Annotated in this window: 58 protein-coding genes and 1 pseudogene; 25 read left to right on the top strand and 34 right to left on the bottom strand. The window is 63.9% G+C overall.

Going from position 1 to position 55,030, the window contains the following annotated elements:
- Window positions 1-83: 83 nt before the first annotated feature.
- Both NKI64_RS00295 and NKI64_RS00290 read right to left on the bottom strand, forming a co-directional pair.
- The gene (locus NKI64_RS00295) at window positions 84-1,106 is read right to left on the bottom strand and encodes a fatty acid desaturase (protein ID WP_023669767.1); all 1,023 of its coding nucleotides are present in this window, start codon (window positions 1,104-1,106) and stop codon (window positions 84-86) included.
- 84 nt (window positions 1,107-1,190) lie between these two features.
- The gene (locus tag NKI64_RS00290; protein ID WP_023750092.1) at window positions 1,191-1,391 is read right to left on the bottom strand and encodes a hypothetical protein; all 201 of its coding nucleotides are present in this window, start codon (window positions 1,389-1,391) and stop codon (window positions 1,191-1,193) included.
- A gap of 259 nt (window positions 1,392-1,650) precedes the next feature.
- On the opposite strand from NKI64_RS00290, the gene grpE reads away from it, so the two are divergent.
- Together grpE and NKI64_RS00280 are read left to right on the top strand one after the other, a co-directional pair.
- Window positions 1,651-2,280, top strand: a complete 630-nt coding sequence (gene grpE, locus NKI64_RS00285; protein WP_023691975.1) for a nucleotide exchange factor GrpE — start codon at window positions 1,651-1,653, stop codon at window positions 2,278-2,280.
- Between the two features lie 139 nt (window positions 2,281-2,419).
- Window positions 2,420-3,052, top strand: a complete 633-nt coding sequence (locus NKI64_RS00280) for a trimeric intracellular cation channel family protein (protein WP_352518516.1) — start codon at window positions 2,420-2,422, stop codon at window positions 3,050-3,052.
- Between the two features lie 121 nt (window positions 3,053-3,173).
- Here NKI64_RS00280 and olsB read toward each other — a convergent pair whose 3' ends face one another.
- From olsB to NKI64_RS00250, 6 genes are all read right to left on the bottom strand, one after another.
- On the bottom strand, window positions 3,174-4,049 hold the full coding sequence (gene olsB / locus NKI64_RS00275; RefSeq protein ID WP_502901363.1) for a l-ornithine N(alpha)-acyltransferase: 876 nt from the start codon (window positions 4,047-4,049) through the stop codon (window positions 3,174-3,176).
- A 276-nt stretch (window positions 4,050-4,325) separates the two neighbouring features.
- Window positions 4,326-6,614, bottom strand: coding sequence for a response regulator (locus NKI64_RS00270; RefSeq protein WP_352666130.1), 2,289 nt, complete (start codon window positions 6,612-6,614; stop codon window positions 4,326-4,328).
- Window positions 6,615-6,756: 142 nt separating this feature from the next.
- The gene (gene acuI / locus NKI64_RS00265; RefSeq protein ID WP_352666128.1) at window positions 6,757-7,746 is read right to left on the bottom strand and encodes an acrylyl-CoA reductase (NADPH); all 990 of its coding nucleotides are present in this window, start codon (window positions 7,744-7,746) and stop codon (window positions 6,757-6,759) included.
- Window positions 7,747-7,851: 105 nt separating this feature from the next.
- A complete protein-coding gene (lspA, locus tag NKI64_RS00260; protein WP_023669760.1) occupies window positions 7,852-8,340 on the bottom strand; it encodes a signal peptidase II in 489 nt (162 codons plus the stop codon).
- Window positions 8,337-9,194: a TrmH family RNA methyltransferase gene (locus NKI64_RS00255; protein WP_352510275.1), complete on the bottom strand. Its 858-nt coding sequence runs from the start codon at window positions 9,192-9,194 to the stop codon at window positions 8,337-8,339. Before NKI64_RS00255 ends, lspA begins: the two co-directional genes overlap by 4 nt.
- 17 nt (window positions 9,195-9,211) lie before the next feature.
- A complete protein-coding gene (locus tag NKI64_RS00250; RefSeq protein ID WP_023820569.1) occupies window positions 9,212-10,294 on the bottom strand; it encodes an RsmD family RNA methyltransferase in 1,083 nt (360 codons plus the stop codon).
- 127 nt (window positions 10,295-10,421) lie between these two features.
- On the opposite strand from NKI64_RS00250, the gene NKI64_RS00245 reads away from it, so the two are divergent.
- The 4 genes and pseudogenes from NKI64_RS00245 (at window position 10,422) to NKI64_RS00230 (ending at window position 12,720) form a co-directional block, all read left to right on the top strand.
- Window positions 10,422-11,120 carry a helix-turn-helix transcriptional regulator gene (locus NKI64_RS00245; RefSeq protein ID WP_023686574.1) on the top strand — a complete coding sequence of 233 codons (699 nt, stop codon included), beginning with the start codon at window positions 10,422-10,424 and terminating at the stop codon, window positions 11,118-11,120.
- A gap of 90 nt (window positions 11,121-11,210) precedes the next feature.
- A pseudogene (locus NKI64_RS00240) lies at window positions 11,211-11,620 on the top strand (VOC family protein).
- Complete coding sequence (locus tag NKI64_RS00235; protein WP_023698201.1) at window positions 11,617-12,048, top strand: EVE domain-containing protein; 432 nt, start codon at window positions 11,617-11,619, stop codon at window positions 12,046-12,048. The pseudogene NKI64_RS00240 and the gene NKI64_RS00235 overlap by 4 nt, the downstream one beginning before the upstream one ends.
- A 96-nt stretch (window positions 12,049-12,144) precedes the next feature.
- Complete coding sequence (locus tag NKI64_RS00230) at window positions 12,145-12,720, top strand: MFS transporter (RefSeq protein ID WP_023824626.1); 576 nt, start codon at window positions 12,145-12,147, stop codon at window positions 12,718-12,720.
- A 188-nt stretch (window positions 12,721-12,908) separates the two neighbouring features.
- Here NKI64_RS00230 and lhpI read toward each other — a convergent pair whose 3' ends face one another.
- The 4 genes from lhpI to sppA all read right to left on the bottom strand — a co-directional run bounded on the left by lhpI (window position 12,909) and on the right by sppA (window position 15,624).
- Window positions 12,909-13,874, bottom strand: coding sequence for a bifunctional Delta(1)-pyrroline-2-carboxylate/Delta(1)-piperideine-2-carboxylate reductase (gene lhpI, locus NKI64_RS00225; protein WP_352597568.1), 966 nt, complete (start codon window positions 13,872-13,874; stop codon window positions 12,909-12,911).
- Between the two features lie 30 nt (window positions 13,875-13,904).
- Window positions 13,905-14,249, bottom strand: a complete 345-nt coding sequence (locus NKI64_RS00220; protein ID WP_023669750.1) for a lipopolysaccharide assembly protein LapA domain-containing protein — start codon at window positions 14,247-14,249, stop codon at window positions 13,905-13,907.
- Window positions 14,250-14,302: 53 nt separating this feature from the next.
- The gene (locus NKI64_RS00215) at window positions 14,303-14,587 is read right to left on the bottom strand and encodes an integration host factor subunit beta (RefSeq protein WP_006200394.1); all 285 of its coding nucleotides are present in this window, start codon (window positions 14,585-14,587) and stop codon (window positions 14,303-14,305) included.
- A gap of 80 nt (window positions 14,588-14,667) precedes the next feature.
- Window positions 14,668-15,624 (bottom strand): signal peptide peptidase SppA, encoded by a 957-nt coding sequence (gene sppA, locus NKI64_RS00210; protein ID WP_023686570.1) that lies wholly within the window; start codon window positions 15,622-15,624, stop codon window positions 14,668-14,670.
- A 295-nt stretch (window positions 15,625-15,919) separates the two neighbouring features.
- On the opposite strand from sppA, the gene lptC reads away from it, so the two are divergent.
- The 6 genes from lptC (at window position 15,920) to ptsN (ending at window position 21,315) form a co-directional block, all read left to right on the top strand.
- Window positions 15,920-16,633: an LPS export ABC transporter periplasmic protein LptC gene (gene lptC, locus NKI64_RS00205; protein WP_023669748.1), complete on the top strand. Its 714-nt coding sequence runs from the start codon at window positions 15,920-15,922 to the stop codon at window positions 16,631-16,633.
- Window positions 16,620-17,204, top strand: a complete 585-nt coding sequence (locus NKI64_RS00200; RefSeq protein WP_023683069.1) for an LptA/OstA family protein — start codon at window positions 16,620-16,622, stop codon at window positions 17,202-17,204. The genes lptC and NKI64_RS00200 overlap by 14 nt, the downstream gene beginning before the upstream one ends.
- Complete coding sequence (gene lptB / locus NKI64_RS00195; RefSeq protein ID WP_023669746.1) at window positions 17,201-18,019, top strand: LPS export ABC transporter ATP-binding protein; 819 nt, start codon at window positions 17,201-17,203, stop codon at window positions 18,017-18,019. Before NKI64_RS00200 ends, lptB begins: the two co-directional genes overlap by 4 nt.
- 214 nt (window positions 18,020-18,233) lie before the next feature.
- Entirely contained in the window at window positions 18,234-19,760 is a 1,527-nt protein-coding gene (gene rpoN / locus NKI64_RS00190) for an RNA polymerase factor sigma-54 (RefSeq protein WP_352666124.1), read from the top strand.
- A 397-nt stretch (window positions 19,761-20,157) separates the two neighbouring features.
- Window positions 20,158-20,742, top strand: coding sequence for a ribosome hibernation-promoting factor, HPF/YfiA family (gene hpf / locus NKI64_RS00185; RefSeq protein ID WP_023751408.1), 585 nt, complete (start codon window positions 20,158-20,160; stop codon window positions 20,740-20,742).
- Between the two features lie 108 nt (window positions 20,743-20,850).
- Window positions 20,851-21,315: a PTS IIA-like nitrogen regulatory protein PtsN gene (gene ptsN, locus NKI64_RS00180; protein ID WP_023669743.1), complete on the top strand. Its 465-nt coding sequence runs from the start codon at window positions 20,851-20,853 to the stop codon at window positions 21,313-21,315.
- A gap of 71 nt (window positions 21,316-21,386) precedes the next feature.
- Here ptsN and NKI64_RS00175 read toward each other — a convergent pair whose 3' ends face one another.
- Both NKI64_RS00175 and NKI64_RS00170 read right to left on the bottom strand, forming a co-directional pair.
- A complete protein-coding gene (locus NKI64_RS00175; protein WP_023686566.1) occupies window positions 21,387-21,644 on the bottom strand; it encodes a BQ00720 family protein in 258 nt (85 codons plus the stop codon).
- Between the two features lie 64 nt (window positions 21,645-21,708).
- Entirely contained in the window at window positions 21,709-22,134 is a 426-nt protein-coding gene (locus NKI64_RS00170; RefSeq protein WP_023669741.1) for an Hsp20 family protein, read from the bottom strand.
- Between the two features lie 144 nt (window positions 22,135-22,278).
- On the opposite strand from NKI64_RS00170, the gene NKI64_RS00165 reads away from it, so the two are divergent.
- Entirely contained in the window at window positions 22,279-23,220 is a 942-nt protein-coding gene (locus tag NKI64_RS00165) for a nucleoside hydrolase (protein WP_023669740.1), read from the top strand.
- Window positions 23,221-23,281: 61 nt separating this feature from the next.
- Here the strand turns inward: NKI64_RS00165 and NKI64_RS00160 are convergent, their stop codons facing one another.
- From NKI64_RS00160 to NKI64_RS00135, 6 genes are all read right to left on the bottom strand, one after another.
- Window positions 23,282-23,653 carry a hypothetical protein gene (locus NKI64_RS00160; RefSeq protein WP_023712341.1) on the bottom strand — a complete coding sequence of 124 codons (372 nt, stop codon included), beginning with the start codon at window positions 23,651-23,653 and terminating at the stop codon, window positions 23,282-23,284.
- A 58-nt stretch (window positions 23,654-23,711) separates the two neighbouring features.
- A complete protein-coding gene (locus NKI64_RS00155) occupies window positions 23,712-23,984 on the bottom strand; it encodes a hypothetical protein (protein WP_023712342.1) in 273 nt (90 codons plus the stop codon).
- Between the two features lie 142 nt (window positions 23,985-24,126).
- Complete coding sequence (locus NKI64_RS00150; protein WP_023669737.1) at window positions 24,127-24,741, bottom strand: LysE family translocator; 615 nt, start codon at window positions 24,739-24,741, stop codon at window positions 24,127-24,129.
- A gap of 97 nt (window positions 24,742-24,838) precedes the next feature.
- A complete protein-coding gene (locus tag NKI64_RS00145; protein ID WP_031196903.1) occupies window positions 24,839-26,299 on the bottom strand; it encodes an amidase in 1,461 nt (486 codons plus the stop codon).
- Window positions 26,296-27,204, bottom strand: a complete 909-nt coding sequence (locus NKI64_RS00140; protein ID WP_023740841.1) for a ribokinase — start codon at window positions 27,202-27,204, stop codon at window positions 26,296-26,298. The genes NKI64_RS00145 and NKI64_RS00140 overlap by 4 nt, the downstream gene beginning before the upstream one ends.
- 141 nt (window positions 27,205-27,345) lie before the next feature.
- Window positions 27,346-28,251: a methylated-DNA--[protein]-cysteine S-methyltransferase gene (locus tag NKI64_RS00135; RefSeq protein WP_023669734.1), complete on the bottom strand. Its 906-nt coding sequence runs from the start codon at window positions 28,249-28,251 to the stop codon at window positions 27,346-27,348.
- A 115-nt stretch (window positions 28,252-28,366) separates the two neighbouring features.
- Here NKI64_RS00135 and NKI64_RS00130 point away from each other — a divergent pair, with 115 nt between their 5' ends.
- The gene (locus NKI64_RS00130; protein WP_023683077.1) at window positions 28,367-29,182 is read left to right on the top strand and encodes a class I SAM-dependent methyltransferase; all 816 of its coding nucleotides are present in this window, start codon (window positions 28,367-28,369) and stop codon (window positions 29,180-29,182) included.
- Window positions 29,183-29,192: 10 nt separating this feature from the next.
- On the opposite strand, the gene NKI64_RS00125 is transcribed toward NKI64_RS00130, so the two are convergent.
- The gene (locus NKI64_RS00125; protein WP_023700093.1) at window positions 29,193-29,687 is read right to left on the bottom strand and encodes a DUF2244 domain-containing protein; all 495 of its coding nucleotides are present in this window, start codon (window positions 29,685-29,687) and stop codon (window positions 29,193-29,195) included.
- A gap of 22 nt (window positions 29,688-29,709) precedes the next feature.
- Here NKI64_RS00125 and nth point away from each other — a divergent pair, with 22 nt between their 5' ends.
- Entirely contained in the window at window positions 29,710-30,543 is an 834-nt protein-coding gene (gene nth, locus NKI64_RS00120) for an endonuclease III (RefSeq protein ID WP_023700092.1), read from the top strand.
- Here the strand turns inward: nth and NKI64_RS00115 are convergent.
- The 4 genes from NKI64_RS00115 to NKI64_RS00100 all read right to left on the bottom strand — a co-directional run bounded on the left by NKI64_RS00115 (window position 30,503) and on the right by NKI64_RS00100 (window position 34,204).
- On the bottom strand, window positions 30,503-32,011 hold the full coding sequence (locus tag NKI64_RS00115; RefSeq protein ID WP_023683079.1) for a tripartite tricarboxylate transporter permease: 1,509 nt from the start codon (window positions 32,009-32,011) through the stop codon (window positions 30,503-30,505). The genes nth and NKI64_RS00115 overlap by 41 nt on opposite strands.
- Before the next feature lie 9 nt (window positions 32,012-32,020).
- Window positions 32,021-32,494, bottom strand: coding sequence for a tripartite tricarboxylate transporter TctB family protein (locus NKI64_RS00110; RefSeq protein ID WP_023683080.1), 474 nt, complete (start codon window positions 32,492-32,494; stop codon window positions 32,021-32,023).
- Window positions 32,495-32,592: 98 nt separating this feature from the next.
- A complete protein-coding gene (locus NKI64_RS00105; RefSeq protein ID WP_023683081.1) occupies window positions 32,593-33,570 on the bottom strand; it encodes a tripartite tricarboxylate transporter substrate-binding protein in 978 nt (325 codons plus the stop codon).
- 178 nt (window positions 33,571-33,748) lie between these two features.
- A complete protein-coding gene (locus NKI64_RS00100) occupies window positions 33,749-34,204 on the bottom strand; it encodes a DUF2214 family protein (protein WP_023669727.1) in 456 nt (151 codons plus the stop codon).
- Window positions 34,205-34,345: 141 nt separating this feature from the next.
- Between NKI64_RS00100 and NKI64_RS00095 the strand changes: the two genes are divergently transcribed.
- The 3 genes from NKI64_RS00095 to NKI64_RS00085 all read left to right on the top strand — a co-directional run bounded on the left by NKI64_RS00095 (window position 34,346) and on the right by NKI64_RS00085 (window position 36,479).
- Window positions 34,346-34,576: a YdeI/OmpD-associated family protein gene (locus NKI64_RS00095; RefSeq protein ID WP_023669726.1), complete on the top strand. Its 231-nt coding sequence runs from the start codon at window positions 34,346-34,348 to the stop codon at window positions 34,574-34,576.
- A gap of 142 nt (window positions 34,577-34,718) precedes the next feature.
- The gene (locus tag NKI64_RS00090; RefSeq protein ID WP_023726468.1) at window positions 34,719-35,258 is read left to right on the top strand and encodes a GNAT family N-acetyltransferase; all 540 of its coding nucleotides are present in this window, start codon (window positions 34,719-34,721) and stop codon (window positions 35,256-35,258) included.
- Window positions 35,259-35,378: 120 nt separating this feature from the next.
- A complete protein-coding gene (locus NKI64_RS00085; protein ID WP_031251331.1) occupies window positions 35,379-36,479 on the top strand; it encodes an OmpA family protein in 1,101 nt (366 codons plus the stop codon).
- On the opposite strand, the gene NKI64_RS00080 is transcribed toward NKI64_RS00085, so the two are convergent.
- The gene (locus tag NKI64_RS00080; RefSeq protein ID WP_023686553.1) at window positions 36,466-37,239 is read right to left on the bottom strand and encodes an IclR family transcriptional regulator; all 774 of its coding nucleotides are present in this window, start codon (window positions 37,237-37,239) and stop codon (window positions 36,466-36,468) included. The genes NKI64_RS00085 and NKI64_RS00080 overlap by 14 nt on opposite strands.
- Before the next feature lie 206 nt (window positions 37,240-37,445).
- Between NKI64_RS00080 and NKI64_RS00075 the strand changes: the two genes are divergently transcribed.
- The 5 genes from NKI64_RS00075 to NKI64_RS00055 all read left to right on the top strand — a co-directional run bounded on the left by NKI64_RS00075 (window position 37,446) and on the right by NKI64_RS00055 (window position 42,670).
- Entirely contained in the window at window positions 37,446-38,423 is a 978-nt protein-coding gene (locus NKI64_RS00075) for a Bug family tripartite tricarboxylate transporter substrate binding protein (protein ID WP_023726470.1), read from the top strand.
- Window positions 38,424-38,548: 125 nt separating this feature from the next.
- On the top strand, window positions 38,549-39,085 hold the full coding sequence (locus tag NKI64_RS00070) for a tripartite tricarboxylate transporter TctB family protein (RefSeq protein WP_023726471.1): 537 nt from the start codon (window positions 38,549-38,551) through the stop codon (window positions 39,083-39,085).
- Window positions 39,086-39,089: 4 nt separating this feature from the next.
- Window positions 39,090-40,613 (top strand): tripartite tricarboxylate transporter permease, encoded by a 1,524-nt coding sequence (locus tag NKI64_RS00065; protein WP_352666119.1) that lies wholly within the window; start codon window positions 39,090-39,092, stop codon window positions 40,611-40,613.
- A 15-nt stretch (window positions 40,614-40,628) separates the two neighbouring features.
- Window positions 40,629-41,807, top strand: coding sequence for a CaiB/BaiF CoA transferase family protein (locus NKI64_RS00060; protein ID WP_031196007.1), 1,179 nt, complete (start codon window positions 40,629-40,631; stop codon window positions 41,805-41,807).
- A complete protein-coding gene (locus NKI64_RS00055) occupies window positions 41,804-42,670 on the top strand; it encodes a citryl-CoA lyase (protein ID WP_033002990.1) in 867 nt (288 codons plus the stop codon). The genes NKI64_RS00060 and NKI64_RS00055 overlap by 4 nt, the downstream gene beginning before the upstream one ends.
- Before the next feature lie 7 nt (window positions 42,671-42,677).
- Here NKI64_RS00055 and NKI64_RS00050 read toward each other — a convergent pair whose 3' ends face one another.
- Window positions 42,678-43,154 (bottom strand): NUDIX hydrolase, encoded by a 477-nt coding sequence (locus NKI64_RS00050; protein ID WP_023669717.1) that lies wholly within the window; start codon window positions 43,152-43,154, stop codon window positions 42,678-42,680.
- Between the two features lie 122 nt (window positions 43,155-43,276).
- Complete coding sequence (locus NKI64_RS00045; RefSeq protein WP_023704190.1) at window positions 43,277-43,579, bottom strand: hypothetical protein; 303 nt, start codon at window positions 43,577-43,579, stop codon at window positions 43,277-43,279.
- A 218-nt stretch (window positions 43,580-43,797) separates the two neighbouring features.
- On the opposite strand from NKI64_RS00045, the gene NKI64_RS00040 reads away from it, so the two are divergent.
- Entirely contained in the window at window positions 43,798-44,388 is a 591-nt protein-coding gene (locus NKI64_RS00040) for an invasion associated locus B family protein (protein WP_023669715.1), read from the top strand.
- A 15-nt stretch (window positions 44,389-44,403) separates the two neighbouring features.
- On the opposite strand, the gene NKI64_RS00035 is transcribed toward NKI64_RS00040, so the two are convergent.
- From NKI64_RS00035 to NKI64_RS00010, 6 genes are all read right to left on the bottom strand, one after another.
- Window positions 44,404-45,096, bottom strand: coding sequence for a response regulator transcription factor (locus tag NKI64_RS00035; protein WP_023704189.1), 693 nt, complete (start codon window positions 45,094-45,096; stop codon window positions 44,404-44,406).
- Window positions 45,093-47,825: a DUF4118 domain-containing protein gene (locus NKI64_RS00030; RefSeq protein WP_352666117.1), complete on the bottom strand. Its 2,733-nt coding sequence runs from the start codon at window positions 47,823-47,825 to the stop codon at window positions 45,093-45,095. Before NKI64_RS00030 ends, NKI64_RS00035 begins: the two co-directional genes overlap by 4 nt.
- A 67-nt stretch (window positions 47,826-47,892) precedes the next feature.
- The gene (kdpC, locus tag NKI64_RS00025) at window positions 47,893-48,459 is read right to left on the bottom strand and encodes a potassium-transporting ATPase subunit KdpC (protein ID WP_023744101.1); all 567 of its coding nucleotides are present in this window, start codon (window positions 48,457-48,459) and stop codon (window positions 47,893-47,895) included.
- Window positions 48,460-48,471: 12 nt separating this feature from the next.
- Window positions 48,472-50,565 (bottom strand): potassium-transporting ATPase subunit KdpB, encoded by a 2,094-nt coding sequence (gene kdpB, locus NKI64_RS00020; protein WP_352666115.1) that lies wholly within the window; start codon window positions 50,563-50,565, stop codon window positions 48,472-48,474.
- A 232-nt stretch (window positions 50,566-50,797) separates the two neighbouring features.
- Window positions 50,798-52,501, bottom strand: coding sequence for a potassium-transporting ATPase subunit KdpA (kdpA, locus tag NKI64_RS00015; protein WP_352666113.1), 1,704 nt, complete (start codon window positions 52,499-52,501; stop codon window positions 50,798-50,800).
- Window positions 52,502-52,519: 18 nt separating this feature from the next.
- Window positions 52,520-52,609 carry a K(+)-transporting ATPase subunit F gene (locus NKI64_RS00010; RefSeq protein ID WP_095084642.1) on the bottom strand — a complete coding sequence of 30 codons (90 nt, stop codon included), beginning with the start codon at window positions 52,607-52,609 and terminating at the stop codon, window positions 52,520-52,522.
- Between the two features lie 402 nt (window positions 52,610-53,011).
- Between NKI64_RS00010 and NKI64_RS00005 the strand changes: the two genes are divergently transcribed.
- Complete coding sequence (locus NKI64_RS00005) at window positions 53,012-54,799, top strand: flavin-containing monooxygenase (protein WP_352666111.1); 1,788 nt, start codon at window positions 53,012-53,014, stop codon at window positions 54,797-54,799.
- Window positions 54,800-55,030 lie beyond the last annotated feature (231 nt).

The raw sequence follows: 55,030 nt of genomic DNA, 5'->3' as shown, positions 1-55,030 counted from the left end.
CGGTGCGGCGGTTTTTTTCTTTGTCTTACGGAATTCCCAAGCGAAAGCCCGGAAAACCGCCTCACACTTTGCTGGAATTGCTTTTAGGCCAAGGCCCGCGCTTCGCGAAACGAGACCAGCTTGCGGCGGTTCTCGTCCCACAACGCAAGCTTGACGCAGCGCAGGCTGTCGAGGAGCGTGACGCGGCCGATGCCGCGCAGTTCGGGATAGTCGCGCAGCACTTCCTGCAGCCGGTAGCCCGGCACCTTGGCCGAGAGATGGTGCACGTGATGGACGCCGATATTGCCGGTGAACCAGTTCAGCACCGGCGGCAAATCATAATAGGACGAGCCGTGCAGGGCGGCACGCTGGAATTCCCACTCTTCGTCCTTCGCCCATTCCGTCTCCTCGAACTGGTGCTGGACGTAGAACAGCCAGATTCCGGCCGATCCGGCCAGGATCACGATCGGCAAATGGACGATCAGGAAAGCGCCGGGGCCGACCAGCCAGATAAGCAGCGCTGCCGCGACCGCGATGCCGAGATTGGTGGTCATCGACGACACCCAGGGCGTCAGGCCGCCGCGCATCATGCCGACCGGCAGCCTCTGCTCGAAGATGAACAGCCAGATCGGGCCAAGGCCGAACATCACCAGGGGATGGCGGTAGAGACGATAGGCAAGGCGTCCCCGCCAAGACAGCTGCCGGTATTCAGCAACCGTCAACGTCCTGATATCGCCCATGCCGCGCTCGTCAAGATTGCCGGCGCTGGCGTGATGGGTGGCGTGCGCGCGCCGCCAGCAATCGTAAGGGGTCAGCGTCAGCACGCCGAGCGCGCGGCCGATCCAGTCGTCGGCAGTGCGGTTGGCGAAGAAGGAGCCGTGGCCGCAATCGTGCTGGATCATGAAGATCCGCACCAGAAAACCGGCGGCGGGAAGGATCAGGATCAAGCCCCACCAGTGGCCATAGGAATAGGCTGCCGAAGACAGCGCCCACAGCGTAACGAAAGGAATAAGGGTGATGGCGAGTTCAAGAGTGCTGCGTCGCCGGTCGGGCTTCTTGTAGCGCGCCAGGATCTTCAACCAGGCGCGCTTGCTGTTGGCGGCCGTCTCGGGGGAAATCATGTTCATCAGGAAGCATAGGCGGGGCGTCCCGCTGCCGCAAGGAAAAGCTCACGCAAAATTACTGCGCGTAATTGTCGCGCGATTGCATCGCTATTGACGGCGTTGGCGGCCGGCCATGCTGGCTTCTATGCCGTCCAGCCGATCGAGCAGGTCCCGGAAACGGGCGGGAATGTCGGCCTCGGTGCGGAAGGCCGGCAAGGTGCGCAAGAAGCGCGTCGTCGCCTCGGTGCCGAACTGGCGCCTGATGTCGGCGGCGAGCTCTTCGCTTCTGTTGCCAGTATTGCGGTCCATTGTCTCAAATCCTGTGTCGGTTTCAAAACTCCTCCAAGCTTTGAATGGTTCCCCATAGCGGGGTATTGGCAAGCAAAGGCTGCCGTTACGGTAAAGTTTGAATTAATTTTGAACGTCTTTGCGTCCCGCACCAAGTCCGACGGGCAGCCCGCAACATTGCCTGCTGTTGGGCGTCCTCCTGGGCTTGCCCCTTGATTTTTGGCCGCCAAACCTCGATATCGGGCGCAAATCCAAACCATTCGAATGACGGGAAATGGCGATGAGCGACCAGACAAAAGACGAACGCGCGCCCGAGGATATCGAAACGGCCGAGGCCGAGCGCACGCAAGGCGGCATTGACGGCGACTATGAAGCGCTGGTGCGGCTGCTGAAGGAAAACGAGGAGCTGAAGGACCGCGCGCTGCGCGTCGCGGCCGAGATGGAGAATCTGCGCCGCCGCACCGCCCGCGACGTGCATGATGCGCGCGCCTATGCGGTGGCCAATTTCGCCCGCGACATGCTGTCGGTGTCGGACAATCTGCGCCGCGCACTCGATGCTATCCCCGCCGAGGCGAAAGCGGCCGGAGATGCCGGCTTCAAGGCGCTGATCGACGGCGTCGAGATCACCGAGCGCGCCATGCTGTCGACGCTGGAACGGCATGGGGTGAAGAAGCTCGAACCGGAAGGTGAGAAGTTCGACCCGAATTTCCACCAGGCGATGTTCGAAGTGCCCAATCCCGATGTGCCGGCCAACACCGTCGTCCAGGTCGTGCAGCCGGGCTATTCGATCGGCGAGCGCGTGCTGCGGCCGGCCATGGTCGGGGTCGCCAAGGGCGGCCCCAAGATCGCGGCCACCGAAGCGCCGGTCGAGCCGGGGCCGGTGAACGAGCAGGCCGAGAAGGATGCGTGAGTAGGGAATAGGCAGTAGGGAATAGGGAATAGGGAATAGGGAATAGGGAATAGGGAATAGGGAATAGGCAGGCGTATCAATCGCGCGGCTTCGTGTTATTCATACTTTCCCTAATCCCAATCCCTACTACCTCATGTCCCTGACACCCATCGACCTCCTCGACTATGCCGGCGTCGCCGTCTTTGCCGCGACCGGGGCGTTGGCGGCTTCGCGCAAGCAGCTCGACATTATCGGCTTCCTGTTTCTGGCCAGCGTCACCGGCATTGGCGGCGGGACACTGCGCGACGTCATCCTCAACCTGCCCGTCTTTTGGGTCGCCAACTCCGGCTATGTCTTGGTTTGCGCGGCGGTTGCGGTGCTGGTCTTCTTCATCGCCCACCGCGTCGAATCCCGCTGGAAATGGCTGCTCTGGCTCGACGCCATCGGATTGGCGGCCTTTTCCGTAATGGGCGCGGCCAAGGGGCTGGCCATCACCGGCTCGCCGGTCGTCTCCGTTGTTATGGGCGTGCTGACCGCTACGTTCGGCGGCATCCTGCGCGATCTGCTGGCCGGCGAGCCATCGGTGCTGCTCAGGCCCGAAATCTACGTCACCGCCGCACTCGCGGGCGCCGGCCTCTACACACTTGGCGATCTCGCCGGCCTGCCGCCGCTCGCCTCGGATGTCGCCGGCTTCGCCGCGGCTTTCCTGGTGCGCGGCGGCGCGCTGAAATTCGGTTGGACGTTTCCATCCTACAAGAGCCGCCCGGGACGGCGACCGGAGGATATTCCGTAGGAATAGGGAATAGGGAATAGGGAATAGGGAATAGGGAATAGGGAATAGGGAATAGTCGGTAGTCAGCAATTCGCGGCAGCCTTCACTACTGCCTACTGCCTACTGCCTACTGCCTACTGCCTCACGCCGCAAAGCGCTGCGCTTCCCCGCCATAATAGTTGACGTAGCGGGCGCCGATTTCCTTGACCGGCATCACCACGAACACATCGACGGTGGAGAACTCACGGTCCATGACGCAGCCGTCGCCGATCCGGGCGCCGACGCGCAGATAGCCCTTGACCAACGGCGGCATGGCCGCAATCGCCGCCTTGGCGTTGACCGCCTCGATCGGCATCAGGTCCATCGAGCAATAGCGCCCGGAGACCGCCCGCACATCCCAGGCGGAGTTGGTCCGGCAGTGATGGGCAAGGTAGGTGAGCGCCTCGGCATGCGCAGCCGGCACCGTGCCAGGGAACGAGGCACAACCGGTCATCACGCCGATCTCATAGTGGTTGATGTAGGCCCAGATGCCTTGCCACAGCGCCTCGATGGTGCGCTTCGAGCGGTATTCCGGCAGCACGCAGGAGCGGCCGAGCTCAAGGAAGCGCTGGCCAGGATGGCGGGCGATCAGCTTGGTCAGTTCGAACTCGCCTTCGGAATAGAAGCCGCCGGCGGTCGCGGCAATCTCTTGCCGCAGCAGGCGGTAAGTGCCGACGATGCGGCGATGCTCGGGGCCGGAGATCGAAGTGTCCAGCACGAGGAGATGGTCGCACAGCGGGTCGAAGCGGTCGGCGTCGCGCCGGTCCTGCGCCTGGAACAGGTCCTTCCTGGCGCCAAGCTCGTCATAAAACACCCGGTAGCGCACTTCCTGGGCGGCGGCGATTTCGGCCTCATTGCGGGCAAGCCGCACTTCGAGATTGCCGATACGGCCCAGCGGTGCGCCTGTTGCGACGGCATCGGCGTTCCGCGCGGCGAGCAAAGCGCCGCCTGCGCTGGGCCGAGTGTCACATTCCGGCATAACTGTATGCACGAGTGATTCTCCTTCGAGCCATCCCTCTTGGCACGGGGATACGGTGTAGGTGCAACAGGATTGTGACAGTACCGTGATACGGCGCGACGGGCAATACTTCGTCGGCTGGCGAAAACCCTCATTCGGCTACCTACGTGACGCGAGGATTGCGCCAGCGTCGCCTTGAAGCGCGTCGCGCTGGGACGATTCACGCGACGCGCTTCAAGTCTTTGTTTTGTGCATGTCGTCTTCTCAAAACCGGGGCCACTTTTGAGCGACATGAATTCAGGCGGCCACCTGGCCCTCGACGGCATGGACCAGCGCGTCGGGATCGAGCGGCTTGGTGACAAAGCCGCTGGCGCCATGGGCGAGCACGGTGTGACGGGTCTTTTCCTGGCTGTCGGCCGAAAGCACCATGATCGGAACCGGCGGCACAGCCATTTCCTCCTCGTGGCGGCGGATGGCGGCGATCGCGTCCAGCCCGTCCATGACCGGCATGTGCAAATCCATCAGCACCACATCGAAGCGATTTTTCAGCCCGGCTTCGGTCACCGCCTCGACCGCGGCCTTGCCATTGCCGACCACTTTCACGCGATGTCCCGCCTTCAAAAGCGTGGCGCGGGCAAGCATGGCGTTGATGTCGTTGTCTTCGGCGATCAGCACCGACAAACCTTGCTGGCGCCCGCCATGGGCACGAAGCGAGGACGCGCCGGTCTTTTCCGGCTTGGGCGGCGGCAAGGCAGGGGCATGACTGGCCAGCAGCACGCGCAGCAGGGTTTCGCCGCGCACCGGCCTCGCCAAGAAGGTGGCGTAGCCGCTGGTGCGGAATTCGCCAAGCATGCCGCGGTCGGTCGGCGCGATCAGCGTGATCGCCTCGCAATCGGCAAAGCCACTCTGGCGCAGGCGCTTGAGCAGTCTGCCGTCGCCGTCCTCCAGGGCCGCGTCGATCAACAGCACATCGCAATGTTCGGCGAAGGGCGTCGCCTGGGAAGCAGTTGCGGCGACGTCGACGGCGCCGCCATGGGCGCGGATGGTGCGGGCGATGGCGTCCGCCTCGACGGCGTTCTTCGACACGATCACGGCGCGCCGGCCGGCGAGGATGTTCTGCCGGTTCTGCGGTGCTTCGGTTGCTCCTGCGGCCGGGATCTCGAAGACGAATTCCGATCCCTCGCCAAGCCGGCTCGACACCGAAATGGCACCGCCCATGGCGGCGACCAGGCGCCTCGATATGGCCAGACCGAGGCCGGCGCCGCCATGGGTGCGGGTCGAGGTGCCGTCGGACTGTTCGAACTCCTCGAAGATGCGCTCCATATCCTCTTCGCGCAGGCCAGGGCCGGTGTCGGCGACGGTGAAGCAGATGCGGTCGCTGGTCTCGGTGCGGGCCCGTGCAACCGAAACCAGCACGCCGCCGGTGTCGGTGAACTTGATCGCATTGCCGATCAGGTTGAGCAGCACCTGCCTGACTCTTCCCGGATCGGCCATGATCATCTGTGGCACGTCGGGCTCGACATGACAGCCGAGGCCGATGTTCTTGGCGAACGCTTTCGCCGCCATCAGTTCGATGATGTTGTCGGCAATTTCACGCAACGATGTCGGCTGCGGTTCCGGGTCGAAGCGGCCGGCCTCGATCTTGGAATAGTCGAGCAGGTCTTCGATGAGCGCCAAAAGCGCGCTGGCCGAGGTCGAGACGGCGCCGACATAGGTGCGCTGCTCGGGCGACAGATTGGTGTCGGCCAGTAGCTTGGCCATGCCCATGATGCCGTTCATCGGCGTGCGGATCTCATGGCTGACGGTGGCGAGGAAGCGCGACTTGGCCTGGCTGGCATATTCGGCGCGCTCGCGCGCGGTGATCAACGAGGATTCGGCGCGCTTGCGGGCGGTGATGTCACGGGCAATCGCCCGGTGCGAGACGGCGCCGCTATCCTTGTCGCGCACCGACAGTTCGATCCACGAGAACCAGCGCGGACCGTTCGGCGTGCGGATGGAGACGTCGGTGGAACTCAGGCATTCGTGATCCGAAAAGGCGGCGTCGGGAACGATACCGACATCGATGCCGAGGTCGGCCAGAGTCCTGCCGGCAAGGTCGCGCTGATCGGTTCCGACGAGGCCGGCGAAAACCATGTTGGCATAGACGATGTGGCCGTCGCGGTCGCGGTGGACGACGAGATCGCCGAGCGCATCGATCAGCCCGCGAAAACGCTCCTCGCTCTCCTGCATCTCCCACATGCGGTCGGCCAGCGTCTCGATCTCGGCGCGGCTGCGCGCGGCGGTTTCGTCGAGCAAGGCCGTCGCGCGGTGGACGGTGCGGCGGTTGCGCAGGTGCATGGCGACGCCGGCAACGCCTGTCGCCAGCAGACCGAACGTGATGAAGATCGGCGCACCGGTGAGGTGGGAGAGGCCCGCCAGCACGACACTGGCGACCACCGTCAGGAACGGCAGGCCCTCGGACGTGGGGCGCGGCAAATCCGGCGCCAGCGGCGGCGCGGCAACATGCTGCCGCTTGGGCGTCGCCGGGTTCGGCCCGTCGATGCTTTCGGCGCGGCTCTTCTCTTTCCTGGCGGACTCCGCGATCATGCGGAACTCCTTGCCAGATAGAGATTATGGAAAAGCGCGGCGGATCGTTCGAATTTTAGCGGTCATGCATTTTTGGCGGTTTTCCGCATCGCCTGATCTTTTCCGAAACCTGATTCCCTTTCGGGATCATGCTTCGGGAGCCTCACATATCGACAACCACGCGGCCCCTGATCTTGCCCTCGACGATGTCATGGGCGGCGGTGATGATGCCGTCGAAGCCGATCGTCGTCGACAGGCCGGCGAGCTTCTTGAGATCAAGATCGCTGCCGATGCGGCGCCAGGCTTCCAGCCGCACAGCCTTTGGCGCCATCACTGAATCGATGCCGAGCAGCGAGACGCCGCGCAGGATGAACGGGGCGACGCTCGACGGCAGATCCATGCCACCGGCCAGGCCGCAGGCGGCGACCGCGCCGCCATAGGCGGTCATCGACAGCACATTGGCCAGCGTGTGGCTGCCGACGGCATCGATGCCGCCGGCCCAGCGCTCCTTGGCCAGCGGCTTGGCCGGCTGGGAGAGTTCCTCGCGCGAAATCACTTCGGCGGCGCCGAGGCCGATCAGATAGGGGCTTTCGGCGTTGCGGCCGGTCGAGGCGATGACGTGATAGCCAAGGCTGGACAGGATCGAGACCGCGACCGACCCAACGCCGCCGGCCGCACCCGTCACTACCACCGGGCCGCGATCCGGCAGGATGCCGTGCCGCTCCAGCGCCATGACGCTGAGCATGGCCGTATAGCCGGCGGTGCCGACCGCCATCGCATCGTGGGCGCTGATGCCGTCGGGCAACGGCACCAGCCAGTCGCCGTTGACGCGCGCGCGCCCGGCATAGGCGCCGAAATGCGTCTCGCCGACGCCCCAGCCATTGAGGATGACCTTGTCAGCCTTGCGCCAGTCGGCATGCGATGAGGAGAGGACGGTTCCGGCGAAATCAATGCCCGGCACCAGCGGCCAGCGGCGGATCACTGGCGCTTTCCCAGTGATGGCCAGCCCGTCCTTGTAGTTGACCGTCGTCGCCTCGACCGCGACAGTTACGTCGCCTTCCATCAGATCGGCTTCGCCGAAATCGACGATCTCGACCGATTGCTTCTTTTCGGCGTCGCGCGAAACGAGGATGGCTTTGAAGGTTTCAGGCATCTCTTCTCCTCGGCTTCGCAAAGGCTGGCGGTCGGCATTGGCTGGCTCTGGCCGAACTGTGCGGCGACCGTCCGGCGAGGTCAATTGGTCAAAAGAGTCGGGCCGTCAGGCTTCTGGGCCTTGCGGCTTGGCCTCGCGCCGCCAGCCGATGAACTCGTCGAAGACGACCAGCGCCGCGCCGACCGAAATGAAGGCATCGGCAAGGTTGAAGACGGCGAAGGACCATACCGGCGTGTGGAACAATATATAGTCGATGACGTGGCCGTAGACGGCGCGGTCGATCAGATTGCCGATCGCGCCGCCGATGATCAGGGCAAAGCCGATGCGGGCCAGCACATGGCCGGAGGGCGTGCGCGTCGCCAGATAAAGCACGAAGGCAACGACCACGACCGCGATGACGACCAGGCCGGTGTCGCCGAAGGACGAGAACATCGAGAAGGCGATGCCGGTATTGTAGGTGCGAAACAGCGCCAGGAATGGTACCAGGTCGAGCTTTTCCTGGAAGACGAGGCCGGTCTCGATCAGATGCTTTATCCACTGGTCTAGCGCGATTGCCACCACCACCAGCAGCGCATAGGGAGACCATGATTTCACGATGTGGCGTCCTCGGGGGCAAGTTTCAGCGCGCCGCGCCGGATCTCGAACAGCATGATTCCGGTGGCGACCGCCAAATTGAGTGAATCGGCGCGGCCGGCCTGCGGAATCCGCAGCAGCCGGTCGCAGCTTTCCGCCAGATTGTCGGGCAGGCCCTGCTGCTCATTGCCCATCATCAAGAGCACCGGTCCTCGGGAGAAATCGACCGAGCGGTAGTCGACCGCACCCTTCAGATGGGTGCCGACCACCAGGCCCGAGAAGCTGTTTCGCCAAGCCAGAAATGCTTCCGGCGTCGCCTTGGTCACCGGCACGGCGAAGATCGAGCCCATGGTGGCGCGCACGGTCTCGACAGAAAAAGGATCGGTAGTCTCGCCGACCAGGATGACGCCCTTGGCGCCGACGGCATCGACGGTGCGGATGACGGTGCCGAGATTGCCGGGATCGCGCACCCGGTCGAGCGCCACCCAGACGTCGCCGTCGTGAGCGCGGATGTCTCTTAGCGGCAGCAGTTTTTGCCGGAAGACGCCGACCACCATTTGCGGATTGTCACGGCGGGTGATGGCGACCAGCACTTTTTCGGACACTTCGAGCACGGTGCCGCCGGCGGCAACCGTGCGCGCCGCCACCTTTTCGACCGCCGCATTGCCGCGTCCGGCCTTGGCGAAAACCAGCGTCCTGATCGACCAGCCGAGGTCGAGGGCGTCGATGACCAGCTTCAGCCCTTCGGCCATGAAGGCGTTGTGCTGGTCGCGGAATTTCTTCTGGGCGAGCGCCTTGATGTCCTTGATCAGCGGATTGGCAAGGCTGGTGACTTCCTTGACCTGCCCGGGCGCACCTGCGTGCCGCTCATTCATTCGGGACTCCCGGGCATTCAGGCCACCCAGCGCGAAAACAGCGATGTCGACAGCGCCCGGCCGGCAGATTGCTCGCGGATGATCAGTTCGCCTGATTCAACGGTGCCGCCCATGCCGGCAAAGGTGTCGCGCATCAAGGCATGGATGGCGAAGAAGGAGGCGCGGATGGAATAGGCGGTCAGCACTATGGCGACCGGTTTCGGCGTCAGGATCGCGCGGCAAAGGTCGGTCAGGCCGGGCAGGTCCTCGAACAACTGCCAGACCTCGCCCTTGGGTCCGCGGCCATAGGCAGGCGGGTCGAACAGGATGATGTCGTAGCGGCTGCCGCGGCGCTCTTCGCGCTCGGCGAATTTCACTGCATCGTCGACGATCCAGCGGATCGGCTTGCTGCCGAGACCGGCCATTTCCTGGTTTTCGCGCGCCCAGCCGACCGCCTTCTTGGAGGCATCGACATGGGTGACCTCGGCGCCGGCGCGGGCGGCCACCAGAGACGCGAGCCCGGTATAGCCGAACAGGTTCAGCACCTTGATCGGGCGCTTGGCCGCCGCGATCAGGCTGGCCATATGGTCCCAGTGCGAAGCCTGCTCGGGGAAGACGCCGACATGGCGAAACGAGGTGAAGCGGCCGAGATAGTCGATGCCGTCATGCTTCATCGGCCAGGTCTCGCCCAGCGGTACCTTCGGGAACCGCCAGCGGCCGATGCCTTCCTCGTCGGTGTCGCCGGTGAAGATGGCGTCGGCGCGGTCCCAGTCCCTGGCCGGTAAGGCCTTTTGCCAGATCGCCTGTCCCTCGGGCCGCACGATGCGGTAGGGGCCGTATTGTTCGAGCTTCTCGCCGGCACCGCTGTCGAGCAGTGCATAATCCTGATTGGGCGCCACTTCGAGGATCACCGGCAGGCGCTCAGTGGGCAGGATGCCTTCGCGACGCGCCAGGATACGGGGGGCGGGCTTCGGATCAGACCGGTCGTCCGGTTTTGTTTCGTGGCGTTGCTGTCTGGCTTCGGGTCGGATTGGTACGGTCTCCGGCTGTGGCCGCGCATGTTCGGTCCTGCCTTTTGCGGGCGGACGGTTGTCGCGGCGTTTGTCGCGAAAAGACTTCAAGCAGGAGCGTCTCCGGAGGCGGCAGGCCGCTTTTGGCATAGGGTCACCGGCTGCGCAAACAAAATGGTCGAGCGTGCGAATGTCTGAGGTGGTGGACCTCGCTGAGGAAACAGGCAAATCTCGAATCATGTCCCGTTCCGAACGCCTGCTCGACCTGATCCAGATCCTGCGCCGGCATCGCCGGCCGGTGAGCGGTCGCACGCTTGCCGGCGAGATGGACGTTTCGATCCGAACGCTCTACCGCGACATTGCCACGCTGCAGGGGCAAGGCGCGCCGATCGAGGGCGAGGCTGGGCTGGGCTATGTGCTGAAACCCGGCTTCATGCTGCCGCCACTGATGTTCACCGACGAGGAGATCGAGGCCATCGTTCTGGGATCGCGTTGGGTTGCCAGACAACCGGACAAGCGGCTGTCGGCCGCCGCCACCGACGCGCTGGCCAAGATCGCCGCTGTGCTGCCGGATGATCTGCGCGAGGACCTCGATGCGACCGCGCTTTTGGTCGGGCCGCACGGCGATGCTGTCGAAAGCATCGACCTTGGCCTGGTGCGCCAGGCGATCCGCAACGAGAGAAAACTCGGCTTTCTTTACCGCGATGCCGGCGGCGCCGCCTCCGAGCGCTTGATCTGGCCATTCGCGCTCGGCTTTTTCGACAAGGTGCGGGTGGTGGTGGCCTGGTGCGAGACGCGGCAGGATTTCAGACATTTTCGCGCCGACCGGATGTCGGGGCTCAACACCACGGATATCCGCTATCCGCGTCGTCGGCAGGCGCTGCTGAAGGAATGGCGCGCGACGCTGGACGCACCGGAGCGCCAGCCTGGCGCTTAATGCTCCTTTCCACGCGCCCACAAGACGCTGCTGCCAGAATCTGACAGTGGGGTCACCTATGCTCCTCCAATCGAAACCTGGAGAGCAGACATGAACACCCCCAATTTCGTCATCCTTTATGTCGACAGCCCGGAGCGGAGCGGCGCCTTCTACGGTGCGCTGCTGGGACGCCAGCCGGTGGAGACGTCGCCGACCTTCGTGCTGTTCGTGCTCGACAATGGCTTCAAGCTCGGCCTGTGGTCGCGCCACACGGTGGAGCCGTCGGCCGCGGCCGCGGGCGGCGGTGCGGAGCTCGTCTTCGCGTTGGACCGGCCTGATGCGGTGGACGCCGCCTACACGGACTGGGCAGGACGCGGCTTGACCGTTCTGCAGACGCCGACCGACATGGACTTCGCCGCACCTTCGTTGCGCTCGATCCCGACAAGCACCGGCTGCGCGTCTACTGGCTGAACGACGGAGAACAGGCCAATGGGGAACAGGCCAATGGAGAACAGAAATGAGTGCGCACTGGATCGCGGTCGCTTCCGCCGAACATGTCCGGCGCGGCCGCGAGGCCGGCTTCATGCAGGTCAACCACGGCAAGGCGGCACCTTTGCGCCGCATCAAGCCCGGCGACGGCATCATCTACTACTCGCCGACCACAATTCTGCGCGAGAAGGACGGCCTGCAGGCCTTCACGGCAATCGGCACCGTGCGCGAAGGCGAGCCTTACCAGGGCGACATGGGCGGTGGCTTCACGCCGTTCCGCAGGGATGTCGAATGGGCCAAGGCCGAGGAGGCGCCGATCAAGCCGCTGCTCGAGCAGCTCGACTTCACCGCGGGCAAATCGAACTGGGGTTATCAACTGCGCTTTGGGCTGTTCGAAATTACGGCGCATGATTTCGCGCTGATCGCCGAGGCGATGGGCGCTGCCATGAAGGCCGACTGACCGGCCATTCCTACCATGGTAGCGGCAGCTTCCGAGACATTCGAGATGCTCTGCCGTTGCCCCAAAGCGGCGGATCGCCGGGAACTTTAGCCGACGTTGCCTGAACGCGCTCCGGCAGGCGCGCTGCTCCGATTTATCAGCGCCGCACCCATTCTGGTTCTGATCGAATTGGCCTTCGGCTTTGCCGATATTGCTGCGATTTCAGGCATGGCGGTCTACTTCGTTCGCGTCGGCCACTCCGAAGCTTTCGCAGCATACGCCATTACCGTGCTGTCACTTCCCACCGCGTTTGCCCAGCCTCTGGTCGGATGGTTGCTGGACAAGACATCGCGTGCCGGTGTGACGATCTGCTGCGGCCTTTTAGGAGCGGTCGCGTTCCTGGCAATCCCGTTTTTGCAATCCGAGGCCGCTATCCTGGTGGTGTTCGCTATAATCGGCGTTGCAACATTCGCCTTGAGCACTTGTGCCCTCACAATCTTGGGCGAGCGCTTCGAGGGCGGGATGTTAGTAGCCGGAACTGCCAGCTTTTCTTTGGCCTACTCCATAGGCAGCGTTATGGGATCGACTGGAACCGGGTCACTCATGGACTGGATTTCGCCAAGAGCCGTACCAATAAGCGTTGGCTTGGGTCTCCTCGCTTTCACAATTCTAGTTTCTTTCAAACGCCCGTAGATTTGTCGGTCACCACTGACGTACGCGAAGCGGCGATTTGGCCCGAAAGCCGCCGTTCCGCTTCCCCACGCTTCTCAGTCGCTTGGTCTTCTACGCCTAATGTTTGGATGGGACCAAGGCGCGGGCAGCGCGGAGGCGGTCAGGAAGTTTGGTCTCAGGAACGGCGCCGGCGCCGGTGCAGGCAGACGCTACTGCTTGAGCGCGTTGTAGACGGCAATGCCGGTGGCAAGGTCTTCGAGGGCGGCGCCGACCGACTTGAACAGCGTGACCTCAGTGGGGCTCTGCCGGCCCTGTTTTTCCCCGCGCGCCAGCTCATGCAGATCGGCGACGATGGCTTCCGGCTTCAGCACGCCGGAGGCGAGCGGCTGGACGATGTCGCCGGCTTCCTTGGTGGCGCCGGCGCGGGTGTCGACATAGACGCGGGCGCGCGCGATCGCGTCGTCGTCGCTCTCGCGCATGGTCGGCGTGAAGCCGCCGACCAGATCGACATGCGCGCCCGGCTTGAGCAGCGCACCCTTGACCAGCGGCGTCGTCGTGATCGTCGCCGATGAGACGATGTCGGCCTCGGCGAGTTCGGCGTCGAGATCGCTTGCGGCCTCGGCGTTGAAACCGTCCGCGCGCAAATCAGCCGCGACCTTTTCGGCATTGGCGGGCGTGCGGTTCCAGATGCGGATGGTCTTGATCGGCCGCACCGCGGAGTGCGCCTTGGCGAGGAACGGCGACAGCGCGCCGGCGCCGACCACCAGAAGCCGCGATGCGTCCTCGCGGGCGAGATAGGAGGCCGCCACCGCCGAGGCGCAAGCGGTGCGCCACTGTGTCAGCCGTTGGCCGTCGATCAGCGCTTCGGGCTCGCCGGTGGCGCCGTTGAGCAGGAGGTAGAGCCCCATCACCGCCGGTTTGCCGATGGCGTTGTTGTCGGGCGATACGGTGACGATCTTGACGCCGATATGACCCCCGACCGACGTGCCGGCCGCATGGAAGTCGGTCCACGCCGGCATCAAAAGCAGCGTGGATGTGGCACCGTCGGGCCGCTCGACCCCGTGATGATGGCGGACGGGTTGCACAGCACCCTCGCGGAAGGCCGCGCGCAATGTCTCGACCAGCCCGGGAAAGGTCAGCGCCTGGTCGACAGCGTCGGCCGAAATGGTCAGCATGGAAACTCCGCGAAGATAAAAGCGCCGGCTTCAGGCCGTTGGCTTCGGCAGCGCCGGCCCGGCGGCCGCGCCCTGCTGCACGGCGGGTATACGGCTGACCGCCTGGCGCAAATTCTCGGCCTCGACCCCGCGCTGGCGCGCCAGCTTGCGGTAGCGGCCCTGCTTGACCCAGGTCGCCAGGCTGCCGACGACCATGCCGATGGCGAGCGCCACGAACAGGAAGATGAACAGCGGCAAGGTCAGCGTCAGTTTCGGATTGCCGGGGTTGAACGGGTCGAGCGTGAAGGCGACCAGCTCGCGGTTGGCGACGGCCAGCGCGATCAGGATGACGGCGAGCGGCACGAAGACCACGATAAGTATGAAGCGGTTCAACATAGAAATTCCCTGGAGAAGGCAGGCCTTGATAACGCCGGCGCGTTGGTCCGCGCCTACTTGCCGCCATTCAGCCTTTCACGCAATTCCTTGCCGGTCTTGAAGAACGGCACCCACTTCTCCTCGACCTCGACGGATTCGCCGGTGCGCGGGTTGCGGCCGGTGCGGGCAGGGCGATTCTTCACCGAAAAAGCGCCGAAGCCACGCAACTCGACCCGATTGCCTTCCGCCAGGGCATCGGTGATCTCGTCGAAGATCGCTCCCACGATGTTTTCGACGTCGCGCAGGAAAAGATGCGGGTTGCGCGTGGCAATGATCTGCACAAGCTCGGATTTGATCATCAGAAAGGTCCCCGTGAAAGCGCTGCGGTCAAATTATCAGGATGATTTTATTTGCTTTTTTACTCGCCCCAACCGGCAGATCAAGGGTGCCAGACGGAAACGAGACCGTCAAGAAACAAGCGATCCGCGCCAATTTCGTGAAGCACGTCGCTGCCGGCCTCCGACAGGCCGAGCGCGCTGCCGACGCTGCGCGCTATTGCTTTCGAGAACAGGAAGCCGCCACGCCGCTCGGTGTCCTTCCATTCCACCACCTTGAGCTTGGCGTCGACACCCTTGGTCGCCAGCCAGTCGATCGCCACGCTCTCGCCGCCGACAGCGTCGATCAGACCGTTGGCAAGGCCCTGGCGGCCGGTGAAGATCGAGCCGTCGGCAAGGGCCAGTGCCTGATCGCGGGTCATTTTGCGGCGCTCGGCGACGATGCCGACGAACCAGTCATAGCTGTCGAGGATGAGCTTGCGGACCATGGCTCGCTCGTCTTCATTGGTCGGCTTGAAGGGCGAGGGCGATGCCTTCAGCGGCGAGGATTTCACTTCCTCGAGCTTGATGCCGACCTTGTCCATCAGACCGCTGACATCGGGATACTGGATGAGCACACCGATCGAGCCGACGATCGACGTCTTGCGGGCAACGATATGGTCGCTGGCACTGGCGATCATGTAGCCGGCCGATGCGGCCAGCGTGCCGACCTCGGCCACCACCGGCTTGTCGGCGGCAAGCTTGCGCACCTCCTCGTAGATCGATTCGCCGCCGACCGTGGTGCCTCCGGGCGAATCGATCGCCAGGATGACGCCCTTGACCTGCGGGGATGTGCGGATGGTTTCCAGCCGCTTGATCAGTTCCTCGTCCTCGGTGATGGTGCCTTCGATCCTGACCTTGGCGATGTGGTCGACGGAAGAACCGCCGAGGTCGCCCCCATAGAACCAGCTTGCAAGCGCAATCACCCCAAGGGCCACGATGGCAATGGCGGCGCCGCGCCAGAAGGTCAGCTTGCGCCGCAAGCGGCGGCGGTCGATCAGGTCGTCGGCTCTCAGTGCCATGGTCTGCCTCACAGTCGGTGGGAAGCGATGCTTTTAAAGCAAGCGTCCGCGCCCGGCTACCTCTTCGTCAAGAGCCTGCGACGAAGCGACCTTCACGACGGAGGCATTTCAGGAAAAAATGACGCGGCGCGTTCGTTTCTGCTATGAAGTGACGAAATTGTGTCGCCTGAGTTCCGTCTGTAAAACAGCGGCCGTCACATTTTTGCGGTTTTCCTCCGCTTGTGCTTGCTTGCGGGGGCCGGCAACCCACCTATAGCAGGTGTTTTGGCGGACAAGGGTTTATTAGAAGTCAGTCATGCTTGCGCGATCGAACGAACCGACCAATGCCGATGCGGCCTTGGCGCCCACGGCGCCAGCGGGCACGCGCGGCGACGCCTTCGACCGCGCCCAGCGCCACTCGCGCCGCGTGCGCGTGCTTAAGTTTGCCGTGCCGGTGCTTGCCGCCGGGATCGCGGTTGCGTTTCCGGTCTATTCCTATCTGGCGGCGCCGATCAACATTTCGATACAGGCAGACGGCACCGCTTTCGCGGATGGCAAGCTGGTGATGGCCAATCCGAAGCTCAACGGCTTCACCAAGGACAAGCTGCCCTATTCGCTGACGGCCTTGCGCGCCATCCAGGATGTCGGCAAGCAGGACATCATCGAACTCGAAGGCATCCATGCCAAATTGCCGCTGACGGCCGACAATGTGGCGACCGTCGACGCCAAGCGCGGGATCTACAACAGAAACGCCAACACGATGGACATGACCAGCGACGTTACCGTCACCACCACCGACGGCGTCGCTGCCATCTTCAAATCGGTCTTCCTCGATATGGGCAAAGGCTCTATGAAGACAGGTGATGCGGTCGATGTCAGCCGTAACGGCTCACGGATCACCGCGGGTTCAATGTCGGTCGAAGACAATGGCAAGGTCATCGTTTTCGAGAACAAGGTAAGCGTTCACATCGATCCGGCCACTATGAAGGCGGCAGAGGCAAAGAGCGGAGAAACGAATGCGTCCCAGTAATTCGGCACGGCTTGTCGCCGCAGCTTCGGCCTTGCTGTTGCTGGGTATGGCGCCGTCCTGGGCTCAGTCCAGCGCCAGCAGCCAGTCCGGGCTCAAACTGTCGGGCGACCAGCCGATCCAGATCGAGAGCGACAAACTTGAGGTCCGCCAGGCCGACAGCATGGCGCTGTTCAGCGGCAACGTCACCGTCACGCAAGGGCCAACGCTGCTCAAGGCCGGCAGCATGGAGGTCTACTACGTCAAGGACCCCAACGCCGCCAAAGGTGCTGCCGCCGGCGCTTCGGCGATGACCGGTTCGGCCAATATCGACCATCTGGTGGTCAAGAACAAAGTCTACATCAAGTCGAATGACCAGATCGCCACCGGCGACAACGCCACGTTCGACATGAAGACGCAGGTGCTAGTTCTGTCGGGCAAGGAGGTCGTCTTGTCCCAAGGACCCAACGTCCTCAAGGGCTGCAAGCTCACCGTGCAGATGAAAAGCGGCCTTGCTCAGGTCGATGGCTGCGGCGGGCGCGTCATCATGTCGATGACGCCGCCACCGAAATCCGAGGCCCCGAAGCCCGAATGACTGGCGTGTCTTCGCTGCTGACCCGCCTTCCGGGACGGGCGGCCAGTAAACTTGCAGCACCGGCCACAGTCACCGTTGATTCCTCGAAGTTCAAGGGCACCCTGATCGCCAAGGGTCTGACCAAGAGCTACAAGGGCCGCAAGGTGGTCAGCGGTGTCACCATCGGCGTGCGCGCCGGCGAGGCTGTCGGGCTGCTCGGGCCAAACGGCGCCGGCAAGACCACCTGTTTCTACATGGTCACCGGCTTGGTGCCGGTCGATGAGGGCACGATCGAGATCGACGGTTTCGACGTCACCTCGATGCCGATGTACCGCCGCGCCCGCCTCGGCATCGGCTATTTGCCGCAGGAAGCCTCGATCTTCCGCGGCCTGAATGTCGAGCAGAACATCCGCGCCGTGCTCGAAGTGGTTGAGAAGGACCGCAAGGTGCGCGAGCGCAATCTCGACGAACTGCTCGAGGAATTTCACATCAGCCATCTGCGGAAGTCGCCGTCCATGTCGCTGTCGGGTGGCGAGCGGCGGCGTCTTGAGATCGCCCGAGCTTTGGCGACGCGCCCGGCCTACATGCTGCTCGACGAGCCGTTCGCCGGCATCGACCCGATTGCCGTCGCCGACATCCAGCAGCTGGTTCGTCATCTAACGGCGCGCGGCATCGGCGTGCTGATTACCGACCACAATGTGCGCGAAACGCTCGGCCTCATCGACCGCGCCTACATCATCCATGCCGGCCAGGTGCTGACTCATGGCCGTGCCGACGAGGTGGTGGCGAACCCCGATGTGCGCCGGCTCTACCTCGGCGAAGGTTTCACGCTCTGAGCGTGAAATTAGTTTCCTGACGTGATTTTTGCCGCCCCGCCGGGCTTTTTTCTCCGATTTTGCGTGAGATAATGCTTCGGTAGGGGCCTTTTGCCATCGTTCGCCTTGACAAGCAAAAGCCGGGCCAGTTTCTATGGAAGGTCGGAAAAATTCATTTTCCGGCAGCTTCTGATGTGTAGGCTTCCGGGTGCAGAAGGGCGTTTGAAACCGAACCATGGCGTTGGCGGCGAAACTACAGCTACGACAATCCCAGTCGCTGGTGATGACGCCGCAGCTGATGCAGTCGATCAGGCTGTTGCAGCTCACCCATGTCGAGCTCGACCACTTCATCGACGACGAGATCGAGCGCAATCCGCTGCTGGAGCGCGCCGAGCCCCAGGATGACGCCGCAAGCGACCAGGTGCAGAAGGGCGATGCCGCTCCTGAGCCTGCCGCCGATGGCGACTGGTTCGAAAACGAGACGGCGTGGAGCGCCGAAGCGATCTCCGACAAGCTCGACAGCTCGCTGGAAAATCTGTTCCCCGACGATCCCGGCACCAGCGAGCGGCTCGGCCCGGACCTGACGGCGCAGTGGAAGTCGGCCACCGGCAATAGTTCGTCCGGTTCTTCCGAAGGCTTCGACGTCGGCGACATGGCAGCCGCGGCGATCACGCTGCGCCAGCATGTTGGCGAGCAGATCGCGCTTGCCTTTGCCGATCCGGCCGCAAGGCTGATCGCAGCCGAACTGGCCGACGGCCTGGACGAGGCCGGCTACCTGCGCGCCGATCCCGCCGAGATCGCCAAACGGCTCGGCGCCGATCAGGCGATGGTGGCCAATGTGCTGGCAGCCTGCCACACATTCGAGCCGGTCGGCCTGTTTGCGCGCGACCTTGCCGAATGCCTGTCGCTGCAGCTTGCCATGCGCGAACGTCTCGATCCGGCGATGAAGACGCTGATCGGCAACCTAGAACTGTTGGCGCGGCGCGATTTCCAGACGCTGAAGCGGCTTTGCGGGGTCGACGAGGAGGATCTCCTCGACATGCTGGCCGAAATCCGCGCGCTCGACCCGCGCCCGGGCATGGCGTTTTCGGGCGGCGCCAGCGACGCCATCGTCGCCGATGTCGAAGTCCGCGCCGCCAATGACGGCAGCTGGACGGTCGAGCTCAATGCCGAGACGCTGCCGCGCGTGCTTGTCGATCACATCTATTTCGCCCAGGTCTCGCCGCATGCGAAGAATCAGGCGGAGAAGGATTTCCTGGCCGAGTGCCTGCAGAATGCCAACTGGCTGACGCGCAGTCTCGACCAGCGGGCAAAGACGATCCTGAAAGTGGCGTCGGAAATCGTGCGCCAGCAGGACGCTTTTCTCGTCCATGGCGTGCGTCAGCTCAGGCCGCTCAACCTGCGCACGGTGGCCGATGCCATCGGCATGCATGAATCGACCGTCAGCCGGGTGACGGCCAACAAATACATGCTGACGCCGCGTGGCGTGTTCGAGCTGCGTTATTTCTTCACGGCTTCGATCGCGGCGTCGGGCGGCGGTGATGCGCATTCCTCGGAAGCGGTGCGCGACCGCATCAAGCAGCTGATCGACGAGGAAAAGCCCGCCGATGTGCTGTCCGATGACGCAATCGTCGATATGTTGAAGGAAAGCGGCGTCGATATTGCCCGGCGCACGGTGGCCAAGTACCGGGAGGGTATGAATATTCCCTCGTCGGTGCAGCGGCGGCGTGAAAAGCGCGCTCTGGCGAGCGCGGGGCGCTAGGTCTGCTTGCCCGGCAAGGCTTTTGCTATGGCTGGATTCCACAACTTTCCGACCTTAAAGCGCATCGCGCTGAAACGGATTCATACGACGCGCTTTAAGTCTTTGTTTTGATGCATGTCGTTGTCCCAGAACCGCAGCGCACTTCTGGGCGACATGCATTAATTGACAAGCTGCAATGAAGTGTCTAGAAGCCCGCCCGCATGAGACGGGCTCGCGGCCCGCATGCGGATGGTCCGTCACGATGAAGGCCACGGGACGGCCAAGAAGGCGGATTGTGATCAACCGGAAAGTTCGGATCTAAAATCGGCGCGAGTTGACGCCGCAAAGCTTGTGCGCACGGATCACGAGTATAAACTCTGGCCAGTTTGAAGCCTGAGCAAGGAAGGTCAGTTTTCAGATGAAATTGCGCATATCGGGTAAACACATGGATATCGGCGATGCGTTGCGTACGCGCATTACCGATCGTGTCGGCGAGGCGATTGGAAAATATTTCGATCGCGGTTTTTCAGGGCACGTCACGGTCATCAAATCGGGGTCGCGTTACTCGGCCGATTGCATGATCAGGCTGGATTCCGGCGCTTCGCTGCAGGCAACCGGCGATTCCCAGGATCCGACACTTGCCTTCGAGGCGGCCGCGGACCGCCTCGAAACCAGGCTGCGGCGCTACAAACGCCGTCTGAAATCGCACAATTCAGGCAATGGAAATGGCGAAATCACCGACATCGCCTATACGGTGATGGCGCCGCTGACTGATGACGATGAGGACATTCCGGAGGACTACGCCCCGGCCATCGTCGCCGAATCAACCATGACGCTGCAGACCATGTCGGTCGCGTCGGCGGTCATCGAACTCGACACCAAGGACAGCCCGGTTTTCGTCTTCCGCAACGCCGGAAACGACCACCTCAACATCGTCTATCGGCGGCCGGACGGAAATATCGGCTGGATCGACCCGTCGACGACCAAAGTCGCACAGGCGTGACGACAACGACAATGGTCGCACAGGTGACGACAATGGTCGCACAGAGATGATAGCCAGCCGCGCGAGGGGCGAGGACTGGTGACGGCAGGCGAATAAGGGATTTCAAATATGGATCTGAGCGATCTTCTCAACGTTCCGGCGATCTTGCCGGCGTTGAAGGCGAACTCCAAAAAGCAGCTTCTGCAGTTGCTGTCCGAGAGAGCGGCGGCGATTTCCGGCATTCCGGAGCGCGAAGTGTTCGACACTATCCTGCAGCGCGAACGGCTGGGCTCCACCGGCGTCGGCAACGGCATCGCCATTCCGCACGGCAAGCTCGCCGGGGTGAAGCGCATCGCCGGCGTCTTTGCCCGGCTGGAGACGCCGGTCGATTTCGAGGCCTTGGATGACCAGCCGGTCGATCTGGTGTTCTTGCTGCTGGCCCCGGAAGGCGCCGGCGCCGATCACCTCAAGGCACTGTCGCGCATCGCCAGGGTTTTGCGCGACGCCGACACGGTGGCCAAGATCAGAGGCACGCGCGACGCGGTCGCCATCCACGCACTGCTTTCGGACACGCAGGCCTCGCACGCCGCCTGAAGTTCTTCGGATTTAAGTCTTCCAGGGGCCGCCGAAGGCGGCCCTCTCCATTTCAACCGCCAGCAGTCGCCTTAGTGAATGGCGACAGTGGTCAGGTCGTTTTCCATGGCGCCGGCCAAAGCCCGGTCTTTCGCATCCGAAAGCAGGATCGGCTGGCCGTTGGCGGCAAACAGGGCCCACAGGACCATACCAGGCGCTATTTCGCCGAGATTGGGGAAGCGGCCGAGCAATTCGTCGCTCGAGACCTTGCGCAGATAAGCGACCGAGCCTTCGCCGAGATGGGCGAATTCGCCGCTGGTCATGATGATGGTTTCGTCAGTTCTGGTCATTTCAAGCCTCCTTGGCGCGAGGACGCCGCTCAAGGCCATCCCGCATGAGAGCCATCGGTAAAGATCAGTCTTTCACCGATATATTTATTTTCCGTACCAGCCGTTCGGTATCCGGCCGATCGAGATCGATCGACAAAAGGCCGTTCTTCAGTTCCGCTGCGATCACCCGCATGCCGTCGGCCAGCACGAAACAGCGCTGGAACTGGCGCGCGGCGATGCCGCGGTGGAGGAATTCGCGCTCGGTGTCGTCGGTTTGACGGCCGCGCACGACCAACTGGTTTTCCTCCGTGGTGACATCGAGATCGCTTTCGGCGAAACCCGCGACAGCCAGCGTAATGCGCAGCCTTTCGGCCTTGCCGTCAGCACCGCTGAGGCGCTCGATGTTGTAGGGAGGATAACTGTCACCGGATTTCGCCAGTCGTTCCAGGGTCTTTTCCATGGCATCGAAACCAAGGAGAAGCGGGCTGGAGAAGGGCGTCATTCGGCTCATGTTACACTGTCCTCTTTGGAGCGACATAAACTGGAAAAACCCGGATGGCATTTTTCCCGATGGTCTTGATATGGTCCGCGCCGCGGCCAAGTTCAAGCCGCCGAACACCCCCGCCAAAAAGACTCCCCCGCATAAGGAAATGAAATGCCCCAGACCCGCAAGATCATCATCGACACGGATCCCGGCCAGGACGATGCCGTCGCCATATTGCTGGCGCTCGGCAGCGCCGAGCTGGAGATCGTCGGCATCTCTGCTGTTGCCGGCAACGTGCCGCTGAAATTGACCGAAAAGAACGCCAGGAAAATCTGCGAACTGGCCGGCCGGCCCGACATCAAGGTCTATGCAGGCGCCATCCGCCCGTTGGCGCGCGAGCTGGTCACCGCCGAGGAAGTGCATGGCAAGACCGGCCTCAACGGCCCGCAACTGCCCGATCCGAAGATGAAGCTGCAGGGCCAGTATGCGGTCGACTTCATCGTCGAGACGCTGATGAAGGAAGAGGCCGGCACGATCACGCTGTGCGCGCTCGGCCCGCTCACCAATGTCGCGCTGGCGCTGATCCGTGAGCCGAAGATCGCGCCGCGCATCAAGGAAATCGTACTGATGGGCGGCGGTTTCTTCGAAGGCGGCAATGTCACGCCGACCGCAGAATTCAACATCTATGTCGATCCGCAAGCCGCCGACCTGGTGTTCAAATCCGGCATTCCGATCGTCATGATGCCGCTCGACGTTACCCACAAGGCGCTGACCACGGCCAAGCGCACGCAGGCCATCCGCCAGCTCGGCACCCGGGTCGGCACCGCGACGGCCGAGATGCTGGAGTTCTTCGAGCGCTTCGACGAGGAGAAATACGGCACCGATGGCGGCCCGCTGCACGACCCCTGCGTCATCGCCTATCTGTTGAAGCCGGAGCTGTTCAAGGGCCGCAACTGCAACGTCACCGTCGAAACCGCCTCCGAACTCACCATGGGCATGACCGTGATCGACTGGTGGGGCGTGACCAAGCGGCCGAAGAACGCCATGGTGATGCGCGACATCGACCATGACGCGTTCTTTGCGCTGCTGGTGGAGCGGTTGGCTCGGCTTTAAGCCTGCCTTGATACAGATCGTTCGCCCAGGGGCTTAGCGCTTCTGGGCGATACCTGTGCACTTATTCGCGAAGCAGGCGGTATGTTTCGGTATCGTTGCGGCGACGCTGCCGCTCGATCGAAACCTTGGAGCCAATGGCTCTCGGCACTGTCGTGTTGTCATATGCAAACACCAGGCCGTCATTTTCATCGAGGCGAATTCCATACAAGTAACGGAACCCGCTGCCGATCGCGACCTCGGGACTTGCAGGAGCGTTGAGAACGTTGACCACTGTACCGGTCAGGCGTTCGACATTGACGATGGGGCTGCTTTGCCTCGCAATCGGGATGCCAATTGCAAGGGCGCAAACGCCCACGACGAGGATGGTGATGAGGATGCCCCTGAGGTTCTCCTGCAGGGTCATCCAGGCAAGGGAATGCCGAGCCTTGGCCAATGCGTATCACCTGACAGCAAGGACGCTGCGTTTCATTGGTATCGTGACCGGCGGTAGTTCAATTTGCGAACCTGTAGAAGGTCGATCCATTCTCGCGCGTGACGCGCTCCAATCTTGCCGGCGCGCCGATCAGATGCGGGAGGTCGTCTTCGACAAGAATGGACGAACCGGTTTCGAGTGCAACCAGATAAAGCGTGCGGCCGTTGTCTGAATGGGTACTTTTGACCGTTGCGTCGATTGGCTCGACCGACCGGATGGGGCTCGCATCATTCGTCCATTTGTAGAGAGCCGAAGGAACCATCACCGCAAACAGGACGACGATCAGGATCACGCCGGGCGTGTCCCTTTTTATGCCAGCGTAAGTCCATGACATCGACGTGAATCCCCCCACGCCGATTCATGTGGTGGCGTGAAGACTGACTTTCAATCAGCCTTCACGTACCGGCTCCGTTGGGAACGACCGTTGGCGGTCGTCACTTCGCCTTGGAAAACGCCAGCCACAGGCCGCCGCCGACCAGAAAGCTGCCGCTGATCCTGGACATCAGCTTGATGCGGCTGGCCGAGAGCAGGCGGCCGGCGCGGCTGGCGGCGAGCGCGTAGGTCGAGTCCGAGACGGCGGCAAAGATCATGGCGGTAAGGCCCATGACGACGATCTGCAGGGTGTAATTGCCCTGCGGGGCGATGAATTGCGGGAAGAAGGCGCCGAAGAACACCAGGGTCTTGGGGTTGCTCAGCGCCACGAGCAGGCCCTGCAGGAAGAAGCCGCCGCGCGGCTTTCTCGCGGTGCCGTCGGCATTCAGCGCGCCCTTGGAACGGAACATCTGCACCCCCATCCAGATCAGATAGGCGGCGCCGATCAGGCGTACCCATTCGAACCAGTGGCCCATGCCCGATATCAGCGTGTTGAGGCCGATGCCGACAATGGCGATCATCACGGCGAGCCCAGCCTGCGTGCCGGCGACATTGGCAAGGCCGGCGCGGTAGCCATGGCGGATGCTGTTGGCGATGATCAGCGTGACAGTCGGACCGGGCACCAGGATGATGACGATGCAGGCAAGGACATAGGCGGCGTAGAGTTCCAGCGACATGGGGACTTCCTCGAGGATGCGCTTAGGCGGCTGGCTGCAATCAATGCATGGCGGCGGGGCTGGTGCAAGCCGGTCGCAGACCGTGCCGCCCCTCGCGTCAGGACGCCCCCACCTGCCAAGGCAGGGTCGCCTCATAGGCCGCTCCGGCCCTGAGCACGGCGAGGTCGCCGCGCGGCCGGCCGATCAGCTGCATGCCCAAGGGGCGGCCTTTGTCGTCGAAGCCGACGGGCACGTTGAGCGCCGGACAGCCGCCGAGCGTGGCGAAGGCCGAAACCTGCATCCAGCGATGGTAGCTGTCCATCGTCCGTCCGGCGACCTCACTTGGCCAATGCGTGCCGACTTCGAAAGGAAAGACCTGCGCCGTCGGCAGCGCGATGAGATCGAAGTGCTCGAACAGCGACAGCAGCGTCCGGTGCCAGGAGGTGCGGATGACCGAGGCCGCGCGGATCTGCGGCGCCGTCAGCCGCATGGCGTTCTCCACCTCCCAGACGGCTTCCGGCTTCAGCAGGGCGCGCTTGTGCGGGTCGTCATAATGGACTTTCAGCGCCGAGCCGCTGCTCGCCTGCCGCAGCGTCACGAAGGCTTGCCACAGTGCCTCGAAATCGAAATCCGGCAGCAAGGGCTCGGTCAGGAAGGATGCCTCCGCGAAGCGGCCGAGTGCGGCCTCGCACAGATCGAGGATGCCAGGCTCTACCGGCAGGTGACCGCCGAGATCACCGAGCCAGCCGACGCGGCCGCCGCTTGCCGGCGTTGCCAGCCCTTCGAGGAATGAACCAGGCTTTTCCCAGGACAAGGGCGCATGCGGATGGTAGCCCGCCTGCACGTCGAGCAGCAGCGCCATGTCGCTGATGCTGCGGCCCATCGGCCCGTCTATGCCCATCTGAGCATGAAAGACTTCCAGGTCCGGCCCTCCGGGGACAAGGCCCTGCGACGGGCGGAAGCCATAGACATTGTTCCACGCCGCCGGATTGCGCAGCGAGCCGCCGAAATCGCTGCCGTCGGCGACCGGAACCATGTCGAGCGCAAGGGCGACCGCAGCGCCGCCGCTCGACCCGCCTGCGGTGAGCGCCGGATCGAAGGCGTTCAGCGTCGGGCCGAACACGTTGTTGTAGGTGTTGGATCCCAGCCCGAATTCGGGAACGTTGGTCTTGCCGATGATGATGCCGCCGGCCTTGCGGATGCGCTCGACGAAGAAATCATCCTCCTGCGGCACGAAATCGGCGAAGATCGGCGAGCCGAAACTGGTCCTCAAGCCGCGCGTCATGGCGAGGTCTTTTATCGCCATCGGCAGGCCAAACAGCGAGCCGGCCGGCCCGCCTTGCGCTAGATGCGCGTCCGCCGCGTCGGCCTCGCGCAGGATGTCGGAGCGCTCGCGCAACGAGACGATGGCATTGACCAGCGGGTTTACCGCGTCGATGCGGTCAAGGAATGCGGCGACCAACTCGCGCACGGACAGGCGGCGCAGCCGGATCGCCTCGGCCAGGTCGACAGCGGACATCCGGCAGATGTCGCCGGCGGGGGGCACGGCGTGCTTCGTTGCGGGGCGCAGGGCTGTCATCCGGCGTTGTTGCGCAGGGCGGTGTCCACATCCGCGGCCAGCGGGATGGCCGGCTGGGCGCCGGGCTTCAGGCAGGCGAGCGAGCCGGCGGCTGCGGCGCGGGTGAGAGCCTGCTCCAGCGGCAGGTTGGACGCCAGCCCGGCGGCGAGATAACCGCAAAAAGTATCGCCGGCCCCGACGGTGTCGACCGGCGTGATCTTCAGCGCCGGCACGGTCAGGAAATCCTCCGGGGTCGCCGCCAGCACGCCGTCGCCGCCGAGCGTGACGACGATGGTGCGGCCGGTCTTGCGGGCGAAGTCGCGCATGCGCGCCGGGCGGTCGCGGCCTTTCAGCGACAGCGCCTCGCCGTAAAGGTCGAATTCGGTTTCGTTGGCGACGGCGTAGTCGGCCTTGCCGAGCAACGCTGCCGCCTCGCTACGGAACGGCGCGGTGTTGAGCACGGTGACCGCGGCGGCGGCGCGTGCGGCGTCGAGCGCTGCATCGACAGTCTGCAACGGGATCTCGTGCTGCAGCAGGACGACGTCGCCCTTCGCAAGGAAAGCCTTGGCGAGATCGCCGGGCAGCACCGAATCATTGGCGCCCGGCACCACGGCAATGACATTCTCGCCATCGGCGCCGACGAGGATCAGCGCCGTGCCGGTGGAGGCGAAGCTCTGGCCGACGCCGGATAGATCGACCTTGCCGGCCACGAGCAAAGCCAGGGCTTCGGTTGCGAAATTGTCCTTGCCGACGGCGCCGACCATGCGCACCTTGGCGCCGGCGCGCGCCGCAGCCAGCGCCTGGTTGGCGCCCTTGCCGCCGGGCGCGGTGGCGAAGCCGGAGCCGCGGACCGTCTCGCCCGGCGAAGGCAGGCGGTCGACATTGGCGATAAGGTCGAGGTTGATCGAGCCGACAACGATGATCAAGAAAGCCTCCTGCGGAATGCGCGGGAAGCTAACCTGTAAGCCGGCGGCTTGCCAGAGCGTGCGGATGTTTTGCGCCGGGAGCTCGCAAAAAGAACAACACCGGCGAAGGGATTTCGCCGGTGTTGTTTGATGCGGGCAGCTTCAGGACGCGGTCTGGCCCGCTTCCCAACCGAGGATGGCGCGTTTGCGGGTCAGGCCCCAGTGGTAGCCGGTGAGTGCGCCGGACTTGCCCAGCGCCCGATGGCAAGGGACGACGAATGACAATGGGTTGGCGCCGACCGCCGCCCCCACCGCCCGGCTGGCGTTTGGCGCGCCGATCCTGGAGGCGATCGAGGAATAAGTGCAGGCCTTGCCCATCGGGATCCTGAGCAGCGCGTCCCAGACGCGCAGCTGGAAGTCGGAGCCGATCATCACCACGCGCAGCGGCTGGTCGGCGCGCCACAATGTCGGATCGAAGATGCGCGCCGCATAGGGCTGGGTGGCGCTCATGTCCTCGACATAGGTGGCGTTCGGCCAGCGGCCCGACATGTCGGCGAACGCCGCCCGCTCGCCGCCCGGATCGTTGAAGGCGAGCCCCGCAAGGCCACGGTCGGTGACCATGATCAGGGCGATGCCGAAGGGCGAGATGTGGTAGCCGTAGCGGATGGTCAGGCCAGCGCCGCGCGTCTTGTAGTCGCCCGGCGACATCGCCTCGTGGGTGACGAACAAATCGTGCAGCCGGCCGGGGCCGGACATGCCGAGTTCGAACGATGTTTCGAGGAGCGGCATGCCGGAATCGAGCAGTTTGCGGGCATGGTCGAGGGTGACCGCCTGCAGGAAGGCTTTTGGCGACAGGCCGGCCCAGCGGGTGAACAGCTTTTGCAGGCCCGTGGGTGTCTCGCCGACATCGGCTGCCAGGGCTTCCAGCGAGGGCTGGTCGCGATAGTCGAGGCTGATCTTCTCGATGGCGCGGCGCACGACCTCGTAGTCGCTGCCCTCGGGGGTGATGTCGTGCTGCAGGATCGCTGTCGGTTTCATCTGCGTATTCATGGTCATCTGGGCGTTCATGGCAATATCTCCTTGACCGCGAATATCGGTCTTTCCGCCCCTTGCAACCACCCGAAACTTGCCTTGTTGCCGCCTGTTACCAGATAAATACTGGATTGCGCCCCGGGAGATGCCAATGGCCGGCGAAAGGGTGAATCTGAGCGGAGCAAGGGAAACCTTGCTGATGACGCTTTATGGCAAGGCACTGGAAAGCCGGCTGCCGCATTCGCTGCTCGGGGATCGCTTCGCCGACGAGGCCGTGCGCAAGATCGACTATGATTTCTCGCGCCTCAAGGTCGACACCAATCTCGGCATCGGCCTGGCGATCCGGGCCAAGACGTATGATGTCCGCGTTCAGGACTTCATCGCCAGAAATCCCGGCGCCATCGTGCTGCATCTCGGCTGCGGGCTCGATACGCGCATTTTCCGTGTCGATCCACCCGAAGGCGTGGAGTGGTTCGATGTCGATTTTCCGGATGTCATCGCGCTCCGGCGCAAGCTTTACCCGTCCCGGGACCACTACCACCTCGTCGGCTCTTCGGTAACCGACCCAGACTGGCTGGCAGAAGTGCCGCGCAATCGTCCGGCCGTCGTGGTGATGGAGGGGTTGACGCCTTATCTCCCGGTAGAGGAGGGGCCACGGCTGCTGTCCCGCCTTGTCGCGCATCTTGCCGGCGGCGAGCTGATGTTCGACGCCTACAGCCACTTCGGCCTGAAGATGCTGCGCCTCAATCCGACCATCAGGGCGACGGGCGCCGAGGTTCACTGGGCGATCGACGACCCGCAGGTACTGGAGCGTGCCGTTCCGAAGCTGCGCTTTGTCGATGACATCTCGGCCTACAGCGCCGAACGCACCGCGCACATGGGCTGGTCCGCGAAACTGTTCATCGGACTGTGGAGACACATTCCCGCATTGCGCAAGGTCGGCAGGATTTTACGCTACCGGTTCTAATGCGGCGGCTCTAGCGCGTCCTGGCTTTTGTCAGTGCCCGCGAAAAGGCCACAGCAAAACTCTCGCGGGAGTCTGGGTCCAGGAATGATCCGATCGGCACATTCTGTCCTTGTGCTTCCACCGTCATCCTGGTGATGCCGATCTCGGCATGGCGAGCGACGGAAAAGCGCGCCCAGAACGGGTTGAAGCGATGCGCTTCCGACTTTCCCGAGGGCGCCGTCTTGCGGATGTCGAGGCTGGTGCGCGACACCGACACTTCCTCGCGGGCACGGGCGGCGCGATAGTTGGCGCGGAAGGCGACGTAGACGGCGATGACGTCGAGGCCGAAGAAGCCGAACACCGGCCAGGCGCCGCGCGACAGGAAAAACGCCCCGGTCACCACCCAGCCGAACAGCAGCGCGCCCATCAGCACGGCAAAGCCGGTGCGGCCCAGCGAGCGGTGCGGTGTCAGCAGCGCCTGGAAGAATGGCTCGTCGGCCTGAAACGAGGCGTTTGTGTCGCTCATCCCAGGATATTATAGGAAGGGAATGGCCAGCCCCAAGTCCAAAAATCTTTCCCTATCCAAAAGTGAACTGCCGCCCGGGCGGTGCGACGGCTCGAATGCCAAGCCGCGACCGCGGCCGGTGCGGCTCCGTTCGCTCTACAGCGCCGCCGAGGTGCATGAGATCTTCCGGCGGTTTTCGGTGCAGCGGCCCGAGCCGAAGGGCGAGCTCGAGCACGTCAACGCCTTCACGCTGCTGGTGGCCGTGGTGCTGTCGGCGCAGGCGACCGATGCCGGCGTCAACAAGGCGACGCGGGCGTTGTTCAAGGTCGCCGACACACCTGAAAAGATGCTGGCGCTGGGCGGAGCCAGGGTCGGCGAGTACATCCGCACCATCGGACTCTGGCGCAACAAGGCCAAGAATGTCGTGGCGCTCTCGGAGGCGCTGATACGCGATTACGGCGGCGAGGTGCCCAGCGAGCGCGATGAGTTGGTCAAGCTGCCGGGGGTCGGGCGCAAGACCGCCAATGTCGTGCTCAACATGGCGTTCGGCCAGCACACGATGGCGGTCGACACCCATATTTTCCGCATCGGCAACCGCCTCGGCCTGGCGCCAGGCAAGACGCCCGAACAGGTCGAGCAAGGGCTGCTGCGGATCATCCCGGACGAGTATATGCGCCATGCGCATCACTGGCTGATCCTGCATGGCCGCTATGTCTGCAAGGCGCGCAAGCCCGATTGCCCGGCCTGCGTCATCGCCGATCTCTGCAAGGCCGAGGTGAAGACGACAGACGTGCCGGCGCCGCTCGTGGAAATCGCGGCGCCCGGCGTCCCGACAACTAGCTTTCCTCCACGAACACCTCTTCGCGCTTCTTCTTGACCGACGGCAGGAAGACGACGACGAGCACGGCCAGTGCGACGAGCAGCAGGCCGGCGCTGATCGGCCGCGTCACGAAGGTCGAGGGGTCGCCGCGCGACAGGATCATGGCGCGGCGCAGGTTTTCCTCGAGCAGCGGGCCGAGCACGAAGCCGAGCAGCAGGGGTGCGGGTTCGCAGCGCAGCTTGGTCAGGATGTAGCCGAGCAGGCCGAAGAAGGCGACTGCGTAGAGATCGAAGGCGTTGGTGTTGACGCTGTAAACGCCGATCGAGCAGAACGCCATGATGATCGGGAAGAGCACATAATAGGGGATCGTCAGCAGCTTCACCCACAGCCCGATCAGCGGCAGGTTCAGCACGATCAGCATCAGATTGCCGATCCACATCGAGGCGATGATGCCCCAGAACAGCGCCGGCTGCTCGATCGCGACATTGGGGCCGGGCACGATGCCCTGGATGATCATGGCGCCGATCATCAGCGCCATGACCGGATTGGCCGGAATGCCCAGCGTCAGCATCGGAATGAAGGAGGTCTGGGCGCCGGCATTGTTGGCCGATTCCGGTCCGGCGACGCCGGCGATGGCGCCCTTGCCGAACTCCTCCGGGTGTTTCGACACGCGCTTTTCGACCGTGTAGGAGGCAAAGGCCGCAAGCACCGCGCCGCCGCCGGGCAGGATGCCGAGCGCCGAACCGATGATCGTGCCGCGCACGATGGGCGCGGCCATCGCCTTGAAGTCGTCGCGGGTCGGCATCAGGCCGGAGACCTTTTTGATCATCACCGAGCGCTCGTGCTCGTTTTCGAGATTGCGCAGGATCTCGGCAACGCCGAAGACGCCGACCGCCACCGCGACGAAGTTCAGCCCGTCGGCATATTCGCGGATGCCGAGCGTGAAGCGCGGCGTGCCGGTGTAGATGTCGGTGCCGACAATGCCGAGCAGCAGGCCGAGCACGACCATCGCCAGCGCCTTGACGATCGAGCCGTGGGCGAGCGCGATGGACGAGACGAGGCCGACGATCATCAGCGAAAAATATTCGGCCGCGCCGAATTGCAGGGCTATTGCCGTCAGCGGCGGGGCAAAGACGGCGACGAGAAAGGTCGACACCGTGCCGGCGAAGAACGAGCCGATCGCGGCGATCGCCAGAGCCGCCCCGGCGCGACCGTTCCTGGCCATCTGGTAGCCGTCGATGGCGGTCACGGCCGAGGAGGATTCGCCGGGCATGTTGATGAGAATGGCGGTGGTCGAACCGCCATACTGGGCGCCGTAGTAGATGCCGGCCAGCATGATGAGGGACGAGACCGGGTCGCCGATCTGGAAGGTGATCGGCAGCAGCATGGCGATGGTTGCGGTGGCGCCGATGCCGGGCAGGACGCCGATCAGCGTGCCGAGCAGAACGCCGATGAGGCAAAAACCCAGATTGGCCGGCGTGGTGGCCGTCGAAAAGCCGAGTTCGAGGTTCCTGAGGAGGTCCATCTCAGCGCCTCACAATGCCAGCCATTGGGGCAACCAGGGGCCGAAGCGCTGGAATGGCAGCCCGAGCGCGTAGCTGAAGACCAGCACCGAAAACAGCGTCAGGCCGGCCGACAGCAGAAGTGCCGTCAGCGGCTTCATGCGGGCGCTGGCAAAAGAGGCGATCAACGCCGTCAGGAAGATCGACGGGACGAAGCCGAGGCCGCGCACGGTCATGCCGAAAAAGATCGGCGCCGGCAGGATAAACAGCATGCCGCGCCACGCAATGGGGCCGATCGGCTCGCCCTCGACGCGCACCGCCTGGACGAGGATGATGGCGCCGAGCACGATCAGCACGATCGCCAGCACCAGCGGGAAATAGCCCGGTCCCATGCGGAAGGCGGTGCCGATTTCGAGGCCGAGCGATTGTATCGCGAAAAAGGCGCCGAAAAAGATGAACAGCGCGGCGCACAGGCCGTTTGCCCTGTCGATGGCGAAAGGTTTCATGGCGGTCCTCCCCTGACCCTTGCAACGGGCTTGCCGTTGCAAATGTGAAAACGGACGTCGAAGCGAAAACGGGGCGCCGGCAGCGCCCCGTTCAAGCCTCAGTCGGCGTATTGGCCGGCGGCTTCGATGATCGGCTTCCAGCGCATGATCTCGCCTTCCAGCTTGGCCTTCAGCGCTGCCGGCGTCGCGTCGGCCTCGGACGACGGCTTGGTGCCGAGTTCGGCGAAGCGGGCGATGACGTTGGGGTCCTTCAGCGCGACCTGGAGCGATTTCGACAGTCGGCCGGTGATCTCGGCCGGCGTGCCCTTCGGCGCATAGAGGCCGTGCCAGATGCCGACCTGCACCGCGGGCAGGCCGGCTTCGATGGTCGTCGGCACGTCCTTCAGCACGTCGAGGCGCTCCGGCGTGGTGACGGCATAGGCCTTGATCGTGCCGCCCTGGATCTGCTTGGTGGTGTTGGTGGTCTGGTCGCACATAATGTCGACCTGGCCGCCGAGAAGGTCGGTCATGGCCGGACCGGTGCCCTTGTAGGGCACGGTGACCAGCGGCGTGCCGATGGCGCTCATGAACAGCATGCCGCACAGATGCGAGGCAGCGCCGATGCCGGCATTGGCGACGGTGATGGTGTCCTTGTTGGTCTTGGCGTATTCGACCAGCCCTTTCAGGTCGGCCGGCTCCAGGTCCTTGCGGGCGACGATGGCCATCGGCACCTCGGTGACGAGGCCGACATACTCGAAGGCGTTCAGCGTGTCGTAGGCGAGTTTTCTGTAGAGGGTCGCGCTGGTCGCCATGCCGATGTGATGGAGGAGCAGCGTGTAGCCATCCGGGTCGGCGTTGGCGACGCGGCCGGCGCCCAGCGTGCCGCCGGCGCCGCCGACATTTTCGACGATGATCTGCTGGCCGAGATCCTTCGACATGGCTTCGGCGACGAGCCGCGTAACCGTGTCGGTCGGACCGCCGGCCGCAAACGGCACGACGACGGTGATGGTGCGCTCGGGATAGGTCTGTGCGCTGGCGGTGAACGAATAAAGCGTGACGGCCGCGGCGGCGGCCAGGGCGGCTACAATTTTCCTCATCGTAATTCTCCTCCCAGGATATCAATCTCCGATCGCTGTGCAGGTCAGGCAGCGAGGGTGCAACAAAGGCAAGCTAACAGATTGTCGCCTGACGCAAACTGCAAAATACAGTCGTGCGCAACCATGGCGATCAGTGGGGAGTATGCCCGGAGGAGATGGGTTTGGTGTTGGCGTTGCTTCAATAATCGTAGCCGCGCGCCATCGCCGCCGCGAAGATCGGGATCAGCAGGAAGATGAAGGCTTCGGCGCGCACATAGGTCTTCACCGAGGCGAGTTCCGCAACCGGCACCTGAAAGCCGGGATTTGCACTGGCTTGCCGGTTCCAGGAGATGAAGCGGATGGTCGGGATGATCGACAGCAGGCCAACGATGCCGAATGCCGCCATCTTGGTCCAAAACACCCAGTTGTAGACATAGAACTCCCAGCCCTTCAGGCCGTAGACGACGCGGCCGATGCCGACGATGATGATCGACATCGCGAGGATGCCGTAGTGGCGGTCGATGCCGGCAAGCCGCTTCAGCGTGGCGGCGGAGAGGTCGCCGCGGATCAGGACAAATTCGGCGCCAATGATGCCGGCCAGCGAGAACACCAGCAGATGATGGAAAATGGCAAGCACGAGATCGGTGGTGTCCATGGCGTTCTCCTCCCATTGGCGGTATCGAGACCGGCCCTTGCCGGACCGGTTGCGAAAGGTAGCATCGTTCGGCAGAATTCCCAGAGGCGGATCTGGGTTGGACCATCGGCGTCGCCATCCTGACAGCTGGGGTTTTCTGAAATGACCGGACTGAAGCGCGCCCTGTACCCGATGCCGGACGACATCCGCATCGCCCTGACCGAAAAAGGACTGACAGCGGCCTACGAGGCGCGGCCGGACTACCAGAAGAACGATTATCTCGGCTGGGTCGCCCGCGCCAAACGCAGCGACACCAGGCAGAAGCGGCTCGACCAGATGCTGGACGAATTGCGGCGCGGTGGGCTCTACATGAAGATGGTCTGGCACGGCTGAAAGTAAGCCGACGCTGTTCGCTTCGACCGCCTGGTCGCGCCAGGCCGTTCGGAAGCTTCCCTGGCTGAATGATGATCCGGCTTGGCCCTTGTCCGGGCGCGCTGGTTTGCTAAGCGCTGACCGTCAACGGAGGCAGAGTTTCATGGGCAGTCCAAAAACAGCCGGCGTCCCGGTTCTCGAAACGGAACGGACCATCATGCGGGCGCACCGGATCGAAGACTTCGACAACTATGCTGTCATGTGGGCCGACCCCGTCACCACCCGTTTCATCGGCGGCAAGCCGCGGACGCGGGAGGAAAGCTGGATGCGGTTCCTGCGGCATGCCGGCCTGTGGTCGCTGCTTGGCTACGGCTTCTGGGCGGTCGAGGACAAGGCCAGCGGTCGCTTCATCGGCGAGGCCGGATTCCACGATCTGAAGCGCGACATCGAGCCGTCGCTCGAGGGCATTCCGGAAGCCGGCTGGGCGCTGGCGCCGCAAGCGCATGGCAAGGGTCTTGCCAGCGAAGTCGTCAGAAGGGCCCTGGCCTGGGGCGACGAAACCTTTGCCGGCGCGAGAACCGTCTGCATCATCGATCCGGAAAACACCGGCTCGTTGAACGTCGCGGCAAAGTGCGGCTACACCAAGGTCCTGGAAACCACTTATCACGATGGGCCGACGATCCTGCTCGAACGGCGGGTGTGAAGCGCTTCATCGACGCAATTTCCACGTTCTGCTAGGGTTGGCTATTCTAATCTAGCTACGCAATTCCTGTGGGAAAACCGCTCACACTTTTCCTGGAATTGCTCTTTGGGGGAGCCGACCATGCGTGCGATCAATGCGATATTTCTGAAGCTTTTCTGGGCGGGGCTGCTGCTCCTGGCGGCCGTGCAACTGGCGGGCGCCGATGCGACGGTGCCTACCGCCGACATCGAGGGCGGTGCCGACAATCATCTGGCCAAGCGCTATGAGGGGTCGTTCATCGTCTCCTACGAAAAATTCGCCTATACCGATTTTACAGTGCCGCTGTCGCCGCTGAAGCCGAGCGCCGATCCGGATGCCCGTGACACGATGAACAACCGTGTGTTCGCGCCGGACATGAAGGCCGAGGTCGAAGGCGCGCTGACCCGCATCGCCTATGTGCTGCCGGCCGAGCGCTCCCCGCTCGAAGTGCTGCGCAACTACCAGGATGTGATCGCGGCCGCCGGCGGCGAAGTCCTGTTCGAATGCAAGAAGGAAGAGTGCGGCGGCGCCGCCGACCGGTCGTCGAGCGGTGGCGGCGGCGACATGAGCCTGATGATGTATTTCTTCCATGAAAGCGACGTCAAGGACGCGGCCTTTTCCAATGGCGCCTGTGCGGTAACCACCGGTATCAACGACCAGCGCTTCTTCGCTGCCAAGGTGCCGCAGGATGGCGGCGACGCCTATGTCACTGTTCAGGCCTATTCGCTGATCGACGACCTCTACTGCAAGGAACTCAACGGCCGCACCATCGCCGTCGTTCAGGTGCTGGAGCCCAAGGCGCGCGACAAGAAGATGGTGGTGGTCGAAGCGGCCAAGATGGCGGATTCGCTGTCGGCCACCGGCTCCATCTCGCTCTACGGCATCTTCTTCGACACCGACAAGGCCGACATCAAGCCGGAATCGGAACCGACGCTGAAGGAGATCTCGACGCTTCTGACCAACGAGCCCGGTATGGCGGTGATCGTCGTCGGTCATACCGACAACCAGGGCGCCTTCGACTACAATATCGATCTGTCGTCGCGGCGGGCGCAGTCGGTGAAGGCGGCGCTGGTCTCGAAATACGGCATCGATGGCGGCCGGCTGACCGCCGCCGGCGCCGGCATGATGGCGCCCGTCGCCAGCAATGACGGCGAAACCGGCCGCGCCAAGAACCGCCGTGTGGTGCTGGTCAAGGCGAACTGAGGCCGATCACGGTTTCAGCGCCGGCTAGGCGCGCTGCCTGCTCCAGCATCGAGGCATCCTCGCCGAAGGCGCGGGTGGCGCGAGCGGCGGCCTCCAGCAGGTCCGGTGTCATGCGGCGCAGGAACGCCGTATCGACGCGTGTCGACGGGCCGGCGAGCGTCAAGGCGCCGAGCAGAACGCGGCCCGGTCCGAACACCGGCACCGAGACGCCCGCCGTCTCAGGGTCGCGGTCGCCGATCGACAGATAGTGGCAGGCGTTGCGGATGGTCTCGTATGGTTCGCCCGGCTGGCCTGAAAACGCTGCCAGCACGCGGCCGCCCGAGCCGGTGAGCAACGGCAGCAGGTCGCCTTCCCGGATCGTGTAGCGGATAGGATGCTTGGATTCGACGCGGTAGAGACAGGTGCGGGCGTCGCCCGAGCGGACATAGAACGCCACGCTTTCCCAACTGCGTTCGGCAAGATCACGCATGATCGGCAGCAGGATGTCGACCGCCACGACCGAGCGCTGGTAAAGCGCGCCAAGCCGAAAGGTGGCGGGTCCGATGCGGTAGCGGCCATCGTCGAGCCGCTCCAGCAACTGCCCGCGCAGCAATGAGTTCGCCAGCCTCAAAATGGTGCTTTTGTAGAGCCCGGTGCGCGCCGCGATCTCGGCCAGGCTGAGCGAGCGGTCGGCGGTCGCGAACGCGTCGAGAATGGCGATCGCGCGGTCGAGCGCGGCAACACCATCGGCCGGCAACGGCTGGGATCGCGCTTCGGTCATCTCACGAACAGTTTCATTCCAGTTTACCTGCTCGGACAAAGGCCGGCCGAAGCGATTGTGCCGCACATCCATGGTTCTGTCTAGTAGAACAGCGTTCCTGTTGACAGAACGTACCGAAATCGGCATGAATTTTTGCCGAGCGGGTCTGTTTTCAGGCTACGTTTCTGGCAGGCACCGGAGGAGGTGTCGTGATTTGGAGGAATCCCATGCTGAACAGACGCAGATTTTTGATGAGCACCGCGGCCGCAGGCGCTGCCGGATTCGTTGCAACGCATTTGACGCCCGCCCTCGGTCAGGATGCACCGCAGATCCAGATCTTCGTGCCGGCCGCGCCCGGCGGCGGCTGGGACCAGACGGGGCGCACCATCGACCAGGTGCTGCGCAGTGAAAAACTGATCTCCGGCTCGCAGATCACCAATGTCGGCGGCGCCGGCGGTACTGTCGGCCTGCCGCAGTTCATCAGCCAGTGGAAGGGCAAGGGCAATTCGCTGATGGTGGCCGGCATGGTCATGGTCGGCGCCATCATCGCCAACAAATCGGCCAACAACCTCTCCGAAGTGACGCCCATCGCTCGCCTCACCGGCGAGTTCGAGGCGCTGGTGGTGCCGGCGGATTCGCCGTTCAAGACGGCCGGCGATTTCGTCGCCGCGCTCAAAGCGGATCCGACCAAGGTTCCGGTGGCCGGCGGCTCGGCCGGTGGCTCCGACCACATCCTGTTCGGGCTGATCGCCAAGACGGTCGGCGTTCCGGCAACCAACCTCTCCTATGTGCCTTTCGCCGGCGGCGGCGAGGCGCTGTCGGCGCTGCTCGGCAACCAGGTGGCGGCCGGCATTTCCGGCTTCGGCGAGTTCTCCGAGCAGGTCAAGGCGGGCGCGCTTCGGCTGTTGGCGATCTCCGCCGACAAGCGCCAGGACGGCATCGACGCACCGACGATGAAGGAAGCCGGCATCGACGTCGAACTGTTCAACTGGCGCGGCGTATTCGCACCGCCAGGCGTCTCCGACGCCGACAAGGCGGCGATGGTCACGATGATCGAGACCATGGCCAAGAGCGATGCCTGGGCAGCCGAATGCAAGAACCGCAACTGGACCCCCATCCTTCTGACCGGCGACGATTATGCGAAATTCCTCGTCGACGACACCGCCCGCATCACCGCGATCCTCAAGGATCTCGGCCTCGCCTGATGTCTTCAGGGGCGGCCACGGCCGCCCCTTCCGACATTAGCCTGCGGCATGGACATATCATGCGCTGGGAGTGAAACTGCGGATGCGGCCGGCGGGAGGATGCCGGCCATCTCGGGAGGACATCGATGAGCACCAGCGACCAGCAGCCGGCGCCCCCGCGCCTTGCCATGCCCGAATTGTTGATCGGCATCGGGCTTCTCGCCTGTGCCGCGGCCGTGGCGTGGCAGACCCTGGCGATCCCGGTTTCGCCGCTCTATTCCAAGGTCGGGCCGACCATCTTCCCCTACATCACCATGACAGGCATGATCGTGCTTTCGCTGCTGCTCATCGTCGCCGCGCTGCGCGGCGGCTGGCAGCCGCAGGAGGAAAAGGAAACGCCGACCGACTGGAAGGCCATGGGCATCGTCGTTGCCGGCCTGGTCGCCAATCTGGTGCTGATCCAGCCGCTCGGCTTCACCGCCGCCTCGGTCATCATGTTCGTGCTCGTCTGTTATGGCTTCGGCAGCAAGCACACGCTGCGCGATGCGCTGACCGGCCTGATCCTGGCGCTTGCCGCCTATTTCGGCTTTGCCAGGGCGCTCGGCGTCAACATTGGCGCCGGCTTCATCGAAAACCAGCTGAACACGGTGATCGACGCGATCATCGCCACTGCGAGGGGCTGACGCCATGGAGACGCTCGGCCATCTCGCCCACGGATTTTCCGTCGCTTTCTCGCCGATGAACCTGCTGTGGTGCCTGGTCGGCACCACGCTCGGCACGGCCATCGGCGTGCTGCCCGGCCTCGGGCCGGCGCTGACCATCGCGCTGCTGCTGCCGATCACCTACCAGGTGGCGCCGGAGGCGTCCTTCATCCTGTTTGCCGGCGTCTATTACGGCGCCATGTATGGCGGCTCGACGACCTCGATCCTGCTCAACACGCCGGGCGAAAGCGCCACCATCGTCACCGCGCTGGAAGGCAACAGGATGGCCCGCTCGGGTCGCGGCGGCGCGGCACTGGCGACCTCGGCGATCGGCTCCTTCGTCGCCGGCACCATCGGCACGATGGGCGTCGCCTTCCTGGCCCCGGTGGTGGTGAAGTTCGCGCTCGCCTTCGGGCCGGCCGAATATTTCTCGCTGATGGTGCTTGCCTTCATCACGGTGTCGGCGGTGCTCGGCTCGTCCTCCGTGCGCGGCCTCACCAGCCTGTTCATCGGCTTCGTCATCGGCATGATTGGCGTCGACCTGCAGACGGGACAGCCGCGCTTCACCTTCGGCATGAACGAACTGCTCGATGGCGTCGATGTCATCATTGCCGCGGTCGGCCTGTTTGCCGTCGGCGAGACGCTCTACATGGCCTCGCGCCGCTATGCCGGCAAGGACGAGATCGTGCCGCTCAAGGGCTCGCTCTACATGACCGCGGCCGAATGGGGGCGCTCGTGGAAGCCATGGCTGCGCGGCGCTTTCATCGGCTTCCCGATCGGCGCCATGCCTGCCGGCGGCGCCGAGATCCCGACCTTCCTGTCCTACGCCATCGAAAAGAAGCTGTCGAAGCACAAGGAGGAGTTCGGCACGGTCGGCGCCATCGAGGGCGTTGCCGGACCGGAAGCCGCCAACAATGCGTCTGCCGCCGGCGTGCTGGTGCCGATGCTCACCCTTGGCCTGCCGACCTCGGCGACCGCCGCAATCATGCTGTCGGCCTTCCAGAGCTACGGCATCAATCCGGGACCGCTGCTGTTGACGACGCAGGCCGATCTGGTCTGGGGCCTGATCGCCAGCCTGTTCATCGCCAACGTCATCCTGGTCGTCCTCAACCTGCCGCTGATCGGGCTGTGGGTACGGCTGTTGAAAATCCCGGCGCCGCAGCTCTATGCCGGCATCCTGGTGTTCGCCACCGTCGGCACCTACGGCATCTCGCAATCGCCGATCGACCTCGTCATCCTCTATCTCCTGGGGGCCGCCGGCTTCCTGATGCGGCGCTTCGATTTCCCGACCGCGCCGGTCATCATCGGCATGATCCTGGGGCCGCTTGCCGAAACGCAGTTCCGCCGGGCGATGACGATCTCGAACGGCGACTGGTCGGTGTTCTACACCCACAAGCTGTCGCTGGTGCTGCTGATCCTTGCCTTCATCGGGCTCGCCGGTCCGCATATCTGGGCCTTCATCGAGCATCGGCGCCGGCGCGGACCCGAGCATGTGCCGGGCGATGCCTGAGCGACCTGGAGCATCATGACCGATCTGCTTGCCGGCATCCGCATTCTCGACCTGACCAATGTGCTGGCGGGCCCTTATTGTGCCTACCAGCTGGCGCTGCTCGGCGCCGATGTCATCAAGGTCGAGACGCCGCAAGGCGGCGATCTGGCGCGCCAGCTCGGCGCCTCGCCGGCGCTCAACGAGGCGGGGATGGGCGCGTCGTTCCTGGCGCAGAATGCCGGCAAGCGATCGGTGGTGCTGGATCTCAAAAGCGAAGCCGACCGCGAACGCTTCCTCGATCTCGTCGCCTCCGCCGATGCGCTGGTCGAGAACTTTCGACCGGGCGTGATGGGGCGGCTGGGGCTTGGCTATGAGGCGCTGAAAGCGGTTCGTCCGGGTCTCGTCTATTGCGCCATATCGGGGTTCGGCCAGACCGGGCCGATGCGCGACAATCCGGCCTACGACCAGATCATCCAGGGGCTGTCCGGCATCATGAGCATCACCGGCACGCCGGAGACCGCACCCTTGCGGGTCGGCTATCCCGTCGCCGACACGCTGGGCGGGCTGGTCGGGGCCTTCGCCATCGCCGCGGCGCTGGTCAAGCAGAAGACCTCGGGCGAGGGCGCGTTTCTCGATGTCTCGATGCTCGAATGCACGCTGTCGGCGCTGGGCTGGCCGGTGTCCAACTATCTGACCGCCGGCGTCGAGCCGCAGCCGATGGGCAATGAGAACATGACGGCTGCGCCCTCCGGCGCGTTTCGCACCGGCGACGGCCTGCTCAACATCGCCGCCAACAAGCAGGAGCAGTTCGTCACGCTTTGCCGGCTGATCGGCCAGCCGGAACTGGCCGACGATCCGCGCTTTGCCGAGCGCGAGACGCGCAAGCAGAACCGCGCTGTGCTGAAGGTGCTGATCGAGACGGCCTTGGCGAGCGCCTCGGCCGCAGCCTGGGAGGAAAAATTCAACCGCGCCGGCGTGCCGGCGGGCCGGGTGCTGACGATCCCCCAAGTGCTTGGCGAGCGCCAGGTGGTCGAGCGCGACATGACCACGCGTTTCCAGGGTCTGCCCGGCATGGCGCAGCCGCTGACCGTGGTGCGCGGCGGCTTCATGGTCGATGGCGCGGCACCCTTGCCGGTCCTGCCGCCGCCTGTGCTGGGCGAGCATATGGACGAGGTTTTTTCCACCCTGCCGCCGCGCGCCAGGAGAAGCGCGTGAGCGAGAGAAAAACCGGCCGCGAACGCGGCGAGGAATGGTGGCAGACCGGCATCATCGAGATGAGCCCCGGCATTATCCGGCTGCGCGGCTATGAAATCCAGGAGCTGATCGGCCGCGTCAGCTTTCCGGCCACGATCTGGCTGATGCTGCGCGGCGAATTGCCGAGCGAGGAGCAGGCGGCGCTGCTCGGCATTGCGCTGGGGGCGGCCGTCGACCACGGGCCGCAGGCGCCGTCGATCGCCATTGCCCGCATGGCCATCACCTGCGGCGTCGGCATCAACAGCGCCATGGCGTCCGCCGTCAACGTGCTGGGTGACGTGCATGGCGGCGCCGGCGAACAGGCGCTGTCCTTCTATGGCGACATTGCCGTGGCACTTGACCAGGGTGTTGCGCTGGACCAAGCCGTAGCCGCACGGCTCGACCGTTTCTTCGCCGAGGAGAAAGGCTATGTGCCGGGCTTCGGCCATCGCTTCCACCCGGTCGATCCGCGCGCGCCGCGCCTGATCGCAGTGACGCGCGAGTTTGCCGCGCGCGGCGTCGTCAGCGGACGCTTTGCCGACATCGCCGAGGCCGTCGAATCAGAGGTGGCACGGCGCAAGGGGAAGAAAATACCGCTCAACATCGACGGCGCCACCGCCGTCATCTATGGCGAGCTCGGCTTTCCGCCGCCGTTGACGCGCGGCCTGTTCGTGCTCTCGCGCTCGGTCGGCATCCTGGCGCATGCATGGGAGCAGTCGCAGCAAAGCGACCGCAACAAGGGTCCGCTGCCGCGCGAATGGTTGTGGGCCTATACGGGCACGCCGCTGCGGCCATTTCCCGCTGAGGGGGATGAGGGTCCCACTAAAGGGGACGAGGGCAAGTGAGGTTGGTTCAGGCTGGGTCCGGCACTGCCGGCTGAGGCGGCGCCAGGTTGGCCATCAGCGTCGAGAGATCCGGCTCATCGATGAGCAACGCCGCGTCCTGCGGCTTGAGCCATGCCCGCTGGCGGCTCTTGGCCTCCTGCCAGTTGGCCAGTTCCTCGGACACCTCCAACAGATAGACGACGACGTCGACGCGCACGAAATTGTGCTCCAGCCGTTTCCAATAGGAATAGCTGCCGGCCGGCGCCTTGCGGGTCTTGCCGAGCACGCCGGCTTCTTCGCGCGCCTCGATGGTGGCGGCCTTGCGCCCGCTCTTGCCTTTCATGGGCCAGCCCTTGGGCACGATGAACCGCTTCGTCGCTCGCGACGTCACCAGCATCACTTCGAAATTGCCTGAAACGTCCAGGCGAAAGGGAATGGCGGCGACCTGGCGAATGCGTTCGCCTCGCCTTGCCTTGCGTACCGCCTTTTTCTTGGTCGTCGCCATGTGCTGAAAATCCGGTCGGCGGGCGCACCGCCGCACGCCGCCTGCAAACCCCTGATATGCCCGCGAGGCGATGAGGCATTTTTAGTAAATAAGTCGACTAAGTAAATCGCAAGCGACCGATATCAACGGCAAACACGCACAATCTGGTTGTTGACGATCTGAATCGGACAAGCTTGCCGGACGACGGGCACTTCGGGGCGCGGCTGCGGCACGATCCGACGGTCCTGCTCGCGATATTGCTGCTGCTGTTGCTGGAACTGCTGCCGCTGCAGGCTGTTGCGCAATTGCTGCAGTTGGTTCTGCTGGATCAGCCGGTTGGCGCTGGGATTGACGGACTGAGCCGCAGCAGATTGCATGATTCCGGCGAGCGTTGCCACCGCCAGCATTGCCGACATCAGAACTGTCGATAGGCGAAGCGTCGACATCAGTTCGTTCCCGTACAGATATAACCTCCTCTCTATATAGGGCGTTCGTCTCGATCTGCCATGGGCGGGTCTGCCATGGGCCGATCTGCCACGGGTTGGCGAAATCCCTGAGGAAGCGGCCTGGCCGCACTTGACAGAAAAGATCGATTGACCGCTCTATCGGGCGCGGATCTCGGGCTCAATCGCTGCTGACTCGAGGCACAATCGGGAGCATATTGATGAAAAGCAGGCAAGTATATTTCGCGGCGCTACTGGGCAGCATCTGTATTCTTGGCCCGGTGGCAGTCGCGGCGCAAACCAAGACCGACAAGGCGGCGCCTGCCGCCGCAGCGCCCGCCCCTGCTGCCGGCCCGACATTGCCTGGCGGCGCCTCGGCGCTGTCCGAGACACATGGCGACTGGACGGTCAATTGCCAGGTAACCGGCACGGCCAAGGTTTGCAGCCTGTCGCATCAGCAGTTCAACAAGCAGTCCAACCAGCGCCTGCTGGCGATCGAGCTGTCGAGCAAGAGCGGCGAGGATGCCGCCGGAACGCTGGCGCTGCCGTTCGGCCTGGCGCTCGCCAAAGGAGTCAGCCTGACCATCGACGACCAGAAGCTGGAAGGCAGCCTGCCGTTCAACACCTGCCAGGCCGTCGGCTGCCTGGTGCCGGTGGCGTTCGATGCCAGCGTCACGCCGCTGCTCAAGGCAGCCACCACGCTGAAGATCGACGCCTTCGCGGCCGACACCGGTCAAGCGGTGAGTTTCACTATCCCGCTCAACGGCTTCGGCGGCGCACTGGCACGGACCGCGGAACTCTCGGCGGACTGAGCGGAAAACGTCCGGTCACTCAACCTCGCGCAGCCGGTACCCCACCCCGGTTTCGGTGGTGATGTAGCGCGGCTGGTCGGGCGACTTTTCGATCTTCTGCCGGAGCTGGCGGACATAGACCCTCAGATACTGCACGTCGGTCGAATCGCCCCACACCTGCTTCAGAATGAAATGGTGGGTCAGCACCTTGCCGGCATGCTGCACCATAATGCGCAATATGTCGTACTCCTTGGGGGAGAGCTTTATCTCCTTGCCTTCGACCTTGACGATGCGCTTGACCAGGTCGACGCTGAGATCGCCGGTGTGGAACACCGGCTTTTCGCCCTGCTGCTGGAATTTGTGGCGCAGCGCGACGCGGATGCGGGCGACCAGCTCGTTCATGCCGAACGGCTTGGTGATGTAGTCGTCAGCGCCGAGTTCGAGCGCCGCGACGATGCCGGCTTCGTCGGTGCGGCTGGACAGGATGACCACGGGCACGTCGAGGCCGTCGCCGCGCCATTTGCGCAGGAGGTCGAGGCCGCCCATGCCGGGCAGGCCGAGATCGAGCAGGATCAGATCCGGCTTTTGCGCGTCGACGAGTTCGATCGCAGCGTTGGCGTTGGGCGCTTCGCTGACCGCATAACCCTGGCTGCCGAGGCCGACGCGCAGCAGTTTGCGGATCGGCGGCTCGTCATCGACGACCAGTATGCTGACGTTGGAATTTGTCATGCCGGATCACCAGATGCTTGCTCGTCCACACCTGATACGTCCGTATCGGACGATTGTACCAACCTCGGCATGCGGATTGTGAAGACTGCGCCCGGGCGATCGCTGCGGTTCGCCGCCATGATCGTGCCGCCCATCGCCTCGATGAAGCCCCGGCAGATCGACAGGCCGAGCCCGGTGCCGGCCTGGACCTGATCGCGCTTGCGCACCCGGTAGAAGCTGTCGAAGACGCGCTCCAGGTCGGCGGGCGGAATGCCCGGTCCCTCATCCATGATCTGCAGCGCGACGGAGCCATTGTCGGCCCAGCCCTGCAGCCGGATTGTCGATCCCTGTGGCGCGTATTTCGCGGCATTGTCGAGCAGATTGAACAGCATCTGTTCGAACAGCACGGGATCAAGCTTCAGCATCGGCAGGTCGGCCGGAACATCAACCTCGGTCTTGTGCCCGGCAGTGATCTTGCGCGCCCGTTGCAAGGCCGAGCCGACGACATCGCCGACATAGTGGAGAGCAAAATTCGGCTCCATGGCACCGGATTCAATCTTGGTCATGTCGAGCAGATTGGCGATGAAGCGGTTCAGCCGTTCGGACTCGTCGAGCACGGTGGTCAGCAGCTCGGCCCGATCGTTCTCGGGCAGTGCCGGCGCAAATTCCCTGAGCGTGCCGGCCGCGCCCATGATGGCCGCCAGCGGCGTCTTCAGATCATGCGAGATCGACGTCAGCAGTGCCGAGCGCAAGCGGTCGGCCTCGGCCGCCAGCCTGGCGCGATCGACATCGGCGACCAGCTGGATGCGCTCGATGGCAACCGCCGCCTGATCGGCCAGCGCGTCGAGCAGGCGCTGTTGCTCGGGCGTCAAGAGCGGCCCCTGCTTGTCATTGTCGAGGCCAACGACGCCGATGGCGGTACGGCCGGTCCGCAAGGGCAGGTAGAGCCGTTTTGCCCCGGGCAGGGTATCGGCGCCACGGCCGGCAGCCCGGTTGTGTTCCCAGGCCCAGCGTGCAGCCGCGATGTCGGCCTCGGCCAGCGTGTCGTCGGGGGGATAACCGGCCTTGACGGTGATCGTGCCTTCTTCCGGCAACAGCAGCACTACGCGCAGCTTCAGCATCGAGGCGATCTGGAACGCGGTGGCCCACAAAACGTCGTCGAGCGTGCCGGCGCCGGCGAGTTTCTTTGAAAAGAGGTAGATGTCCTCGGTGGCCCGGGCGCGTGAACGGGCGGCGGCTGCCTGACGCTGCACACGCGCCGTCAGATTGCTGGCGATGACGGCAACGACGAGGAAGACGGCGAAGGCAACGATGCTCTCCGGATCGCGGATCGTCATCGTGTAGCGCGGCTCGAGAAAGAAGAAGTTGAAGGCAATAGCGCTGAGGAAACAGGCGTACAGCGCCGGCCACAGGCCAAAGGTCACTGCCGATGTCAGCACCGCCAGCAGAAGCACGCTGGCAAGGTTGCGAACGTCGAGGAACTGATCGAGGACGGCACTGACGGCAAGCGCGCCGGCGACATAGACGGTCGAGAAAAGATAAGGCCAGATTTGAAATGGCGTCTGCTCGGCCGCCGCCTTGACCCTCGACGTGGCCTCGTTGTCGCGCTCCGTTCCTGAAATGACATGGACGCTGATATCGCCGGCATTGCGGATCAGATCGTAGGTGAGCGAGCCCTCGATCAGTTCGCGCCAGCGCGAGCGGGTCGGCCTGCCGACGACGATATGGGTGAAATTGTTCACTGTGGCGTGGCGGACGATGTCCTGGGCGACGTTCTGGCCCGGAATGGTCGTCACCTCGGCGCCGAGCTGCTCGGCCAGGCGCAAGAGCGTGGCCAGCTGGTCCTTGTCTTCCTCCGACATGCCGGCCGAACGCGGCGTGTCGACATGCAGCGCCGTCCACGGTGCGCGCAGCCGGTCGGCCAGCCGGCGCGCATAGCGGACACGAGACGCTCCGCCCGGACGCGCATCGACGCAGACGAGCACCCTTTCGCCCGCCGCCCAGGGGCCGGGAATGGCGTGCGACTGCATGTGGTTGAGCAACTGCTCGTCGACGCGCTGGGCGGTGCGGCGCAGCGCCAATTCCCGAAGCGCGATCAGATTGCCCGGCGAGAAATAGTTTTCGACTGCGCGCTGGGCAGTGTTGGGGAAATAGACCTTGCCCTCCTTCAGCCGCTTGATCAGGTCGTCGGGCGTGAGGTCGATGATCTCGATGTCGTCGGCCTGGTCGATGATGGAGTCCGGGACCGTTTCGCGCACCCTGACGCGGGTGATCTGTGCCACGACGTCATTCAGGCTCTCGACATGCTGGATATTGAGCGTGGTGTAGACGTCGATGCCGCGCGCAAGGATTTCCTGGACGTCGAGATAGCGCTTGGGGTGGCGGCTGCCGGGTGCGTTGGTGTGGGCGAGTTCGTCGACGAGCACCAGCGCCGGCCGGCGGGCGAGGATGGCGTCGATGTCCATCTCATTCAGCACGCGGTCCTTGTAGTCGACCTTCTGGCGCGGGATGACCTCGTAGCCGTCGACCAGCGCCAGTGTTTCCTTGCGGCCGTGGGTCTCGACGACGCCGATCACTACGTCGACGCCGTCGGCCAACCTGGCGCGGCCGGCCATCAGCATTTCATAGGTCTTGCCGACGCCGGGGGCCGCGCCGAGAAATATCCGCAGACGGCCGCGCTCTTCCCGTTCCGCATGCTCGAGCAGCGCGTCCGGAGAGGGTCTGGTATCGTTGCTTCTGGCGTCCGGCATCAGGCTCGATCATGAACGGCGCCGAGGATCGTGTCGATCCCCGGCCCCTGGCTTCAGAGATTGTCTCTCACTGCTTGGTATCGTCCAGTGCCAGGTTGAGCGCCAGCACATTGACGACCGGCTCGCCGAGGAAGCCGAGTTCGCGGCCTTCGACATGGCTGTCGACAAGCGCCTTGACCTTGGCTTCGTCGAAGCCCCTGGCCTTGGCCACCCGAGCGACCTGGAAATAGGCGGCGTCCGGGCTGATAGCGGGGTCGAGGCCGCTGCCGGACGTCGTCACCAGATCCATCGGCACCGGCTGGTTCGGGTTCTCCGCCTTCAGCTTTGCAACATCGCCCTTGATGCGGTCGATCAGCTTGGGGTTGGTTGGACCGAGATTGGAGCCGCTGGACGCTGCGGCGTTGTATCCGTCGCCGGCAGCCGAGGGGCGGCCATGGAAATACTTGTCGTCGGCAAAGCCCTGGCCGATCAGTTCGGAGCCGATGACCGTGCCGTTTTTCTCGATCAAGCTGCCATTGGCCTGGTGCGGAAACAGCGCCTGGGCGATGCCGGTCATGCCCAGGGGATAGATCAGGCCGGTCAAAACGGTGAAAAAGACGATCATGATAACAGCGGGTCTTATCTGAGTGAGCATGGACGTATTTCCTTAAGCGAGGCCGAGGCCGGTGACGATCATGTCGATCGCCTTGATGCCGACGAAGGGAACGATGATGCCGCCGAGGCCGTAGACCAGCAGGTTGCGGCTGAGCAGCGCGCCGGCGCCGATGGCGCGGTATTTGACGCCTTTAAGCGACAGCGGGATCAGAGCGATGATGATCAGCGCGTTGAAGATGATGGCCGACAGGATGGCGCTCTGCGGCGTCGCCAGATGCATGATGTTGAGCGCTTGCAGGGGGCCGATTGTATGTCCCGGCGCAACGTAGAAGACGGCAAACATGGCCGGGATGATGGCGAAGTATTTGGCGACGTCGTTGGCGATCGAGAAGGTCGTCAGCGAGCCGCGCGTCATCAGCAGCGCCTTGCCGATCTCGACGATCTCGATCAGCTTGGTCGGGTCACTATCGAGGTCGATCATGTTGCCGGCCTCGCGGGCGGCAACCGTGCCGGTGTTCATGGCGACGCCGACATCGGCCTGCGCCAAGGCCGGCGCGTCGTTGGTGCCGTCACCGCACATGGCGACCAGCTTGCCCTTGGCCTGTTCGTCGCGGATCAGCTTCAGCTTGTCCTCGGGCGTGGCCTGGGCGAGGAAATCGTCGACGCCGGCTTCGGCTGCGATCGCCGCCGCAGTCATCGGATTGTCGCCGGTGATCATCACGGTGCGGATGCCCATTTTGCGCAGTTCGGCAAAGCGCTCGCGGATACCACCCTTGACGATGTCCTTGAGGTGGACGACGCCGAGCAGGCGGCCGTCACGCTCGACGGCCAGCGGCGTGCCGCCCGACTTGGCGATCTCGTCGGCGATCGCCTGGAGATCCTTGACGGTGTCGCTGCCGGGGCGCGTGCCGTGAGTGGCCGATGACGACTGGCTGACATAGGCGAGAACCGAATCGACGGCGCCCTTGCGCACCGACGAGCCATCGATGTCGACGCCGCTCATCCGGGTCTGCGCGGTGAAGGGCACGAAGCTGGCATGCAAGGTTGCCATGTCACGGGCGCGGATGGCGTATTTCTCCTTGGCCAGCACGACGATCGAGCGTCCCTCAGGCGTCTCGTCGGCGAGCGAGGCGAGCTGCGCGGCATCGGCCAGTTCCTGTTCGGTGACGCCCTTGACCGGGCGGAATTCGGCGGCCTGGCGGTTGCCGAGCGTGATGGTGCCGGTCTTATCGAGCAAAAGCGTATCGACGTCGCCCGCCGCTTCGACGGCACGGCCGGACATGGCCAGCACGTTGAAGCGCACCAGGCGGTCCATGCCGGCAATGCCGATGGCCGACAGCAGGGCGCCGATGGTGGTCGGGATCAAGGTGACGAACAGCGCGACCAGCACCGTCACCGGGATATAGCCGCCGGAATAGGAGGCAAAGCTCGGGATCGTGGCGGTGGCCAGCACGAAGATCAGCGTCATGCCGAGGAGCAGGATGTTGAGCGCGATCTCGTTGGGCGTCTTCTGGCGCGAGGCACCCTCGACCAGCGAGATCATGCGGTCGAGGAAGGTGTGGCCGGAGGCGGCTGATATGCGCACGCGAATCCAGTCGGACAGAACCTGCGTGCCGCCGGTGACCGCCGAACGGTCGCCGCCGGATTCGCGAATGACGGGTGCGGACTCGCCGGTGATTGCCGCCTCGTTGACCGAGGCCACGCCTTCGATCACTTCACCGTCGGACGGGATGATGTCGCCGGCTTCGACCAGCACGATGTCGCCAACCTTCAGGCTGGTGCCGGGCACCAGCTTGAACCTGGAGCGGTCTTCGCCGGCAAGCAGCTTGGCCTGGGTTTCGGTGCGCGCCTTGCGCAGCGAATCGGCCTGCGCCTTGCCGCGGCCTTCGGCGACGGCCTCGGCGAAGTTGGCGAACAGCACGGTGAACCACAGCCAGATGATGATCTGCAGCGTAAAGCCGAAATCGCCGCCGCCGGTGGCGAGATCCTTGACGAACAGGACCGTGGTAAGAAGCGAGACGATGGCGACGACGAACATCACCGGGTTCCTGACCAGCGTGCGGGGGTCGAGTTTACTGAAGGCGCCGCCGATGGCCGGCCACAGGATGCGGGCATCCATGATGCTCGCGGATTTGGACTGGCTCATTTGGTGGCTCCAGTATCTGAACTGTTGGCCGGCACCGACCGATCGGATGCCGAAAAGAGGGGCGGCGGACCATAGGCCAGCAGCCAGATCACGATCATGACTGCCGCGAGGCCGAGGAAGGTAGATACGCTGGGGAAGGGAGGGGGCGTTTCCTCCCCCTCATTGCCGGCTCGTGGGCCGGCTCGCGGCCGGGCCTTCATGCGTTTTGGGTAGAACCAGGACATGACAAGCCTCAGAATGTCTGGCCGTTGATGGCAGCCAGGTGCTCGACGATCGGTCCGATCGCCAGTGCCGGGAAGAAGGTCAGGCCGACGACGATCAGGATGACGCCGACGAGCAGGCCGACGAACAGCGGGCCGTCGGTCGGGAAGGTGCCGGCGGAAGCCGGAACCGTCTTCTTCGTCGCTAGCGAGCCGGCAATGGCAAGCGCTGGAATGATGACGAAGAAGCGACCCACCCACATGGAGATGCCGAGCGTGATGTTGTACCAGGGCGTGTTGCCGGAAAGGCCGCCAAAGGCCGAGCCGTTGTTGGCCGCCGCCGAAGTGTAGGCATAAAGAACCTCGGAGAAGCCATGCGGACCGCCATTGGCCATCGAGGCGACGGCGCTTGGCAGCACGACCGCTATTGCCGTGAAGACCAGCATGACCAACGGCAGAGCGAGGATGGCGAGCATTGCCATCTTGACCTCCTTGGCCTCGATCTTCTTGCCGAGATATTCGGGCGTGCGGCCAACCATCAGGCCGGCGACGAACACGGTGATGACGATGAACATGACGATGCCGTAGAAGCCGGCGCCGACGCCGCCGACGATGACTTCGCCGAGCTGCATGTTGAGCATCGGGATCAGGCCGCCAAGTGCTGTGAACGAGTCATGCATGGCGTTCACCGCACCGCAGCTCGCAGCCGTGGTGATGACGGCGAATAGTGCCGAAGCGGCAATGCCGAAGCGGCTCTCCTTGCCTTCCATGTTGGCGCCGTCGACGCCCAACGCATGGACCAGCGGATTGCCCGCGGCTTCCGCCCAGTAGCAGATAACGACGCCAGCGATGAACAGCACACCCATCGTGGCCAGGATCGCCCAGCCCTGGCGCTGGTTGCCGACCATGCGGCCGAAGACGTTGGTGAGTGCAGCACCCAGCGCGAAGATCGTCACCATCTGGATCATGTTGGAGATGGCGTCGGGGTTTTCGAAAGGATGCGCGGCATTGGCGTTGAAGAAGCCGCCGCCATTGGTGCCGAGCATCTTGATGGCGACCTGCGAGGCGACCGGCCCAAGGGCGAGCGTCTGCTTGGCGCCCTCCAGCGTGGTGGCGTCGACATAAGGCCCGAGCGTCTGCGGCATGCCGAGCCAGACATAGACAAGGGTGAGCACGATGCTGAGCGGCAGCAGGAAGTAGAGCGTGCAGCGGGTCATATCCACCCAGAAATTGCCGATCGATTTGGCCGAGGCGCGGGCGAAGCCGCGGATCAGCGCCACCGCAATGGAAATGCCGACGGCGGCGGACATGAAGTTCTGAACAGTCAGGCCGGCCATCTGCACGAGGTAGGACAACGTGCTTTCGCCGCCGTAATTCTGCCAGTTGGTGTTGGTGACGAAGCTGACGGCAGTGTTGAAGGCGAGATTGGGTTCGACCGATGCCATCCCGGCCGGATTGTAAGGCAGGACGCCCTGCAGGCGTTGCAGAAAGTACAGCACCAGGAAGCTGGCAAGGCTGAAGAAGATGATTCCTGCCGCGTAGGTCGTCCAGTGCTGCTCCTCGCGCTCGCTGGTTCCCGAAATGCGGTAGAGGCCGCGCTCAACGGGCCCGAGTATGGCCGAGAGAAAGGTGCGATCGCCATTGAAGACGCGGTACATGTAGCCGCCGAGCGGCTTCACCAGCAAAACGACCATCCCGCAATAAACCAGGATCTGTATCCATCCGTTGAGTGTCATGGGTTTCCGTGCCTTGCTTCAGAAGCGTTCTGGGCGAACGAGGGCGTATGTCAGGTAGACGAGCAGGAACAAGGTCACGCTGCCACCGAGGATGTAATCGACAAGCATGGTGCGATCCTTCCGCTTAAAGAGCGTCGCAAGCTTTGATGTAGGCGAGGGAAAGACCGAAGAACAAAACCTCGATCCCGATGACGACGATGTCCATTTGTGTTGGTCCTTGCTTCTGCTTGTATTTGGCGCCAGCGACCGGCGAGCCAGAAATTCCATGAGAACGGCCCGCCGTAACTCTGGGGTCACGGCGTCCGCAGCGTTTTGCTCGAGATGGAATATGGACCCGATCGCCATAAAGGTTCGAGACGGGGCCGGGAGGAAAGATATAAAATTCCTATAAAGATTTCCGGGAGATGGCTCCGTTCCGGGCCGCTAGAAACCGACGCCATGATATCGCGACCCCTCTTGCGGCGGCTCCGTCTTTCGAAACAATGGGAACGCAAAGTGAGGGAAAAACAGATGCTCGACATGGCACCATCGAAACAGGCGGCGACATGGCTTTGCGCGCTTGCACGGGCGCTGGAAGCTGATGACGCCGAGGCGGCCGCCAACCTGTTCGTCGAGGATTGCTACTGGCGCGATCTGCTGGCTTTCACCTGGAACATCACCACGATGGAAGGCCGCGATGAGATCCGCGACATGCTGCAAGCGACGCTGGCGGAAGCGAAGCCCTCACACTGGACGCTGTCCGGCGAGGCGACCTCGGATGAGGGCACCGTCGAGGCCTGGTTCACGTTCGAAACGGCGGTCGCGCGGGGCGAAGGGATTGTGCGCCTTACGGACGGCCGCTGCCGGACCTTGTTCACGGCGGTGCGTGAGCTCAAGGGGTTCGAGGAACAAAAGGGACCGGCGCGGCCGCTTGGTATCCGTCACAAGGCCGATCCGAAGCGCGAAACCTGGGCGGAGGCGCGGGCGCGCGAGACGCGCGACCTCGGCGCCACCGAGCAGCCCTATTGCCTGGTGATCGGCGGCGGGCAGGGCGGCATCATGCTCGGCGCGCGGCTGAGGCAGCTCGGTGTGCCCACCATCATCATCGAGAAAAATGCGCGCCCCGGCGATTCCTGGCGCAACCGTTATCGCTCGCTCGTGCTCCACGATCCGGTCTGGTACGACCATCTGCCCTACATTCCGTTCCCGGAGAACTGGCCGGTGTTCACGCCCAAGGACAAGATGGGCGACTGGCTGGAGATGTATGTCAGGGTGATGGAGCTCAACTACTGGGTCGCCACCAAATGCCTCAGCGCCAGCTATGACGAGGCCGAGAAGGTGTGGACTGTGGTGGTCGACCGCGTCGGCCGGCAGATCACGCTGAAGCCGAAGCACATTGTCTTTGCCACCGGCGCCTATGGCCCGCCACGCCAGATCGCGCTGCCCGGCGCCGAGACCTTCAAGGGCGAACTCCTGCATTCCAGCCAGTATGCAAGCGGCGAGAAATTCCGCGGCAGACGTGTCGCTGTCATCGGCGCGGCAAGCTCGGGGCACGATGTCAGCGTCGACCTCTGGGAGAGCGGCGCAGACGTCACCATGATCCAGCGGTCGCCGACGACAGTGGTGAAATCCGACACTCTGATGGAAGTCGGCTTCGAGATCTTCTCGGAAAAGGCTTTGGCGCGCGGCATCAGCACCGACAAGGCCGACCTGATCGTCGCGTCCACGCCGTTCGCGCTTGTACCCAAGGGCCAGCGGGATCTTTACGAGGTAATCAAGGCACGCGACGCAGACTTCTACGACCAGCTACGCGCCGCCGGCTTCGCCATCGATTTCGGCGAGGACGAGACCGGGCTGTTGATGAAGGCCTACCGCACCGGCTCCGGCTACTACATCGATGTCGGCGCCTGCGAACTGATCATCAATGGCGAGATCAAAGTGAAGAGCGGCGTCGGCATCAGTTCATTGACGCCGACCGGCATCCTGTTCGACGACCGCAGCGAGCTGGCCGTCGATGCGATCGTCGCCTGCACCGGCTACCAGTCGATGAACGAGACCGTGGCGGCCATCGTCTCGCGCGAGGTCGCCGACAAGGTCGGGCCATGCTGGGGCCTCGGCTCCGGCGTCAAGGGCGATCCCGGTCCTTGGCAAGGCGAATTGCGCAACATGTGGAAGCCGACGGCGCAGGACGCCCTGTGGTTCCACGGCGGCAATCTGGCGCTGTCGCGGTTTTACTCGAAATATGTGGCGCTGCAGATCAAGGCGCGGATGGAAGGGATTGCGACGCCGGTGTTTGGGGCGGTGAGTAATTCGGGGTAAGGTTCGACCCCCACTCCGTCGAGCTTCGCTCGACACCTCACCCCCGATCGTCGGGGGAGAGGAATGGCGCGAAGCGATTCCAGCTGGCGCCTTTCCTCTCCCTCCGGAGGGGGGAGAGGTGGCTCGACTGTCCGAACCGGATAGATAGGTAACAGAATGGACCGATAGCATGGGTGACAGTTTTCTTGTCCGCCGGAGGACCGGCGATGGTTTGGCGAGAGACTGGCATCA

This window comes from Mesorhizobium sp. M0478 (assembly GCF_040321305.1).
Lineage (GTDB): Bacteria > Pseudomonadota > Alphaproteobacteria > Rhizobiales > Rhizobiaceae > Mesorhizobium.
This window is presented reverse-complemented; position numbering and strand designations above follow the sequence as displayed.

Bases quoted from the DNA above. Each gene is read 5' to 3' on its own strand.
- NKI64_RS00030 (WP_352666117.1), bottom strand. From the start codon at position 47,825: ATGCCGGACGCCAGAAGCAACGATACCAGACCCTCTCCGGACGCGCTG.
- NKI64_RS00215 (WP_006200394.1), bottom strand. From the start codon at position 14,587: ATGATCAAATCCGAGCTTGTGCAGATCATTGCCACGCGCAACCCGCAT.
- NKI64_RS00235 (WP_023698201.1), top strand. From the start codon at position 11,617: ATGAGTGCGCACTGGATCGCGGTCGCTTCCGCCGAACATGTCCGGCGC.
- grpE (WP_023691975.1), top strand. From the start codon at position 1,651: ATGAGCGACCAGACAAAAGACGAACGCGCGCCCGAGGATATCGAAACG.
- NKI64_RS00050 (WP_023669717.1), bottom strand. From the start codon at position 43,154: ATGGCGACGACCAAGAAAAAGGCGGTACGCAAGGCAAGGCGAGGCGAA.
- NKI64_RS00115 (WP_023683079.1), bottom strand. From the start codon at position 32,011: ATGGACCTCCTCAGGAACCTCGAACTCGGCTTTTCGACGGCCACCACG.
- NKI64_RS00035 (WP_023704189.1), bottom strand. From the start codon at position 45,096: ATGACAAATTCCAACGTCAGCATACTGGTCGTCGATGACGAGCCGCCG.
- ptsN (WP_023669743.1), top strand. From the start codon at position 20,851: ATGGATCTGAGCGATCTTCTCAACGTTCCGGCGATCTTGCCGGCGTTG.
- NKI64_RS00145 (WP_031196903.1), bottom strand. From the start codon at position 26,299: ATGACAGCCCTGCGCCCCGCAACGAAGCACGCCGTGCCCCCCGCCGGC.
- NKI64_RS00130 (WP_023683077.1), top strand. From the start codon at position 28,367: ATGGCCGGCGAAAGGGTGAATCTGAGCGGAGCAAGGGAAACCTTGCTG.
- NKI64_RS00040 (WP_023669715.1), top strand. From the start codon at position 43,798: ATGAAAAGCAGGCAAGTATATTTCGCGGCGCTACTGGGCAGCATCTGT.
- NKI64_RS00065 (WP_352666119.1), top strand. From the start codon at position 39,090: ATGGAGACGCTCGGCCATCTCGCCCACGGATTTTCCGTCGCTTTCTCG.
- NKI64_RS00045 (WP_023704190.1), bottom strand. From the start codon at position 43,579: ATGTCGACGCTTCGCCTATCGACAGTTCTGATGTCGGCAATGCTGGCG.
- NKI64_RS00175 (WP_023686566.1), bottom strand. From the start codon at position 21,644: ATGACCAGAACTGACGAAACCATCATCATGACCAGCGGCGAATTCGCC.
- acuI (WP_352666128.1), bottom strand. From the start codon at position 7,746: ATGCCTGAAACCTTCAAAGCCATCCTCGTTTCGCGCGACGCCGAAAAG.
- lptC (WP_023669748.1), top strand. From the start codon at position 15,920: ATGCTTGCGCGATCGAACGAACCGACCAATGCCGATGCGGCCTTGGCG.
- NKI64_RS00110 (WP_023683080.1), bottom strand. From the start codon at position 32,494: ATGAAACCTTTCGCCATCGACAGGGCAAACGGCCTGTGCGCCGCGCTG.
- NKI64_RS00170 (WP_023669741.1), bottom strand. From the start codon at position 22,134: ATGAGCCGAATGACGCCCTTCTCCAGCCCGCTTCTCCTTGGTTTCGAT.
- NKI64_RS00090 (WP_023726468.1), top strand. From the start codon at position 34,719: ATGGGCAGTCCAAAAACAGCCGGCGTCCCGGTTCTCGAAACGGAACGG.
- NKI64_RS00255 (WP_352510275.1), bottom strand. From the start codon at position 9,194: ATGAATGAGCGGCACGCAGGTGCGCCCGGGCAGGTCAAGGAAGTCACC.
- NKI64_RS00290 (WP_023750092.1), bottom strand. From the start codon at position 1,391: ATGGACCGCAATACTGGCAACAGAAGCGAAGAGCTCGCCGCCGACATC.
- NKI64_RS00150 (WP_023669737.1), bottom strand. From the start codon at position 24,741: ATGTCGCTGGAACTCTACGCCGCCTATGTCCTTGCCTGCATCGTCATC.
- NKI64_RS00100 (WP_023669727.1), bottom strand. From the start codon at position 34,204: ATGGACACCACCGATCTCGTGCTTGCCATTTTCCATCATCTGCTGGTG.
- NKI64_RS00295 (WP_023669767.1), bottom strand. From the start codon at position 1,106: ATGAACATGATTTCCCCCGAGACGGCCGCCAACAGCAAGCGCGCCTGG.
- NKI64_RS00095 (WP_023669726.1), top strand. From the start codon at position 34,346: ATGACCGGACTGAAGCGCGCCCTGTACCCGATGCCGGACGACATCCGC.
- NKI64_RS00070 (WP_023726471.1), top strand. From the start codon at position 38,549: ATGAGCACCAGCGACCAGCAGCCGGCGCCCCCGCGCCTTGCCATGCCC.
- NKI64_RS00080 (WP_023686553.1), bottom strand. From the start codon at position 37,239: ATGACCGAAGCGCGATCCCAGCCGTTGCCGGCCGATGGTGTTGCCGCG.
- NKI64_RS00125 (WP_023700093.1), bottom strand. From the start codon at position 29,687: ATGAGCGACACAAACGCCTCGTTTCAGGCCGACGAGCCATTCTTCCAG.
- NKI64_RS00135 (WP_023669734.1), bottom strand. From the start codon at position 28,251: ATGAACGCCCAGATGACCATGAATACGCAGATGAAACCGACAGCGATC.
- nth (WP_023700092.1), top strand. From the start codon at position 29,710: ATGGCCAGCCCCAAGTCCAAAAATCTTTCCCTATCCAAAAGTGAACTG.
- NKI64_RS00270 (WP_352666130.1), bottom strand. From the start codon at position 6,614: ATGATCGCGGAGTCCGCCAGGAAAGAGAAGAGCCGCGCCGAAAGCATC.
- kdpC (WP_023744101.1), bottom strand. From the start codon at position 48,459: ATGCTCACTCAGATAAGACCCGCTGTTATCATGATCGTCTTTTTCACC.
- kdpA (WP_352666113.1), bottom strand. From the start codon at position 52,501: ATGACACTCAACGGATGGATACAGATCCTGGTTTATTGCGGGATGGTC.
- NKI64_RS00005 (WP_352666111.1), top strand. From the start codon at position 53,012: ATGCTCGACATGGCACCATCGAAACAGGCGGCGACATGGCTTTGCGCG.
- rpoN (WP_352666124.1), top strand. From the start codon at position 18,234: ATGGCGTTGGCGGCGAAACTACAGCTACGACAATCCCAGTCGCTGGTG.
- olsB (WP_502901363.1), bottom strand. From the start codon at position 4,049: ATGCCGGAATGTGACACTCGGCCCAGCGCAGGCGGCGCTTTGCTCGCC.
- NKI64_RS00010 (WP_095084642.1), bottom strand. From the start codon at position 52,609: ATGCTTGTCGATTACATCCTCGGTGGCAGCGTGACCTTGTTCCTGCTC.
- lhpI (WP_352597568.1), bottom strand. From the start codon at position 13,874: ATGCTGACCATTTCGGCCGACGCTGTCGACCAGGCGCTGACCTTTCCC.
- NKI64_RS00245 (WP_023686574.1), top strand. From the start codon at position 10,422: ATGTCCCGTTCCGAACGCCTGCTCGACCTGATCCAGATCCTGCGCCGG.
- NKI64_RS00085 (WP_031251331.1), top strand. From the start codon at position 35,379: ATGCGTGCGATCAATGCGATATTTCTGAAGCTTTTCTGGGCGGGGCTG.
- hpf (WP_023751408.1), top strand. From the start codon at position 20,158: ATGAAATTGCGCATATCGGGTAAACACATGGATATCGGCGATGCGTTG.
- lptB (WP_023669746.1), top strand. From the start codon at position 17,201: ATGACTGGCGTGTCTTCGCTGCTGACCCGCCTTCCGGGACGGGCGGCC.
- NKI64_RS00200 (WP_023683069.1), top strand. From the start codon at position 16,620: ATGCGTCCCAGTAATTCGGCACGGCTTGTCGCCGCAGCTTCGGCCTTG.
- NKI64_RS00075 (WP_023726470.1), top strand. From the start codon at position 37,446: ATGCTGAACAGACGCAGATTTTTGATGAGCACCGCGGCCGCAGGCGCT.
- kdpB (WP_352666115.1), bottom strand. From the start codon at position 50,565: ATGAGCCAGTCCAAATCCGCGAGCATCATGGATGCCCGCATCCTGTGG.
- NKI64_RS00105 (WP_023683081.1), bottom strand. From the start codon at position 33,570: ATGAGGAAAATTGTAGCCGCCCTGGCCGCCGCCGCGGCCGTCACGCTT.
- NKI64_RS00220 (WP_023669750.1), bottom strand. From the start codon at position 14,249: ATGTTGAACCGCTTCATACTTATCGTGGTCTTCGTGCCGCTCGCCGTC.
- NKI64_RS00165 (WP_023669740.1), top strand. From the start codon at position 22,279: ATGCCCCAGACCCGCAAGATCATCATCGACACGGATCCCGGCCAGGAC.
- sppA (WP_023686570.1), bottom strand. From the start codon at position 15,624: ATGGCACTGAGAGCCGACGACCTGATCGACCGCCGCCGCTTGCGGCGC.
- NKI64_RS00060 (WP_031196007.1), top strand. From the start codon at position 40,629: ATGACCGATCTGCTTGCCGGCATCCGCATTCTCGACCTGACCAATGTG.